The following is a 55,868-nucleotide window of genomic DNA, read 5'->3' on the forward strand; positions in this document are numbered from 1 at the left end:
AGCCACCCCCGTCCCACCGCAGGAGCCGCGCCTTGAACCGTCAAAGCCATATCTTCCACCGCAACGCCAACCACACCCCGCCCCGCGCCGCGCGGGGTGAAGGCGTCTGGATCATCGGGCAGGACGGGCAGCGCTGGCTGGATGCCTGCGGCGGGGCGGCGGTGTCGTGCCTCGGCCATGGCGACCCCGATGTGGTGGCGGCGATCAGCGCGCAGGCGGGCGCGCTGGCCTATGCGCATACCAGCTTTTTCACCACCGACGCCGCCGAAGATCTGGCCGATCTGCTGATCGAAGACGCCCCCGTCGGCCTGTCGCGCGTCTATTTCGTCTGCGACGGGTCAGAGGCCATCGAGACCGCGCTGAAAATGGCGCATCAATACCACCGCGAACGCGGCGAACCCACCCGCCAACACGTCATCGCGCGCCATCAAAGCTATCACGGCAACACGCTGGGCGCGCTGTCAGCCGGGGGCAACGCCGGGCGGCGCGCGGTCTATGGCGGGCTGATGCTGCCCAACACCTCGCATGTCGATCCCTGCTGGGCCTACCGCTTTCAGACCCCGGATGAGAGCGACCACGCCTATGGCGCCCGCGCTGCCGCCACGCTTGAAGCCGAAATCCTGCGGCTTGGGCCTGAAAACGTCTCATGCTTTCTGGCCGAAACCGTGGTCGGCGCCACGCTGGGCTGCGTCCCTCCAGCGCCCGGCTATTTCAAGGCCGTGCGCGAGATCTGCGACCGCTATGGCGTGCTTCTGATCCTGGACGAGGTGATGTGCGGCATGGGCCGCACCGGCACATTGCACGCCTGCGAACGCGAAGGGATTGCCCCAGATATCATGACCGTCGCGAAAGGGCTGGGTGCAGGCTATGTGCCGCTGGGCGCGGTGCTGTGCTCAGGTCAGGTATTCGACGCCTTCGCCCAGGGTTCGGGCAGCTTCATGCACGGCCATACCTTTGTTGGCCATCCCGTCGCCACCGCATCGGCGTTGGCTGTCCAGCGCGCGATTCGCGATCGCGGCCTGCTGACCAATGTCCGTGAGCGTGGGGCGCAGCTTCGCGCTGAGCTTGAGGCGCGGTTTGCCGATCACCCGCATGTCGGCGATATCCGGGGCCGCGGGCTGTTCCTCGCGCTGGAATTCGTCGCTGACCGCGAAACGAAGCGACCATTTGACCCGGAAAGGCGCTTCAATCAAACTGTCCGCAATGCGGCATTCACACATGGATTGATGGTTTACTCTGTTGCCGGTACAGTTGACGGCAGACATGGTGACCATGTCTTGCTGGCCCCGCCCTATACCGCAACTGAAAGTGACGTGGCGTATATTTGTGAGCGGCTTTATAATGCTGTTACCGCCGCCTCGCAAAGCGCGTTCCCGGGCCTTGATGAACAATCTGTAGGGCTGTGAACCGGATAACCTGAAAGCCCGCGCATCGGTCCGATACCCCACGTGTGATGGAACGTCTGGCAACGTGGTCGGCGGTGCCGGTTTGGCGGCATGCGGCGTTGAACATGTTACTTGGAGCGCATCCGTTCTTCGTGTGCCCATAGTTCGTCACCTTGCAGGTGCGCAAGGAGAGGCATAGCGGGCGCGTAGGTCCTTCAGCATCGCCTCCAGACGTATATCGAGATCCGCCCTCTCTCGCGCCATCGAGGCGTCGCCGCGCATGCTGGCAGCAGAAGAACTGATGGGGTTCCGCGATGGCAGGGTGCGGGCAAAGTCATCGCTGGCACGGAGCCGTCGACAGCCCGACGCACTTCAGTGGTCGAGGTTATGGTCGGTCCAAACGCGCGGGCGCTCCACGGCATAATTGGCCGCCTGCCTTGGCGGGGCGGCTGCATATCCTGCTGCGGCGCGAGGGCTGGCAGGTGAACCGGAAGAAGCTGTATCGCATCTACAAAGAGGAAGGGCTGACCGTACGCAAATGTGGCGGCGGAAAGCGTGCGTTGGGCACCAGAGCGCCGATGACAATCCCGAGACCCGGTCCACAATCCTGCCGCTCACACCGTATCTCGACACACTGCACTGAGTATTCATTGCCATGGCGCTCGGCAGCAACGCGGTCACAATCTGCGCCCGGCCCGATGACTGAAAACGAGGGCAACGCTGACCGACGGGCGCGTCACCACGCTTGCCGGATTGGCTTGGACGCGCACGGCGCTGTGCTCCGGTGGGAGCGGTGCCTGAAACCGGCTGAGCGGTCAGCCGATGTGCCCCAGATGCGTGATCCTGAAGCCTTCGGGAGACTTCAGTCCGAAGCCCAGCATCCGGTCGAAACCGGCATGGCCCATCCAGAGTGCGCCGAGAGCCGCGAGGGTGCCCGAGCCGATAGCGAAGCCGACGGCGAGCAGGACCATCCCGAGGGCGTAGACGTGTACGACGTTGTACACGACGGCGCCGGCCTTCGGGCCAAGCGCGTAGCCCGCGAAGCTGACATCGGGCAGGAAGAAAAGGATCATGGCCAACCACCAGGCGAGGCTGTGATCCAGATAGGCAAATAGTGCGATCGCGGTGACGAACACGATCGCCGCCTCGATACGTTGCCAGACGATGGTATCCATGCTGTTACCCTTTCTCCTGAGTTGGGAAGTCACCTGCCGGCGCGACCCTGCCATTGCCGGATTGCGCTGTCCGGTCGAAAGCGGCGGCCGGAGAGGGGCGGCAAGGTCGGTATCGTCTCTCGTGGCGATCCTGCGTCGTTGTGCTGAAAGACCCGGTCCGGGCATTGGCCTTGCTCAGTAGGGCGTGCCCGCATTCTGTCGCTGCACCCGGGCGGCTTCGGCCCACCAAGCGAGATCGGCAGCGAAGCGTGGAAAGGCCTTGGTGAGGGCGGCTCCGCCCTCGCCGACGGGCTGCGCGTCGGCATCCAGAGCCTTGCCGATGCCACCCACTGCGAGCGCGCTGGAGATCGGAACCATCCCCATTTCGGAAATCGTTCCGTACCAGGCGAGGGCGGCCCGGACCCCGGAGAAACGGCCTGCGGAATAGCTCGCAATTGCCGCGGGCCGCCAGAACCATTCCTCAAGGAAATGATCGGTCAGGTTCTTCAGCCCCGGCTGGACACCCCAGTTGTATTCACCGGTGACGAAGACGAACGCATCGGCATTGCGAATCCTCTCCGCAAGGTTTTCCATCGCAGGCGGAGCCTCGCCGGCGGGGTACTCCTTGTACATGCGGTCAAGCATGGGCAGGTCAATTGCCTTGGCGTCAATCAGCGCGGCATCGGCGCCGAGGTCGTTCAGCTCCCGGACAAGGTATCGGGCGAGGCGGATGCCCATCCGGTCGGTGCGGTAGGAGCCATAAAGGACGAGGATACGGTGGGCCATGATATCTCCCTTCGTTGAATTGGCAGGGTCGGCGATCAGGCAGCCCGTATCGGGGGCAGCGCGGTCGCCTACTTCTCCGGTTTCCCGAACATACCCTTGGCGCCCTCAGTCACCTTTTCGTTCGGCGTGCCCCCGCACTCACGTCACGATCCATTAGCGAACGCGCCGTGAAAAAGCAATTTGTTGCGGACGGGGGCGACAGTGCCAGCGACCGCCGCAGCGGTAATGGTTCTCAAGATATTGGTCATGGTCGTCTCTTCTGTCCAGATCGGGGGTGTGACGGGGTACGAAGAATCCGGCTTGATCTGCGACATACAAGCGTCTCGGCTGGTCACGAATTCAAGAAGATCGGCGTTCAGGACATCGGCATTCACCCTCACGGCAAGCACTCCTTGCTGAACACTGCGCGTGGAAGGCGTCGCGGGGTTTCACGCCCCCCGGAGGAAAGGCCGGATTCGCGGCAGGCACCGGGGCCAGGAGGATCGGGTTGGTTCGCTACATCGCGGCGCCCTGTGTGGCGGTCAGGGCAGACCAGATCATCAGCGCTCCGAAGGCCATGAAGATGATGCCGGTCAGCATCCGGCCGCGCCTCGCATGCTCCGGGTTGCGCAGCAGCCGGACGAAATGTCGGGCGCCGAAGGCATAGCCGCCGAGAATGATGAGCTTCACGACGACGAAGGACGCAACCAGAAGAGCGAGCACGGATGGTCCGCTCCCGACCGGAAGAAACTGCGGAAACAGTGCTGCGAAAAACAGGATGGCCTTTGGATTGCTGATCCCCACGCCAAAGGAGTGGAGCCAAAGCCCCAACCCGTTTTCCCGATGAACGGCCTCCACCCCCGTCGGGTCCGCTTGCGGCGCAGCAGGACGAAGAAAGCTCCATCCGAGCCAGATGATGTACGCCGCGCCCGCAAGGCGCAGGGCGAGGAAGGCAACCGGATAGGCCATGAGCAAAGCGCCCAGCCCGATGATGGAAGCCGTGGCCAGCAACGCGATCGCAACCAGATCGCCGCTCAGGGCGGCCAGCGCGCGGCGCCACCCGTAGGCAATGGCGTTGTTCACGATGAACACCGTGGACGGACCCGGCGTCGCGGCCTGGGCCGCGCTGACGAAGAGAAAGGTCAGATAGGCTGGGAATTCCATTTTCGCATCCTTCGGCGACGCTGACATGGCGGAGGGGAACAGGTCTGACGCAGCCTTCCCGCTTTGCTGCGTGGTTCTGGCAGAACGCGGCTCCGGCATCGCACGGAGGTTGAGCGCTCCATTCTTGCCGGTTGCACCACACTGGTTCGGGGTTCAGGCGCCCGGAGCGTTGTCGCCTGCACGCAATTTGCCGTTCCCTCGGGCAATAGGATAGTGCCATACTCGGGCAAACTGTGTCGCAGAACGGGGAACGCCGGAATGGACATCGAGGATCTGGATACATTCGTCGCCGTGGCCGATGCCGGGGGTATATCGACCGCAGCGCGCCGGCTCGGCGTCTCCAAGTCCATCGTCAGCCGGCGGCTCTTTCGGATCGAGGCGGAACTCGGCACACAGCTTCTCGCCAGGACGACACGCGGCGCCGCGCTCACCGAGGCGGGACTGACGTTCAGGGACCATGCCGCCCGGGCCAGCGCCGAGATCGATACGGCCAGGGAGTCGATCCGCCCGACCGGCGGGCTGCGTGGCCGTCTGAGGGTCGCCATGCCGCTTTCCATCGGTCCGACCCACTTCGCCCCCGCACTTGCGGAAATGGCGCATCGCCACCCGCACCTTCACATCCAGAGCTGCTACAGTGATCGCTTCGTCGATCTCATCGCAGAGGGTTTCGATTGCGCGCTTCGGGTCGGATATCTTGCGGATTCCAACCTGATCGCGAAGCGCATCGTCACGATCCATGGAACGCTTGTCGCAAGCCCGGACTATATAAAGACGCACGGTTCGCCTCAGACGCCGGACGAGATTGCCGCCCATGAGGCGCTCATGCAGGGCACCGAAGCCTGGCAATTCCTGGATGGCGACGCGGTCGTGACAGTTCAGCCACAGGGCAGGTTCAAGGCCGACAACGCTTTGGCGCTTGCTGCTGCCTCGGCAGCGGGGCTTGGCATCGCCTTTCTTCCAGATTGCATTACCCATGGCTATGTCGCGTCAGGCGCCCTCGTCCCAATCATGACGCACTATCCCCCACCACCGGCAGGCGCCTTTGTCGTCCGACCGCCCGGCCTGCATCCCGCACGGAAAATCCGGGTTCTGATTGATACGCTGGTGGACCATTGCGGGCGCAACCCGGCTATCTGGGGCCTTACCGGCCAAGAAAGGAAGGGCACGAAGCCCTGATCGGCAAGCAGTTCGGCGGCAGCTTGTGGCCAGCCCTCGCAACGGCCGGCGCGTTCCGCTTTGCGCGACACAGCTCAATGCGCAGCATGGCTAGCCTCCGGGGTGCTGCGTCGTCAAATTAGGGCCCTGACGCAACAGCACCGCCCAACCGCTCGGGCGATCAGGATGCGTCGGGATCAGGCCTTTGCATCGGCAGGCGCGACGCCGGCCACGAGCACACGAGAGGATGAAGCGCATGAGTTGGAACCCCGCACTCGACCCCGGCTGCCCCGATGAGATCGGCGTCGACGCTATCGAGACGCTCATCGTCCCCCGGTCCCGCGATCTGGGCGGGTTCGAGGTCCGGCGTGCCCTGCCCGCGCCCAAGAGGCAGATGGTCGGGCCGTTCATCTTTTTCGATCAGGCCGGGCCAGCGGAACTGCTCACCGGACAGGGCGTCGATGTCCGGCCGCATCCGCATATCGGGCTGGGCACCGTCACCTATCTTTTTCGCGGCGACTTCCACCACCGCGACAGCACCGGCGCCGATCAGATCATCAGCCCCGGCGCGCTGAACTGGATGGTGGCCGGGCGTGGCGTTTCACATTCTGAACGCACGTCATCGACAGCCCGCAGCGGGCCGAACAGCCTGTTCGGCATCCAGACATGGCTGGCCCTGCCCGACGCCCATGAAGACATGGCACCGAGTTTTGAACATCACGGCCAGGACGCGCTGCCGATGATCGAGGATCACGGCGTTTCCGTCCGGTTGATCCTTGGCAACGCCTATGGAAAGACAGCGCCCGCCACGATGCTCTCGGAAACCTTCTATGCCGACGTGACGCTCCAACCCGGTCGCCGCCTGCCCATGCCGGACGATCATGAAGACCGGGGTATCTACATCGTCGAAGGCTCCATCTCGGTCGCGGGGCAGGATTTTGACGCGGGCCGGATGATGGTCTTCCGCCCGGGCGACAGGATCACCGTCGCCGCAGGCGACCGGGGCGCGCGGCTCATGATCCTTGGCGGCGCCACCTTTTCCGGCCCCCGCTACATCTGGTGGAACTTCGTCGCCTCGTCGCAGGAGCGCATCGAAGCCGCCAAGGCCGAATGGCGCGCCGCAAGGTGGGGCAAGGGGCGTTTCGATCTCCCGGTCGATGACCGCGACGAGCATATCCCGGCACCGGATTGACCGGTGCTGATGAAATGGCTGGCGGGGCGCGATGCAGGCGGCCCGCAACCCGATAGCGATCCCCCGCAAGCGACAGATGCCGAAAGGAGACGACACGCAATGACCACCAATTGGCCCCGACTTGACTACCTTGGATGGCGCGAGACCTGTTCCGCCCTGCATCTGTATCTGCAGATCGTCGGCAAATACCGGCTCGCCCATACGCCATGGCTCAACCATTCCTGGAACGCGACATTCTATGTCACGCCGACCGGCCTGACATCCGCACCGATACCGGACGGTCCGGGCATCGAGATCCGGTTCGATTTCCGCGAGCATATGGTCATCGGCACCTGCGGCAACGGTCGCGAGGCAAGGTTCGGGCTGGAGCCCTCCACGGTTGCAGCGTTCCGCGCGAATTTCGTGCAGATGATTGCTGATATCGGTGGCACGCCAACGTTCAACGACACGCCGAACGAGGTGCCCAACCCCGTCCCGTTCAGCGAGGATCATCGCGATCGGCCCTATGACCGGGATGCGGTGCAGCGCTATCATCAGGCGCTGGTCGCAATTGACAGGGTGATGGGCAGGTTCCGGACCTCCTTTCTCGGCAAGTCCAGCCCGGTTCACCTGTTCTGGGGGGCTATGGATCTCGCGGTTACCCGTTTCTCGGGGCGGCGCGCGCCGCTCCACCCTGCCGGCATCCCTTCCCTGCCGGACGACGTGGCGCAGGAGGCCTATGACCGCGAGGTATCCTCGGCAGGTTTCTGGCCGGGCGGCAATGGCATCGATTATCCCGCCTTCTATGCCTACGCCTATCCGGCGCCCGGCGGGTATCGGGGCGCGCAGGTGCGGCCCGAGGCGGCGTTCTGGCATGAGGGCCTGTCGGAATTCCTGCTGCCTTACGATGCCGTGCAGAGTGCAGCCGATCCCGACGAGGCCCTGATGGCTTTCCTGGTCTCGACTTACGAGGCCGCCGCCGACCTCGGACACTGGGACCGCGCACTACTGGAGTGCGCACCGGGCCAACCGCGCCAGGTGCGCCGTCCCAGCGCAGGACGGGCGGATACGGAACCTGCAAGGGATGCGCCTTCGCCGACCGACATTCCGGTGGTACGGGACGATGGCGAATCGAAGGGGCGCTACCGCTTGGTAATCGATGGCAACGAGGCCGAAATGACCTACAGCCGGGTCGGCAAAAGTCAGATCATCATCGACCACACCGAAGTTCCCGACGTCTTGCGTGGCCGCAAGGTGGGAGAAAGGCTTGTGCGACAGGCGGTCGAGGATGCGCGGCGGGACAGGGTGGTCATCATCCCGCTCTGCCCGTTCGCGAAGGCACAGTTCGGTCGCCATCCGGACTGGCAGGACGTGTTGCGCCAGCCGAAAACCTGACTGCCGATGGACCGTATCGCGCGCTGGACGCGCCATTCCGGGCCCATGGGCGGCGCGCTGACGGTGCTGCCGGGCCTTGAGCCGCAGGGCAGCGCGATCGGCGAAAGCCTGCCCGACTGAAGAAACCATCGTCTGCCGCCGACGTGATCCGGCGGCTGGCACCCAGTGAAAATGACGCCTGGCGCCGCCGCGCACCGGCGCGCAATTCTTAGGAGCGAGCCAATGGCCGCAGAGGGGTTAGGGCCGACCATCGGTCCTGTGGTCGTGCTGTTGGGGGCGGCGGTGATTGCCGTGCCGCTGTTCCGGCGTCTGGGGTTGGGGTCGGTGCTGGGGTATTTCGCCGCTGGCGCGCTGGTGGGGCCCTCGGCGCTGGGTTTGTTCACGGACCCTGACACGATCCTGCATTTCGCCGAGCTGGGCGTGGTGATGTTCCTGTTCATCATCGGGCTGGAGCTGCGCCCGCAAAAGCTGTGGGCGCTGCGGGGGCAGATCTTCGGGCTGGGGCTGGCGCAGGTCAGCCTTGCAGTCGCCCTGCTGTCGCTGGCGGGTGACATGGTGTTCGGGCTGCCACCGGTCACGGCCTTTATCGCCGGTGCCGGGTTCGTGCTGTCCTCAACCGCGGTGATCATGTCCACCTTGCAGGAGCGCGGCGAGATCGCGAGCCCGGAGGGGCAGAAATCGGTTTCGATCCTCTTGTTCGAGGATCTGCTGATTGTGCCGTTGCTGGCGGTGGTGGCCTTTCTGTCGCCTGTCGGTCAGGGCGAGTGCGGAATGGGCGCCGTGGCGCTGGCGCTGGCCGGGCTGGTGGCGCTGCTTGTCGCCGGGCGCTGGCTGCTCGATCCGCTCTTTGCCCTGCTCGCGCGCGCCCGTGCCCGCGAGGTGCTGAGCGCCGGGGCGCTTCTGGTCGTGTTGGGGGCCGCACTCCTGATGGAGGCCGTGGGCCTTTCGATGGCGATGGGCGCGTTTCTGGCCGGGGTTCTGCTGTCCGGCTCCAGCTATCGCCATCAGATCGAAAGCGACATCGAGCCGTTCAAGGGCCTTCTGATGGGGTTGTTCTTTCTGGCGGTCGGCATGTCGCTGAATCTGACGGTCGTAGCGGCGGAATGGCCGCTGCTGCTGGCGATGCTGGTGGTCTATGTGCTGGTCAAGGCGGTGGCCATCTATGCGACGGCGCGGGCCTTTGGCGGGGCCAATCTGCCCGCCTTGCGCCGCACGGCGATGTTCGCGCAAGGCGGCGAATTTGCCTTTGTCCTCTACACAGCCGCTCTGGCAGGCGGGGTCATCGATGCACGCGAAAATGCGATCTTCTCGACGGTCGTGATCCTGTCCATGGCGATCACGCCGTTGATCCTGATTGCCGCCGACCGGCTGCTCCGCGCCCCCGATGCCGCGCTGGACGGGGTCGAGGCGGCAGCTGGGCTGCGCGGGCAGGTCCTTGTGATCGGCTTCGGGCGATTTGGCCAGATCGCCCTGCAGATGCTGCTGGCGCGCTGCGCGCAGGTCTCGGTGATCGAGAACAACCCCGACCGCATCCGCGAGGCGGCGCGCTTCGGCTTCAAGGTCTACTACGGCGATGGCACGCGGCTCGACATCCTTCACGCCTCGGGCGCGGCGCAGGCGCAGGTGGTCCTGATCTGTGTCGATGATCGCCGCGCCGTCAACGCGATCGTCGAGCTGATCCAGCACGAGTTTCCGAATGCGGCAGTGCTGGCGCGCAGCTATGACCGGGGCCATTCAATGGAACTAATCCGCGCGGGCGTGGACTTTGAAGTCCGTGAGACAGTTGAATCGGCCCTGCAAATGGGCGCCGAAGGGCTACGCCGCCTTGGCTGGGATGAGATCGCGGTGACCGACGCGCTGGACGACATCCGCCGCCGCGATGTGCAGCGCCTGACCGAACAGGTGCAGGGCGATTTCATGTCCGGACGGGACAAGATGCTGTCAGCGCCAGAGCCGGAGCCTCTGGGCCCACCCAAACCCAGAAAAAGGCAGATTCCTGACGAAAAAATGAATCTTGGCTGAAGATGGGCGTTCGACTGGCCCCCTTGGCCTGCGACAGAGGCACCCTGCCCGGATACCGGGCAGGAGAACGCAGCAATGAGACAGGATGCAGGGTGCGCCCGCAGCGGATCAGGCGAAGGCGGGGATCTCGGGCACATCCGCCTGCAGGCCGGTGCATCATGCCCAACCCGTCCGGACACGAGCTCGGAAACCGGCAGCACGATCTCGTCGACCAGCGCACCGGCCTCGCTCAAAAGTGCGGTGGTTTCCGAGTTCAGCGGGCATCCGTTGAGTGTTGCACACGCTCTGGTAAGCCGAGGTGGTTCAGGCCTTTCCAGAGGTCGCACATTACGCGCCGCCGGCACTTTTTGAGACGCATTCAGTTCGGCGCATAATTTCTCAGAACAGGCTTTGGGGATGGATATCGCCCCGCGGGACTTTTCGGTGACCAACGAGACTCATGCGTGCACTTTCGTGCAAATCCCGTTGCCGCTCGACCCGTTCCAACATGCGCGCGCGCTTGCTCATGTCTGATACAATTGTCAGAAGCCCGTTAATCTCGGCGGCGGGGCGGGCAGGAGCAAAAAAGTAGCCCTGCACCTCCCGACATCCCTCAGTGCGCAGCCGGGCGAGTTGCTCCATCGTTTCGACACCTTCGGCCGTTACTGCCATGCCCTGGCTCTTGGCGAGCGCAAGAATTGCCCTGACGATGCCAAGTGACCCATCGTCATCGTGCATGTCTGCGATGAAACTCCGGTCGATTTTGAGCCTGTCGAAAGGGAACCTGCGAACGGAGCTGAGCGAAGAGTAGCCGGTGCCGAAGTCGTCAAGCGAAACACGCACGCCAAGATCCCGGAGGCTGTGCAGGGAGGCCAGCGTCGCGCCGGTGTCCTGCAACATTGTTGTTTCGGTGATCTCAAGCTCCAGCCGCTCAGCCGCCAGTCCTGACCGCTCCAGCGCAGCCACCACGTCGCGCACCAAATCACCATGCAGGAACTGTGCGGGCGACACGTTCACTGCGAGCATGACATTTTTCGGCCATTTTGCAGCTTCCATACAGGCTTGATCGAGCACCCATGCGCCAAGCTGACCGATCAGCCCGATCTCCTCTGCCAGGGTCACGAACTCGCCGGGTGGCACATGGCCGCGCCGGGCATGGTTCCAGCGCAGCAGCGCCTCGAACCCGGCCACCTGATTGGCCTCGATATCCACAACCGGCTGATAGTGAATCTCGAATTCTTCACCAGCAAGCGCTTTCCTGAGGTCGAGTTCCAGTTCGCGCCGCGCCTTTGTCATGGCGTCCATTTCTGGCGCGAAAAAGCGGAAAGTTCCGGGCGCTTCCAGCTTGCATCGGTTGAGCGCCATTTCCGCCATTTTGAGAATCTCATCAGCATCGTCGCTGTCGGTCGGAGCATCCGCAATCCCGATGCTGACGCCGACAATCACCTGATGGCCATCGATTTCATAGGGTTGGCTCACAGTCGTGATGATCCGTTCCGCCAGCTCCCTTGTCATGTCGGGATGCTGCTCGACCTGAAGAACGGCAAAAGTGTCGCCGCCGAGACGAGACACGAAATCGCACCCGGGCATCGCTTTGCGCAACCGTTCCGCAACTTCGCGCAGCAGGGCATCACCCAGCGGGTGGCCGAGGGCATCGTTGACCCCCTTGAAATGATCGAGATCGAGGCACATCAGCGCCAGGCGGGTGCCACGGTTCAGTGCCTGAGCCAGTTCATCGCGCAAGAGAACGCGGTTGGGCAGGCCGGTCAGCGCGTCGTGGTGGGCCATGTGCGCGATCTGCGCTTCTATCCGCACCCTTTCGGAAATGTCATCATGCATGGCGACCCAGCCACCGTCCTCCAGGGGGCAATGAGTGATGGCGATTGATCGACCGTCGGCCAGATGATGCTGCTTGACCGAGGCTGTCTGCTCTTCGGCTGCTTCTATACGCTCCCGCAGGTAGTCTTCCGGCTCGCCCCTACTGAACTGGCCGCTCGCAATCCTGCCCTGAAGGATCTGCCGGAAGGGTGTGCCCGGCTGCATCTGCTCGGGTGGGATGCCATACATCCTGGCGAACTGAGCGTTGCACATGACAAGCTTTTTGTCCGCATCAAACATGCAGACGCCTTGCGAAACGTGGTTGAGGGCCTTGGTGAGGCGGGCGAAATGCAAGCCGAAAGCATCGGCCTGGCTCTCATCCGGCCGGACACTGAAAGCGGGCTTTTGCAGCAGTTCGAGCCGATGCGCCTGGCGGGACTGAAGATGGTTCGCCATTGCGGGTTCGTAGACACTATAGTTCAGGCTGGTGCCCTTGGTTTCCTTCGCGCGATAAAGCGCCAGATCCGCGTTGCGGATAAGCTCTTCAGGCTGGCTGCCATGCATGGGGGCCATGGCGAAACCCATGCTGATACCAATCGTGAACTCCGACCCGGCTTTGCCAAAGGGCGCGCGCAGAGCCTCAGAAATACGCCGGGCGATCCCGGCACTGCCGTCGGGAGCGGCGGGCCCCGGCTGGATGATGGCGAACTCGTCCCCTCCGAGCCGTGCCACCACATCTTCCTGACGCACCAGACCGGCAAGTCGGCCAGCAATCTGCTGCAGAAGAAGATCTCCGACATCGTGCCCCCTGAGATCATTCACCATCTTAAAGTCGTCGATGTCAATCAGCACGAGGGTCAGCTCGCAGCGGCGACGGCCGCAGTCCAGCCCGGCTGCCAGCCGCTCGCCAAACAGCCTACGGTTGGCAAGGTTGGTCAGCGGGTCATGTTTGGTCAGATGGATCAGTTCGTCAGTCAGGCGGCGTTGCTCGGTCACATCGCGGAAAAAGACGCTCAGGTTGTCAACCGCCGGAAACGCATTGATTTCAAATCGGGTGCATTGAAACGACATCTCGAAGTCCACCGGCGTCTGGTGCTCCATCGCCCAGACATATTTTTCCTGGAGGTCAGTGCCGGCAAACTCCGGAAAGAGCTCCCAGAGCAAGCCCCCGAGGCGGAGTTCGGCGATCATGTCGAAAGCCCTTTGGTTGGCGAAAGTGACCCGCCACTGCGTGTCGAGGACGATCACGCCATCGGTGGTGCTCTCAAGCACGCGCGACAGGCGTTGCTCGCTTTCGGCAAGCCGTCTGGCGCTGTCTTCTGCCTCATGCCGCAACTCCCGCTCTGCTCCGATCAGCGCGTATTCGCGCAGGGCCAGCAATGCCGCAATGCAAAACAAGGTCGGCAGAATAAAGACATGTTCAATTTGCAGGTCTTGCCATCGGGCTGCCGCTACCGCAGCCACGATTGCTGCGATCGCCCCGGCCGGAATCAGGGCTTCTGCCGGCCGGGGCGGCTGCCTGCGCGCAGTCGGCTCAGCGGCGACGTCGCTCGCGTCCCTGTGCTCCAACGCAGCCCAGGCCATGAAGACAACCGCGGCGATCCACAGAACGTCATAGAAGGCGCCGACGGCATAAGTTCCATTCAGAGTATCGAAGCCCAGGAAAAAATTGGCGACAGCATTGGCGCCGGTCGCGATCAGAATAAGCAGAAACGGAAAGCGGCGATCGTTCCGGACATAAAAAGCGAAGCACAAGAGGCCGAATGTCCAGGCGCTAAGACCCAAAGCCGCGAGGCTGAAAACGACGAAGGTGCCCAGCCGCCCTGTCTCGGAGCTACTCAGAAGCGGCGCGTAAATAATGAAGCCGACGGCCACCGCCGAGCATAGCGCAAGGGCGAAGTTGGTCACCTGGATCCGGCTGCCTGGCGAGTCCGAAAGGGAATAGTGGAACATGCCCATCAGGACCAGAACACTGGAGGCAAAGAAGAAAGCGTCAACCGCGCTCGGAAACGGCAAAACCACGCCAGCCAAGGCATAGGCCGCCCAGGTCAAGTTGCCGACCATGAACATAAGACAGGCCAGCCCGAAGCAGCGCCAGGCTTTGCGTCCTGACCCATCGCATCGCGCAGCCACGCGCAACGCAATCAGACCACTCACAAAAGAGCTCACGATCCATCCTGCGACATACCAGAGCTCGGTGGCGGACGAGCCCAGCCTGAGCAGCGCCGGGACCAGGGCAAACAGGACCATGAAGCTCACCAGAAGGATCAGGACAGACCATCGTCCCCCAAGCCTGCCCAGGCGAGCAGCTGTCCGGGGCAAGATCTGCCTTCGGTCGGATCCTGTGTTCTCCACTGCGGGAGTATCTCCTCATAACTGTTTGGCCGCTAACGCGTAGAAGTTGCATAAGTCCGGCGGATCCGCGTTTTCTTGGGGCTCCGGGCAGTGCCGCACCGCCAGAGCCGCGAAAGTTGGCCATGTGGCCAGATGAGACAAACGCGTTCGTTGGTGGATCAGATGTCGCTTTCTTGCAGTGGGCAGGCTGCCCTCTGTCGCCGATCTCGCCAGGTCACCAACGCCGCTCTGCCGGAAATGCTGCAACAAGCGTAAACTGCAGGTCGAGGGAAGCTGGGTAGCGGGACCAACCGACCACAACTGGCCGGAACTTCCCTCATTTTCATTGCGCCCAAGGCCCTGAGCCAGGAGGAACAGGCGCGACGCATCGCAGCCATCTAAGCGCATTCCCGCTTCCATTGGTTTGCGATATTTTTCCGCCCACTTCCTCGCTCCTCGTTACCGGGACTCGAGCCTCCAGCGGCCGTGCCGGGATTAAGCGTAAACACCGACAAGGGCAAAATTTGGGCAGTTTCACCGATCACCCACTGCGAAGTCGGGCCTCATCTTTCGGAATTCCAGGCGTGACTCAGGAAATATCTCGGCCGACCTTGATCCGATCACCCGCGACCGGGGCAATCGCGCCGGACGGGATCAGGTCATCGTCGACGGGAAGGAAGTGTTCTGCGGCGATCGACAATCAGTGGTGCCCCAGATCGCCGGTGTCATCCGCAGCAAAGTAACGGTGGTGGCAGAAGTTGCAGGGGTGGCGCGGTCGGTGCCGGCTGTGATGCCGCACTGCAGGGCGCCGTTCCCTGCCCGGGCGAACCGGGCCGCACAACGGATCATGCGGCCCAGGCTGTTGTCAGGTCAGCCTGTCATGCCCCCTGATTGTCGGGCTGCGCGCGCAGCGACAGGCGGCCTCGTTTCGAGATGCGGTAGGGGCTGCCAGAGAGGGATTCGATCAGCCGCTTCCGCCGCAAGCGGTTGAAGGTCATCAGGTCAAACCCGGCAAGGATCATCCCCTCGCGGGTCACGCAGGTGACGGCAACGATTCTGGAGCCGCTCTCGCGCTCATGCAGGATGCGGCCACCAAGGGCCAGAACGTGCAGCGCACGTTGTTCGTTTCGTGAGATATTCATGGAAGTCTCGTGCTACAGACGTGAAAAAACGCCCGGATGCCACGCATCCGGCGGCTTCGGTTTCACGAGGCTCTCTGACGATCAGAGAGCCGTATCACACAAGCTCTGACATCCACTCTCCATTGCCTGAGCAGCGTCGCCGCCGCTCAGAGGTAAAACTAGCAAGCCTTTGACCGCAGAACAACCCGGTTGCGACAATCAGCCACGACGGCATCGACCGGGAACAAGTGCCGGCGCGAAGCGCAAGTTACTGTTGCGCAACGGTGATTGTGTCTTCAGGAGACCACGCCAGCCATGCCGCGCCCAAGTCCGAAGCCGTATCAGACGGCTCCGGAATATCCCGGTCACGCCCGACGACCTTCCACAGGGTTCCGTCAATATCGACGATGCAGGTGGCCAGCGCCCCGGCGAAGATGCGCTGGACCACGCGCCCTTGCAGCGCAAGGCGGCCATCGGTGGGCGCGGCGCTCAGGATGCTCACGGCCTCAGGCCGCGTTCCGAAACGGTGGCTTTCTGGCGTGGCGGGCAGGTTCAGCCCGGCAAGGCGGCCGGGCGGTATCCAGTTGGCATCGCCCAGAAAACCCGCCGCGAAGGCATCAACCGGGCGGGAATAAACCTCACGCGGGGTGCCGATCTGCAGCATCCGGCCGTCTTTCAGAATGCCGATCTGGTCGGACAGGGTCAGCGCCTCTTCCTGATCATGGGTGACAAAGATGGTTGTGATGCCGATCTCGCGCTGAATGCGCTTCAGTTCGATCTGCATATCCACCCGCAGCGCCTTGTCCAGCGCCGACAGCGGTTCATCGAGCAGCAGAACCTTGGGGTTGGTGACGATGGCGCGCGCCAGTGCCACGCGCTGGCGCTGCCCGCCCGAAAGCTGGGTGGGCCTGCGCGCGGCCATGTCACCAAGCTGAACCAGATCCAGCACCTCGGCCACGCGGCGGCGTTCCTCGGCCATGCCGACCCTGCGCACCCGCAGCCCGAAACCCACATTCTCGGCGACGCTCATGTTGGGAAACAGCGCATAGCTTTGAAACATCATGCCGATGTCGCGCTTTTCCACAGGAACCCGGCCCACATCCTGCTGGCCGATCTTCACGCGGCCTGCATCCGGGAAATGAAAGCCCGCGATGGTGCGCAAAAGCGTGGTCTTGCCGCTGCCGGAGGGGCCCAGCAGCCCGAAGAACCCGCCATCGGGAAAGCTGATCGAGATATCGTCCAGCACCGAGACCGTGCCGAACCGCTTCGTCACACCGATAACATCAACAGCCGACATCAGCGTTCTCCTCCGAATCTGGAATAGCGGGCGGCGATCAGCACAAGAGCCATGGAAATGCCAATGATGATGGTTGAAATGGCGTTGATCTCGGGCGTGAAACCCTGCCGGATCGCGGTGTAGATCAGCACCGGCAAGGTGGTGTCACCGGGCAGCGCCAGGAAATAGGAGACGACGAACTGATCAAAGCTGACCGCAAAGGCGAAAAGCGCACCCGCAACGATACCCGGCATGATCCATGGCAGGGTGACGCGGCGCAACACGGTCCAGCTGTTCGCCCCCATCGAGCGCGCGGCCTCTTCCAGTGCGATGTCAAAACTGCTCAGCCGCGCCGATACGGTGACGATGACATAGGGCAATGCCAGTGCGACATGGCCGATGATCACCGCCGGGGTGCCCCGGCCAATGCCGACGGAAAAGAAGAAGATCAGCATCGCCGTGCCGGATATCAGCCATGGAATGGCAATCGGCGGGAACAGCAGTATCTGAAGCAGCCGCTTGCCACGGAAATCATAGCGGAACAGTGCGACCGAAGCCGCCGTGCCAAGCGCCGTGGCAATGAGTGTGGTGGCGCTGGCGATCAGGACCGAGCGCAGCGCGGCATCCAGTATCTGCGCATTGCCGGAAAGCTGCTCATACCAGCGTGTCGAGAACTCAAACGGCAGCTGGTAGAACTGCGAGGCATTGAACGACATCGCCGCCATGACGAAAATGGGCGCGTAGAGAAAGAACAGGATCAGCAACAGCCAGACCCGCCCGGCGATGGTCAAAAAGCCGTTGCTCATGTGCGCGCCCTCTTCAGCGCGGGGCTGGCCAGCGCAAGGATCAGCAGCACCACCGCCAGCAGCACGAAGGAGAGCGCCGCGCCAAGCGGCCAGTTGTAGACCGCCACGAACTGATCCTCGATGACGGTGCCGTAATAGGTGCCAAGACGCCCGCCAAGGATGCGCGGCTCCATGAACGAACCCATCACCGGAACAAAGACCAGCACCGCCCCGGCAATCAGCCCCGGCGCTGCCAGCGGCAGCAGAAGGCGGCGCAGGATGGTCAGCCTGGACGCGCCCATGGTGCGCGCGGCGTCAATCAGGTCATCGTCGATCGCCTGCAGCGCAAGGTAGCTCGTCAGGATGACATAGGGCAGATAACTGTGCACCAGCCCGATCACCACCGCCGAGGTTGTGAACATCAGGTTCAGCTGAATGTCGAAGGGTAGGATGCTGGAAAGGCCGCGCTCCAGCACACCATTTCCGCGCAGCACAATCGCCCAGGAGAAGATGCGCACCAGCGAATTGGACCAGAATGGCAGGATCACCAGCAAAAACAGCGCCTCGCGCGCGCGCCCACGGATGCTTTTGGCCAGAACCAGCGCGCAGGGAAAGCCTATCAGCACACAGATTGCGGTGACGCCAAGCGCCAGATACAGCGATTTGCGCAGCAGGATCAGATAGGTCGGGTTCGTGAAGAACTCGTGGTAGTTGCCCAGCGTCAGGCTCCAGGTGGCGCCTGCGCCGGGCATTCTGTCCAGAAAGCTGAAGAACAGCATTGCCGACAAGGGCAGAAAGATCGCCACCAGAAGCCAGAGATACGCGGGCGACAGCAGCGTGAAAAGCTGTCTGCGGTCCGTGTTGGTGAGAACTTCTGCCATGTCGTCTGCCCTTTGCCGTGCGGGTTACTGGGCGGCCTTGAGCGCCTGCCAGAGCCGCAGATAGCTTTCGCGGGTTTCGTCGCTGATGGCCGACTGGAACTGCACGCGGGCCACCACTTCGGGATCGCTCAGCACCTCGCGGTTGAACGAATCCGCAGGCAGGGCATCCATCGCCGCGGCATTTGCCGAGGCAGGCGCGCCCTCCTCGGCCCAGCGGGTGTAAAAGGCCGGGTCCAGCATCCAGTCGATGAACGCAAGCGCCGCCTCAGACTGGGTTGAACCCGCCGGGATCGACAGGCTGTCCAGCCAGCCGACCGCCCCTTCTTCGGGCACCACGAACGCCACCGGCAACCCCAGCGCGATGGAGCGCGCCGCCGAGCCCGACCAGTAGGTGGCCACGTCGAACTCGCCGGCGGCCATGTACTGGTTCCAGTCATTCTCGCTGCCCCAGAAGGTGCGCACCTGCGGCATCAGTTCGCTCAGCACCTCGCGCACCCGGTCCAGATCATCAATCTGGTTGATATCCTGCCCGGTTGCCAGCGCGCCAAGCTGCACCGCCTCCACGGCATCGTCGCGGATCGAAATGCGGCCCTGCCGCGCCGGGTCCCAGAGGGTCTGGAGCGAGGTGGGCAGTTCCGGAAAGGCGGCGGTGCTGACCGCGATCGAGGTCAGGCCCCATGTCCAGGGAACACCCACCACCTGCCCCTCATGCGACAGCTTGGGGTCTTCGGCGAATGAGGGGGTAAGATCGGCGTAATGGGTCAGCGCATCGGTGTCGATGGGCGTGATCAGCCCCTCGGTTGCGGCCTGCCCGGTGAAGGCGGCGTTGATCATCACCACGTCATAGGCACCGGGGTTGGTGCGCAGCTTGGTCAGCATTTCCTGTTCGGAATTGAAGTATTCGTGCACAACCGTGTGGCCGGTCGCCTCTTCAAAGGCGGCGATGGACCAGGTGATATCGGTGCCATAGCCCTGCCAGTTGAGAACGCGGATCTGGTCCGCGCTGGCCATCTGTGCAGATACCAAAAGGGCCGGAAGAACGAGAATTGCAGTTTTCATGCGGGAAACTCCTGTTAGCCATGAAAGGAGCCGTTCAGCGGCTCTCTGGGGTTTGTATGGTTGAGATGCTCCAGCACTTCGGCACTGTTGGGCGCGGTGGCCGGGCCTTCCAGGGTGGTGGAAAGAGCAGCGGCGATATTGGCGTAATGCAGCGCGGCAAGCGGATCGCCGGTCAGGGATATGCGCGCGATGAAGCTGCCGATATGGGTGTCGCCCGCGCCGTTGGTATCGACGGCGGCAACCGCATAGGCCGGAACCGTTACACTGCGCTCATTGCGGATCAGGGTCGCGCCCCTGGCCCCAAGCCGCAGAACCGCCCCCTGCCGCCCCGCCGCGAGCGCGTCACCAAGGCGCGCGGGCGGCAGGCCGGGAAACAGCACCGCCGCCTCGGCCTGATTGGCGCTGATCCAGTCAGCCCGTTTCAGCACAGGGGCAAGCACGGCAACGGGGATCTGCGCGGCCACGGGTGAGGGGTCAAACAGCACCGAGACCCCGGAGGGCAAGGCCGCGATCCAGTCCGACACCGCCCCTGCCGCGCCGGGATAGGCCAGCGTATAGCCCGAAAGCAGCAGCCAATCCCCCTGCCCCACGCTGACAGCGGCCAGATCTGCGGCGCTGATACGGCCCTCGGCACCGGGGGATGCGATGAAGCTGCGCTCCCCATCGGGTTCGATCAGGACAACGCAGCACCCCTGATCCGCCTGACGAACAGGCGCCCGCGCAAGGGTAATGTCATGGCGCGCAAGCTCCTGCGCCACCACCGTGGCAAACGGGCCGGTGCCCAGACTGCCCGCCAGCACCACCTCCATCCCCGCCCGGCGCGCCGCCACCATGGCGTTGAACCCGCCGCCGGCGGCCATGGAAAAGCCGGTCACCACCGCCTCTTCACCCGAGGCAGGCAAGGCCATGACCTTATAGACAAGGTCCAGCACCGGGCCGGTGATCTGGAAAAGCCGCGCCATCAGGCCATGCTCCGCTCAGAGTGGCGCAGCGCCAGAAGCGACCGGGCCAGCGCCGGGATATCCAGCGCATTCGCGGCCTCGATCCGCCCGATGGCCGCGCCGGGCAGCGCTGATGCGCCCTGACAGGCCCCGGCCATGGCCCCGGCCATCGCGCCAATCGTGTCGGTGTCATCGCCGATATTGGCCGCCAGCAGCATGGCGGCCCAGCCATCGCCCCCCGTCAGCCGCAAAAGGCCAAAGGCCGTCGCCACCGACTCGCGGCTCTGAACCGAGGTGCCGATGGCATCGACAAGCGCCGCCACATCTCCGCGCTGCGCGACCTCCAGCGCCCGTGTCAGCCGCGCCTGCATGTCGCTCTCGCCGAAATCGCTGCCTGCCTGCTGCCCCAGAAGCGCGGCTTCCAGCGCCAGCGGCACCGCCTCTTCAAAGGTCATGCCGCTGATCCCGGCGGAAACCACCATTGCCACGGCAGCGGCCCCGCCAATGGCCTCGCCGGTGTTATGCGTGACGCGGCAGGTCATGGCCACCTTCCGGGCGATCTGCGCGGGGTCCGGCGGGGTCATGATACCCACCGGGGCGATACGCATCGCCGCGCCGTTGGTCGTGCCGCGCAGGCCCGTCAGCTCCGGCGAAACCCCGTCCAGCAGCGCGCTGAGCGCAGCCTTGGAAGAGGGGCCAAGCAGATCGCGCAGCCCCCGCGCACGGATATCCGCCTCCCACCCCATCAGATCCCGCGCCCAGCCCAGATCATCGAAACCCGTGGGGTCAAGGATCAGACGCCGGGCAAGCAGCAGGCTTTGTTCGGTGTCATCGGTCACCTGCCCCGCGCTCAGCCCATGCGAGACCGGATGCCCCTCACAGGGCGCCACAAAGCCGGTGATCTGGCCATAATGCTGCGCAATCTCCGCACGTGTCAGGGTCTGCGACGGCATGCCAAGCGCATCGCCGATGGCAAGCCCGTAAAGGGCGCCCTTGCTGCGATCGAATGCCTGCGCGTCAACGGGCGTCTGCGGATCAGGGCGCATGTTCAGAACTCCATCCGCATGCCGAAATGTCTGGGATCAAGCAGGGTTTCGACAAATTCCACCACCCCGCCCGCGGCGTTGCGGGTCAGGCGGCGCAGCCTCAGCATCGGCTCCCCGGGGGTGCGGCCCATCAGCGCCGCCTCGCCTGTGCCCAGCGAAAGCAGCACATTCGCCCATTCCTTGCCACTGCTGGCGCTCTGCCCGCAGGCCGCAAGCGTCTTGCTGAGCGAGCCCTCAAGCAGGCCGTTTTCCAGAACGCCTGCAAAGCTGTCATGCCAGGGCATGCGGCTGCGCTCAAGCGTCAGGCCGGTTCCGTCATCCTGCCGGAACCTCACCCGGTCAACCGCCAGAACAAACTGCCCCTCGGCAATATCCGGCATCTCAAGGTCCGGCAGAATCCGCGCGATCCTGATCACGCGGGTGCCGATACGCATGCCACGGTCCGCCAACGCCACGCTCCAGCCTGCGGGGCTGTCCAGCAGCTTGTCGCCGAAGGTCACGAAAGAGCCGATGCCCACCCGCGTCCGGATCAGCCCCTTCTCGGCCAGAATGCCAAGGCTTTTGCGCACCGTGGTCCGTGAGACGGAGAACCGTTTGACCAGCGCGCTCTCACTGGCCAGCGCATCCCCGTCAGATATCTTGCCCTTGAGAATTTCCTGCTCAAGGGTTGCGGCGATGATCTCGGGCTTGGACTGCATAGGCTGGATATTCATACCTGTCTCTTCCTGTCTGAATAAGACTAGACAGGTTGATATCTCCCTGTCAATCGCCTCCCGTAGATCCGCTCCCGGCATGGTGGAAAATTTCAGAGCCGGACGCCCCCGGCCCTGCCCCGCCCACATGACGGGGCTGAGCGGCTGAACGCCGACGTGCGCGGTAACCCGCCGTTGTCATTTTTGTGATCGCCAGCCCTGTTGCGGTCTGGCAACAGTTCAGCGCATTAGGGGGAAGAGCTTGTACGATGCAGGAACCTTTACCCGGAACCGCGCATTTAACTCTGACTAATGAAGCAGTCTTGACGTGAGGCTGACTTGGCAAGGAGAAGACCAAATGAAAAAACTTATCGCCATCGCACTGGTTAGCGGTTTCACCGCCCCCGCTTTTGCAGGCAGCATGGTTGAACCAATCGTGGAGGCCCCTGTCATGGCCCCCGCACCGGTTCAGCATTCCAGCGTAAACTGGACTGGCGCCTATCTCGGTGCGACGCTCGGCTTTGGCCGCGCGACCTGGGACAACGCTGCAGGCAGCGGCCGGACCACCGGCGGCAGCGGCGCTCTGCACGGCGGTTACAACATGGACCTGGGCGACTGGGTTGCTGGTGCTGAACTGTCGGTCGCTCCTGGTTTCGATCAGACCGTTGGCAACCGTGAAGTCAGCTGGGGCGCTTCCGCCCGTCTGCGCGCTGGCCCGAAATTCGGTCAGGATGGCCGCCTCTGGGGCTTCGGTACCCTGGGTGCCACCCGTGTCAGCCATGATGCCGTTGGCGGTGGCGACAGCCGCAGCAACAATGGCTGGGTTGCCGGTGTCGGCGTCTCGCACCTGATGCAGAACAACATGATCGTGACCGGCGAAGTGCTGCACGGCCGCACCCGCGGTGATTCCGGTGTGCGCACCACGGGCGTTGCGCTGGGCGCTTCGTTCCGCTTCTGATCTGACCGATCTGCACGAATGCTGACGGGGCGGCGAAAGCCGCCCCGTTTTCTTTGGTCCGCTTCCTTTTTTGCCGTCCGACCGTTCCAGCCGTCGCAATGTCAGGCCCGCGCGTGGGAAAGCATCTGCGCCACGCGCAGCGCCAATGCGCCGGAGGGTTGCGCGCCGTCAAGGCGCAGAACCGGGGCGGTTTGTTCACGCAACCAGAGCTCATGCTGCGCCAGATTGCGCCCGCTGAACGCGGGGTCGTCATAGCGCGATGCCCAATTTCTGAACGCCATATGCGCCGCGTGCATATCGCCGCCCGGCAGGATCCGCGCGCCGTGCCGCGCTGCCTCCCGCGCATCGAGGCGCTGAAGCCGCAGCGCGGTGCTTGTCTGAACAAACACAATCAGATCAACCTGATCGATCAGGGCATCCCCCCAACCGATGAAGGAACCCGTCAGCACCCAGCCATCGGCCTCGCTTTGCTGTTGTCCGATGAGGCGCACCCGCTCGTCGGGCGGGCGCTTGGTGGTGAAGGGCGGGTCGGTGGGCATCCAGTAAAAATCATCGACATCCAGTTGCGGAACGTCTAACTGCTGGCTCAACAATGCGCCTAGGGTGGAGACACCCGCGCAGGATGCCCCCGTCAGATAGATGCGTGGCCGGTTTTCCATACTGCCCTCACCTGTGGACAAGCTGGCTTACCGCGCCGCCTCGGACGGATCAACGGCAGAGTTTCGGCACTTTCCTCGCGGGCATCACTGCTGCCGGAAGGCTCCCTCAGGGCCTCAGCCATCGGAGCGCATGGCGCAGAAAGGCCTGCCCCTGCGCCGTGACGGGTGCGCCATGGGCCATCAGAACCTTCTCTGTCGGCCATTCCAGAATCTGCCGTATCGCCGCTCGGGCCGCCGCCCGGTCGGTAAAGGCCAGCCGGAACTTGCGTGGAACCGAGGGTTCGGGCGCCGTCATCAGGTCAAGCCGGGCGAGGATGGCCCGCCAGCCGGTGAACCAGCCCGGCGGGAACTGTTGCAGCAGATCGGTAAAAAGGGCGGTCCGGCTGGCACGGTGGAAGAAGACCGCCTCTGTCGTGATCTGGTTGCCGCGCACCACCACCACGTCAATTTCCCCGTCCCAGCCGGGCAGCATGGCGGTGCCGATCTCGCCCGCGATTGTGATATCCGGGCGCTTCTCGCGCAGACCGGGCGGGGCGAAGACCTGAGCCTGCGGAAAGGCGCGGTGCCAGTCTGCAAGGAACGTGTGGTGCAGGCTGTTCGGCGCGATCAGATAGCGGACCTTGCCCAGGGCCTCGATTTGCGCGCGCAGTTCAGGGCCAAGCGCAACGGGTGACCACAGAACCAGATCGCCGTTACGCAGGCGGAGGACGGCCATGCGGGTGGGGTAATGAAACCCCGCCGCTGCCGTCACAACCGGCCCGTCAGCAATCCAGATATCCGGCCCGAACTTGGTCAGCATGACACCCTCCACGAATCTTTACAGATGTATAAAATTACACTAGTGTATACTTATGGCAAGCATGAAACGCACCGACCGCTCCCGCGCCCAGATCCTCGACGCCGCCGATGCCGCCTTCCGGCAGTCGGGTTTTGACGGCACCTCGGTTGAGGAAATCGCCACCCGCGCCGGGCTGACCCGCAAGACCGTCTACAACCTCTTCCGCTCGAAAGAAGACATCGCGCTGAGCCTGATCGCGCGTGCCGAGGCGGCAGATACCGGCTACCGCGCGCGCATTGCCGCGAATGAAGATGCCGTGGCGCTGATGGAAATGGTGCTCATCGACAGCGCGCACTGGTGCATTGCCAACCCCGCACTGGCCCGGCTTGCACTGGCACCGCGCGAAAGACCATCCGCCCACCCGCCGCCGGATCGCCCGTCTTTTCAGGGGCTTGTGCGTGATACCGTGGTGCTTGGCCAGCAACAGGGGCGCATACGGCAGGACGAACCCGCCGGGTTCATGGCGCTGATCCTGCTGGCGGTTTATGGTCAGGCGATGCTGAGCGCTTTGCCCGGCGCCACGGTCAGCGAGGCCGAAATCCGCAAGATCGTCCGGCTGGTGGTGGAGGGGATCGGCGCCGGAAACTGACCCGGCCGCCCTGCCCTACACCACGCCCGCCGCTTTCCGCGCCAGCCAGATCGTCGCACCACCGCAGGAGGCGTCGTTTTCGACATGGCAGATCACCTCAAACCCGTTCTTTTCCAACCGCTGCCGGTATTCAGCGCTATCGAGGCTTCCATGATAGAGCGGCTGCCCCTCGAACGTGCCGATCGCCTCGCCCTGCTCCGTGCCGGAGGTGAACAGCAGCGCGGCACCGGGAAGGGCAAGACGGCTGAAGGTTTCAAACAGCGGCCGCTGGTCTTCGGGCGTCAGGTGGAAAAAGCTGTGCCACGCCACCAGCCCGTGAAACCGCCCCAGCGGCGGCAGATCGCGCATATCGGCGGTGATCCATCTTTGCGCCGGAAAGCGCGCGCGGGCGATATCGGTCATCGCTGCGGCGCCGTCCACGCCGGTGATATGGCAGCCGTTTTCAATCAGATAGCCTGCGATGGGCTGGCCGGTGCCACAGCCAAGATCCAGAACAGCGCGCTCGCCGGGCGGCCCTGAGGGCAGCGATGCAAGGAAGCGTTCCAGCCAGGGCCGCTCCATCAGCGCCGTTGCGCGCAGGGTAAGCCAGGCGGCGGCGTGGGTCTGATAAAGGTCAATCACGCTGTCAGCGGCTTTGGACATCCCCGTTCCCTTTCCGGCCCGCCCCAGACTGCCGCACAACCGCTGCGGCGACAAGCAGGAACGGGGCGGCCCGGACAGGGTCAAAGCGGGTCGCCTGCCCCCGTTTCATGAGGGCAGGCACCTTCGCGTCAGACCGGGCGGATATTCTCAATCCAGTGCCTGTGCAGCTCCTCGACCGCACCACTGCTCAGCAGCGGCATCGCCGCGCGCAACTGATCATCGGTCCAGTCCCACCACCTCATGTCCAGCAACAGCGCGACCAGCCGGTCCTCAAACCGCCTGCGGATCACCTTGGCGGGGTTGCCGCCGACAATCGCATAGGGCGCCACGTCGCGCGTCACCAGCGCGCGGGTGCCGATCACCGCACCATCGGCGATCCTGACCCCGGGCAGAATGACCGCCTCGGCCCCGATCCAGACATCGTTGCCGATCACGGTGTCCCCCGCCGCCAGATAGCCGTTCGCCGCGCCGGTAAAGACGGGTTCTTCGGACATCCAGTAAAAGGGAAAGGTGCTGATCCAGTCATGCCGGTGCCCCTGATTGCCCGCCATGATGAAAGCCGCCCCCGTGCCGATCGAACAGAAACTGCCGATGATCAGCCGGTCCGCGCCGTCATCGGGCAAAAGATAGCGGGCGCAGTCGTCAAAGCTGTGGCCGTGGTAATAGCCGGAGTAATAGCTGTAGCGCCCGACAATGAGGTTTGGATGTGTGACCTGCCGGTCAAGCGTCACGCCCCGGAAGGGGCTTTCGAAATAGTTGTCCATCTGAAGGTCTCTGAATGAGGGATCCGTTCGCCCGCACAATCCGTGACCTCACAGGCCGGGACCGCACAGGTAAAGACGGCGCGAAAGCCCATGGCTTCGCGCACAGCCCCCGGCAGGATGCGGGGGCGCGACATTCAGAGGGTTCGTCGCGCGGCCTTCATCGGTGTTCAAGCCCTTCCGGTATGCCGGTATTCTGCCCCGGATCAGCGGCCATGCCAAGCCCTCTCCCCGCCTTACCGCGCCCGGCGGCTCAGCGCGCTGACGCTCACCGCGCCCAGAATGATCAGGCCCACCAGCACCTGCCGCACATAGCTGTCCACCGCCATCTGTGTCAGCCCGTTGTCCAGCACGCCCAGCGTGACCACCCCTGCCAGCGTCGCCAGCACCCGCGGCTGCCCGCTTTCGGTCAGCGTCATGCCAAGAAACACCGCCGCGATGCCGGTCAGCATCAACCCGTCGCCCTGCGTCGGATTGGCCGAGGCGACGCGGCTGGCATACATCAGCCCGGCGATGGCCGCACCGACCCCGGTAAAGGCAAAGGCCGTCAGCCGCAGCAGCGTCACCCGCACCCCCGCAAGCCGTGCCGCCGTGGCATTGCCACCGATGGCATAGAGGCGGCGGCCATAATTCGTCTGTTCCAGCATCACCCAGATCACGAGGGTGACCGCCAGCGCGGTGATCGTCAGCCACGGCAGCACAAGCGGCCGCTCTCCCCCACCCAGCACGATGCCGGAGCGGGCAAAGCCGGAGAACGCCTCGGGAATGGCGCGGCCAAAGATCGTGCGCCCGCCGGACACCAGAAAGGCCGCGCCGGAATAGACGGTCAGCGTGGCCAGCGTCGCGACAAAGGGCAGAATGCCGATCACGCTGACCAGCACCCCGTTGATCAGCCCGCCTGCCAGCCCCACCGCCAGCGCCGCCGCCAGGGCCGCAGGCACCGGCCATCCGGCGGCGAACATCACCGCCGCAACGACCCCGGCAAGCGAGGCCATGGAACCCACCGACAGGTCAAAATCGCCCATCACCATGACTACGGTCATCGTCACCGCGATCACCGCCAGCATGGAAATCTGCTGGCTGATGTTCAGCAGGTTGCGCGCGGTCATGAAGGTATCGGGCAGGCTGACCCAGAAAAACAGGATGATGCCCAGCATGCCGATCAGACTGGCAGAGCGTCGCAGGAAAATCATGGCATCTCCGGGTAACACAGGGTCAGAAGCTGCGCCTCGCTCAGCGCGGTATTGTCCACCAGACGGGCCAGCCGCCCCTCCTGCAGCACGGCGATACGGTCGGCAAGGCCCAGCACCTCGGTCAGGTCAGACGAGGTCAGGATCACGCCCATACCGGCGGCGCCCAGTTCGCGGATCAGGCGGTAAATCTCATATTTCGCGCCGATATCCACGCCGCGCGTCGGCTCATCCAGCAGCAGCACCCGGGGCCGCCCGGCGATGGCGCGGGCGAAAAGCACCTTCTGCTGGTTGCCGCCTGACAGATGATCGCAATGCTGCCGGTGCGAGGCCGCGCGCAGCCGCACCCGCCCGCCCTGCTCCCTGACCAGCGCGGCCTCGGCCCGGCGGTTCACGAGAACACCGGCGCGGGCGAGGGCTGACAGATGCGGCAGCGCCACATTCTCGGCAATCGGCCGGTGAATCATCAACCCCTCGGCGCGCCGCTCGCGCGGGACATAGGCCATCCCCGCCGCCCAGGTTTCTGCCGGGCTGCGGCCCGGGTCGCGCCCGTTCAGCGTGATCGCGCCCCCCGCGCGCGGGATCGCGCCGATCAGCGCGCGCAGCAGCGCCCCGCGCCCGGAGCCGGCCAGCCCGGCGATGGCCAGCACCTCACCCGGCGCAAGGTCAAGGTCGATGTCGGACAGGCCCGCGCAATGCAGCCCCCGCACGCGCAGCACCGGCTCCGCTTTTGGCTGCGCGATGCGCGGCGGGAACAGCTCGGACAGGTCGCGCCCGGTCATGTCATGGATGATGGTGGTCTGGTCGGTATCCTGCATCGGGTGGCAGGACACCACCTTGCCGTCGCGCAGCACCGTGACCCGGCGGGCAAGGCGCGTCACCTCGGCCATGCGGTGGCTGACGTACAGCACCCCTGCCCCCGCCCCGGTCAGCTCACCGATCACGGCAAACAGCCGCTCCGATTCTGCCCCCGTCAGGGCGGCGGTCGGCTCGTCCATGACGTAAAGCCATGGCCGGTCCGCGCCCAGCAGGGTCGCCGCAATCCGCACCAGCATCTGATCGCCCGGCCCAAGGCGCGACATCGGCTGGCGCGGGTCGATATGGTCCACCCGCAGCCGGTCCAGCGCGCCCCGCGCCGCCCGGTTCAGCACGCGCCAGTCCACAAGGCCCAGACGGCGCGGATATGGCAGGGAAAGGTGCATGTTCTCGGCGACCGACAGCGACGGCACCACATGCAGTTCCTGATGCAGAAACCGCAGCCCCGCCGCCTGCGCCGCACTGGCCGAGGCAATCCGCACCGGGGCGCCGTTCAGCCGCATCCCCCCGCTGTCGGGCGCCTCCAGCCCCGCGATCAGGCGGATCAGCGTGGATTTCCCCGCCCCGTTCTCACCCATGAGCGCATGCACCTCACCCGCGCGCAGGGTCAGATGCACATCGTCCAGTGCCTGCACCGGGCCGTAGCGGCGGCTGACGCCCTCAAGGGTCAGGCATCCCGTGTCAGTCAACGGCGTTCTGCACCGTGATCAGCACCGTGGGCACATAAACAACCCGCGAGACAAGGGTTTCGCCCGCCAGCAGCCGCGCCACCGTCTGCGCGGTTGCCCGCCCGATCCCGGCGAAATCCTGCGCCACCGAGGCCTCGAAACTGCCGCCTGCCGCGATCGCATCGCGCGCCTGCGGGTTGGCATCAATCCCGGTGATCACGATCCCCTCATCCTCGCGCCCCGCCGCCTCGATCGCCTGCAACGCCCCCAGCGCCGGCTGATCCCAGGCGGCCCAGACCGCGGCGATGCTGCCCGGCTCAGGGTGGGCGGCCAGAATAGCCTCCATCCGCGCGCGGCTGTCGGCGATCCCCCCGTCTGATACATCGGGCGTCACCCGGTCAAGAACGGTGATATCGGGGTGGTTGGCAAAAACTGCATCGGCAATCACGCCGCGCAGCTGCACGGGCGGAAACGGGTCAAAGGTGAACATCACCACATTGCCCGCTCCGCCGATCCGATTGGCGACATAGACGGCGGTTTCCGCCGCCATCGCATAGCCGTTCGAGGTGACATTGGCCGCGACCATCGGGTCATTGCCCGCATCCATCCCCACCACCGGAATCCCGGCCTCCGCCGCCCGGTGCAGCCCGGCACCCACCTGCGCGGGGTCCACATTGATCACGATGGCATCGACATTGCGCGTCACCGCATCCTCGATCCGGCTGATCACGGCGGCAACGTCGCCGGCGGTGTCGATGACATTCACCCTCCAGCCCAGCTCAGCCGCCTCGGCCTCGAAGGCCTCGACATAGAACTGCGTGCCGGGCTGGGCGAGGTAGGGGGTGATCACCGCCACCGTCTGGGCCACCGCCTGTCCCGGCGCCCCGCCCGCCGCCATGCCCAGCAAGGCCCCTGCGGCAAGCGCCGCTGCGCGTGTGATCCTTGTCATCCGATCTCTCCCAGAAATTGCCAGCCCTGAAATGCCCGCCACCCGGGCCTGCCGGGTGGATTATTGGCAGGGGCGCGCTGCGCTGTCCAGCCCGCAGCACCTTTTGCACCGCCCGGGGAATGCAGAACGCCCTTGCCGCTTCATCTTGCCGCAAATACGCATATCCTGACATTGGCCAGAGGCGATGGCGCCGGGGAAAGTCAGCGACAGAACCCCGGCCGCACAGAAAGGCAGCGGATGCAGGCATTGATCGGGATCGACATTGGCACCAGCGCGGTCAAGGGCGTGCTCTGCACGCTGTCCGGCGGGCGGCTGGCCGGCTACGCCGCGCCCTATCCGACCGCGCGCCCCGCCCCACGCCGTGTCGAGCAGGACGCGGCAGACTGGTGGGCGCATGTCATGGCGGCGCTTGACCATTTCGCCGGGGTCGCGGCGCGAGACGGTGTGCAGGTGGCGGGCATCGGCGTCACCAGTCAGGTCAACACGCATCTGTTCTGCGGCCCCGGCCTGACCCCGCTCGCGCCCGCCATCGTCTGGCAGGACGGGCGGGCGGCGGAGCATGGCGCGGCGCTGGAATCGCGCGTCACGGCTGAGGAAAAGACCCGCGCGCTGGGGGCGCCCATACCGATTGACGCGAGCCATGCCCTGTCGCGGATGGGCTGGATGGCCGGGACCGCGCCCGATATCTGGGCGGAAACCGCCCATGTGCTGCTGCCCAAGGACTGGGTGATCGCCCGGCTGACCGGCCGGGTCTCCGGCGATCCGATCTCGGCCGTCGGTCTGGTGGGGCCTGACCATCGCTACGCCGCCCCGGTTCTGGCACTGGTCGCGCGCGCCGCACAGGTGCTGCCGCCGCTGGCGGACCCGCTGGATATTGCCGGGCGCGTACTGGCCGGGCCTTTCGCCGGGGTGCCGGTGGTGACCGGCACGATGGATGCCTGGGCCTCGATGTTCGGCACCGGCGTTGCAAGCGAGGGGCAGGCGATGAACCTGTCCGGCACCTCCGAGGTGCTGGGCCTGATCTCTGCCCGCAGGCGGCCCGAGCCGGGGGTGATCACCTTCCCCGAATGGCGCGCGATCACCCTGCACGCGGGGCCGACACAGGCCGGGGGTGCCTCGCTTGGCTGGCTGGCGCGCCTTTTCAGCACCGATGTCGCCGATCTGCCCGAACCCGCGCCGGTCATCGCCGACAGCCCGCTTTTCCTGCCGCATCTTGAGGGCGAGCGCGCGCCGCTGTGGGATATGGCGGCGCGCGGCGCGTTTGCCGGGCTTTCGGGCGCAACCGGCCCGGCCGAGATGGTCGCGGCGGTGATGGAGGGGGTGGCCTTTTCGGCGCGCCTTGCGCTTGAGGCGCTGGAGCGGTCGGGCGATCGCCGGGTCAGCGCGGTGCAGGCGGGCGGGGGTGGCACCACGTCAGACGCTTGGTGCGCGATCCGCGCCGACGCGCTGGGGCGCAGCGTGATCCGCATGGAAGCGCGCGATGCCGGGGCCATGGGCGCGATGGTCATGGCGGGGGTGGGCACCGGCCTTCTGCCTGATCTTGCGACGGCGGCAAAAAGCCTCGTGCGCGAAGACCGCCGCTTCACCCCTGACCCGGAAGGCGCAAGGCTGGCCGACACCCGCTTTGCCCTGTGGCGGGCGCTCTATGCCGGGGTGGGCCCGGTGAATGCGGGGCTGGCCGCCGGGCGGGGCTGAAGGAGCGGGCGCGCATTACGGATTTAATTCTGCGCGCGTCTTGCAACCCCCGCCCTGAACCCACAACTTCCTCCGAGGGTGGATCTGCTGCCTGCGAGGGATTGTTGACGTGGATTACCTCTATCTGCTTGCCGGGCTCATTGGTCTGTTCTTCGGCGGCGAGGCGCTGGTGCGCGGCAGTGTCGGCATTGCCCGGCGCATGGCCATCCCGCCGCTGCTGATCGGCCTCACGGTTGTGGGTTTCGGCACCTCCACGCCTGAGCTGCTGGTATCGGTCGATGCCGCGTGGCGCGGGGTGCCGGATATTGCGCTTGGCAATATCATCGGCTCGAACATCGCCAATATTCTGCTGATCATCGGCCTGTCGGCGCTGGTCTGGCCGATCACGGTCATGGGCGCGACACTGCGGCGTGACACAGTGGTCATGGTAGCAGGTGCGCTTTTGCTGGTGCCGATGTTCGCCCTTGGGCAGGTGGGGCGGCTGCCGGGGCTGCTGCTGGTGGCGGGTCTGGCCGGGTATCTGGTCTGGGCCTACCGTCAGCCCGGCGAAAGCGTGAGCGAGGAAGAGGGGCTGCCCGCCCCGTCCTCGGTTCTGGTGTCGGTTCTGTGGGTGATCGGCGGGCTGGTGGCGCTGATGCTTGGCGCGCGGTTTCTGGTGGATGGCGCCGTCTCCATCGCGCGCGGCTACGGGATATCGGAGGCCTTCATCGGCCTGACCATCGTCGCCGTCGGCACCTCGCTGCCCGAACTGGCGACATCGCTGATTGCCGCGCTGCGCAGGCAATCGGCAATCGCCATCGGCAATATCGTCGGCTCCAACATCTTCAACATCTTCGGCATTCTGGGCGTGACTGCGCTGATCACGCCGATCCCGGTTGCCGCGCGGTTCCTGACCTTTGATCTGCCGGTCCTGATTGCCATGTCGCTGGTGCTGACAGCGCTGTTGCTGGCCCGTTCGGTGATCGGGCGCGGGGTGGGTGTGGCGATGCTTGTGGCCTATGCCGCCTATGTCTGGGCGGCTCAGGGATGACACAGGTGCCGGCGACAGGAATGCTGCGGGCAGGGATGCTGCGGGCGCATGCGTTGCTGCCGCGCCTCCTTGTCGTGCTGGCCTTCCTGCTGTTCGGCCTGCCCCAGAACCAGCCTGGCGGCACGGGTGCGCCGGGCATTCCCGCCGCCGAGAAACCGGGCGCGCAGGCCGATGCCATCCTCCCCCTGCAGCGCCAGTTTCTGCGCGCGCCCCTGCCCGGTGATACCCCGCCGGATATGGCGGTGCCGCAGGGCGCCGTTCCGCCCCGCCCGCCGCTTCAGGCGGCGCGGCTGCACCCGGCCCCGCGACCGCCCCTGCCGCGTGTTGCCGATGCCATCCTGCCCCCGGTCAGGGGCCCGCCTGCGGCCTGACACACGTTTCGTCAGGCTGAACTCTCAGGCAAAAAATGGATACTGAACATGCGTCGACCAGCATGGGTCATCATGACCTATGCCGTCCTGCTGCTTCTGGCAGTAGCGATGGCTTTACCGAATTTCTTCCCCCAATCCCTCCGCGATACCCTGCCCGGCTGGGCCACCAGCCAGACCGTGCCCCTTGGCCTTGATCTTCAGGGCGGCGCGCATCTGCTGCTGGCCGTGGACCGCGAGGATCTGGCTCAGGCCCGCCTTCAGGACCTGCGCGAAACCCTTGTCGCCGCCATGCGGGCGCAGAACCTCAGCCCGGCGACAATCCGCACCGAGGGGCTGGTGCTTTCCGCCCCGGCAGATGATGCCCTCTTCACCGCCCTTCAGGGCGCAGCGGATGAGGCGGCGGAGCCCGGCACCCCCCCGGCGTTCACGGTCGATATGTCCGATGGCACCCTGCATCTTGCCCTGACCGGGGCCGGGCTGGACAGTGCCGCCACCAGCGCCGCCGATCGCAGCCTTGAGGTGATCCGCCACCGCGTGGATCAGGTCGGCATTGCCGAGCCGGTCATCAGCCGGGTCGGCGCGGACCGTATCCTTGTGCAGATGCCCGGTGTCGATAATCCGGGCCAGCTGCGCGCGCTTCTCGGGGCGACCGCGAAGATGGATTTCCGGATGGTGGCCCCCGCCGCCGGTCCCGGGGTTCAGATGCTGCCGCTGCGCGATGGCTCGGGCATGATTGCGGTTGAAGACCGGGTGGCGCTGTCCGGTGACCGGCTGGAGCGCGCCGCCGCCGCCTTTGACCCTGACACCGGCCGCCCCATGGTGACCTTTGCCTTTGACCGCGCAGGCGGTATCGCCTTTGCCGCGATCACGGCTGAGAACATCGGCGAGCGCTTTGCCGTGGTGCTGGACGGTGCGGTGCTGACCGCCCCGGTGATCCAGACCGCCATTCCCGGCGGTCAGGGCCAGATCACCGGCGAGTTCACCGCTGAGGAGGCGCAGACGCTGGCGGTGCTGCTGACCTCGGGCGCGCTGCCCGCCTCGCTTGAGGTGATCGAAGAGCGCAGCGTGGGTGCCGCGCTTGGCGCCGATTCCATCCGCGCCGGGCTGATCACGGGCGCAGTGGGGCTGGGGCTGGTGGTGGTGGTCATGGTCGGGCTTTACGGCGGCTGGGGCCTTCTGGCCAGCGCGGTTCTGGGGCTGAACGTGATGCTGACGCTGACCGCGCTTGGCCTTCTGGGCGCCACACTGACGCTGCCGGGGATCGCGGGCATCATCCTGTGCCTTGGCATCGCGGTGGACAGCAACATCCTGATCTTCAGCCGCATCCGCGAGGAAACCGCGAAAGGCGTCAGCGCCATCAAGGCGCTGACGCAGGGCTATGCGCGGGCATGGGCCACGATCCTTGACGCCAATATCACCACCCTTCTGGCGATGGTGCTGCTGTTCATGTTCGGCGCCGGTGCGATCCGCGGCTTTGCCATCACCATGAGCCTTGGCATCCTGATCTCGATGTTCACCGCCGTGGTGCTGATGCGCGCCATGATGGAGGGGCTGGTGCGCCGCCGCAAACCCGCGCGGCTGGAGATTGCGCCGCTGGTGGGAGGCGTGCCGGCGCCCGGGGCGTTTTCCTTCATGCGGCGCGGGCGGCTGGCGCTGGCCCTTTCGGCGGCGCTGTCGGTCGGCGCGGTGACGGCGCTGGTGGTGCCGGGGCCGACGCTGGGGATCGACTTTACCGGCGGGGTGCAGATGGTGCTGCGCTCGGACAGCGCCGTGCCGCTGGCAGAACTGCGCGCGGCCATCGCCGCTGGTGTGCCGGGGGATGCCAGCCTTCAGGCCTTTGGCGACCCGAACGAGGTGCTGATCCGCGTTCAGGGTGCCGCCGGGCAGGCCACCGTCGCGGCGGTCGAGGCTGCCGCCGCGCAGGCCGTTCCGGGCGCGGTCTTTGATCAGATCGACCTTGTCGGCCCCACCATCAGCGGTGAGCTTGCCAGCACCGGGCTGATTGCCCTTGGCCTCGCCGTGCTGGCGATGCTGGGCTATATCTGGGTCCGGTTCGAATGGCATTTTGCCGCCGGGGCCATCGCGGTGCTGTTCCTTGATGTCACCAAGACACTGGGTGTCATCGCACTTCTCGGATGGGAGGTGAACCTGACCACGATCGTCGCGCTGCTGACGCTGATCGGCTATTCGGTCAACGACAAGGTGGTGGTCTATGACCGCATCCGCGAACATCTGCGCGGCGGCAGCGATGCCCCCCTTGAGCAGGTGATTGACCGCAGCCTCAATCAGGTGCTGGCGCGCTGCCTCTTCACCTCGGGCACGACGCTGGCTGCGCTCTTGCCCATGGCGCTCTGGGGTGGGCCAGCGGTTGCCGGGTTCGCCTGGCCGATGATCGCGGGTGTGGTGATTGCGACCGCGTCATCGCTCTTTGTCTCCGGCCCGGTGCTCGCATGGCTTGCCGCGCGAAGCCCTGCGGCGATGCAGGGCGATATGGTGCGGCAACCCGGCTAGGCCCCGGCCCTGGCGCCCGGTGCACTTTGCGCCGGGCGCCACGCCTCCGGCGCGCGCGCGTTGTTTTGCGGGCCAGACCCTGCGGTTGACGGATCAGAACATGCGCCCTAGACATACGATGAGAACCCCAAGGGCCGCCCATGTCTGCCACCGCCACACGCCACACCCTCAGCCGGCGCGCCGGTATCCGGTTCCGTGAGGCGGGGTTCGGGGCCACCGCACTTGCCGGTATCGCCCGGCGGATACGATCACACCGGCGCGCGCCTTTCGCGCGCCTGATTTCCTGAAGGCCCCGGCATGAGCACACTCCTCCCTGGCCTGGACGGGCAACCGCGCTGCCGCTGGTGTGCCTCAGCGCCCGAATTCCTTGCGTATCACGACAATGAATGGGGCTATCCGGTCAGCGATGACATCCGCCTGTTCGAAAAGCTCTGCCTTGAAAGCTTCCAGTCGGGGCTGAGCTGGCGCACCATCCTTGCCAAGCGCGAAAATTTCCGCGCGGCCTTTGCCGGGTTCGATTTCCGCAAGGTCGCGCTCTTTGACGAGGCCGATGTGCTGCGGCTGTTGCAGGACAGCGGCATTGTGCGTCACCGGGGCAAGATCGAAGCGGTGATCAACAATGCGCAGCGCACCTGCGAACTGGTGGAAACCGAAGGCTCCCTCGCCGCGTTCCTCTGGCGCTTCGAGCCGGAGGAGGACGCGGTCGCGCCGCAAAGCCGCTCCACCTCCCCCACCTCGGAGGCGCTGTCAAAGGCGCTGCGCAAGCGCGGCTGGAAGTTTGTCGGCCCCACCACGGTCTATGCCTTCATGCAGGCCATGGGGCTGATCAACGACCATGCTGCGGGCTGCGTGATGCGCGCCAAGGCGGAAGCGGCGCGGGCGGCGTTCCGGCGCCCGTCATAAGCACGCCTTCAGGGCTGAACCTGAAACACCGCCATCTGGCTTGCGCCGCCGAAATCAGGGTGACACCCCGCGATATCGCTGAACCGCACCGCATAGCCCCAGACCCCGGCCACGCGCTGCCCCCAGCTGCGGAACCGGGCGCGCGGCCATTCAAAACGGTGATCGGGGTGGCGGAAGCGGTTTGGCGGCACGCCCAGCAGCGGGTTGAATTCGGCATTCGGGGTGGTGATGACCACCCTGCGCGGCCGCATCTGGCCAAAGACGGCGCGTTCAAGCTGGGACAGATGCGACGGATCAATATGCTCGATCGTCTCGATCAGCACCGCGCAGTCGAACCCCGCCAGCGCCGGGTCACCCACCGTCATCGAGGCGCGGCGCAACGCAACTGACCCCGCCGCGACCGGCTGTTTGGCCAGCCTGCCCCGCAGCCGCTCAAGCGAGGCTTCGCAGATGTCGATGCCGACCAGACGCGCGATCCCGGGCGTGGCGGCCAGACGCACGAACAGATCACCATCACCGCAGCCCAGATCAAGCACGCTCTGCGCGCCGCCCTCAAGGACAACCGCCAGCGCCGCCTCAAGGCGTTGCTCATGCAGCCAGCTTGTCATGCCGCGCCCCCCGCCGGTGGCCGCTGCATCAGGACAACATCCTTGACGGGCACCACACACTCCCAGCCCCAGAGCCGCGCGAGATGGTGAAACGTGGCCTCGCGGTAGAACACCACATGCGTGGGGTCCTTGCGGTAGTGCCACTGGGCAAAGCGGGCATCGTCGGTCTGAAAACAGGTCATCACCGCCAGCCATCCCCCCGGCCGCAGCAGCGCGCGCAAGCGGGTGAACTCGGCATGCGGGTGGTGGAAATGCTCGGCCACCTCGGTGCAGGTGATGAAATCATAGGTCGCGCGCAGGGGTGCCGGATCGGGGGCGAAAAACGGATCATAGAGCGCGACCGCATGCCCGGCCTCGCGCAGCATCGCGGCCAGCGCCGGGCCGGGGCCGCAGCCATAATCCAGCCCCTCGGCGGCGGGGGTGAGCCGTTCCAGCAAGGGCTCTGTCAGGCGCGACAGGAAGCGGCGATAGCGCAGATCGTCAGGCGCGTTCTCATGATGCAGGTAATGCGCGTGTTCGTCCCTGGCCGTGGGCCGCAGAGCAGGCGCAAGGAAACGCGCCTCGCAATCCGGGCAGCGCCAGTAATCGCGGCCGCCGATACGCGCGAAGGCCTCGGCGCGCGGTTCTGCGCAGACCGGGCACTGTTGCAGCGGGGCCTCGCTCATCCGCGCCCCCCATGCCGTGACCTGCCCGGGGCGCCGACGGGGCCGGGTGGCAGAAGCGGAGCGGCGATATCGGTGAACAACTGGCGCATGAGGACGGCCCGGAAAGGGCCTTGCCGCCTTTCGTGACAACCCGGGGAATGCGGCTTTATCGGCGCTTTCGGATCAGGTTTCAACTACCGCCCTTCGTCAGCCCGCGCATGCGGTTTCGCGGGCGGGCTGAAACTGCGATAAGAATGCCGTCACAGAGAGAACCACGCCATGAAACTCGCCCATATCAACATCGTCACCCGGGATGCAGATGCGCTTGCCCGGTTCTATGTCACCGCCCTTGGCTGCGCAGCCCTGCGCGAACCCCGGGTTCTGTCAGGGGAGAAGGTGTCGCGCGGTAACGGGCTTGCGGGTTGCGATATCTGTTCAGTCTGGCTTGGGTTCCCCGGTGCGGACACACCCTTTCTGGAGCTGCATCAGCACAAGACCAGCCCGGAGCGCGGGCCATCGGGCGTGAATGCGCCCGGCATCCGCCATCTTGCGTTTCGGGTAAAAGACATCCACGCAATGCTCTCGGCGATCATCGGCGCGGGCGGCGCCGCGCTGGGTGACATCACCGATTTCGGGACGGCGCAAAGCCCTTATTACATCGTCTATGCAAGCGACCCCGAGGGCAATATTCTGGAGCTTGAGCAGTCCGGCGAGAACATCTGAAAAGGCGGCTGCGCGGGCGGTGAAAACCCATAGCCGGAACTGCCCCTGCAAAACGCCCTGCCAAACCCGGGCCTCGCCACTCTTGCCACTGACTGTGGCATGCGGTCACGGTCGTGCGGGTGGTGCAGGCCTTTGACTGCCGCGCAAAACGCAATGATCCGGGGATGGAGGCGGCTCTCGTTGCCAATCGGCTTGGCTTCGCCGCACTTTTCATCTTTTATGGCATCACGCGACCGGGCAGATTTGCGCCCACACCGCAAGGAACCCACTTCATCGCCATCCCGGCGCTGACGCGCGTTGGCCAAAGCCGTGCGAGGCAGTCATGACCCGGCCTGATCTGGCTGCACCACCTGCGGAACTGCTGTTCCACCATGCCCGCAGCATCGCCCTTCCCCAACCGATGAGCGCGCTTGAGGCATGGAACCGGCTGATGCAGCAGCCCCTGCCCGGCATGGCGCTGGCCTTCCGGCTGCGCGATGCTATCTCGGCGCGTTTTGGTGTGGCGCGGATCGGCGGCTTTTCCGGGCAGCCCGCCCGGCAGCCGCAGATCGGCGAGCGGCTGGATTTCTTCCTGATCGAGCGGATTGAGCCGGAGATGCTGACGCTGTCGGTGCGCGACCGGCATCTGGATGTGCTGACCTGCGTCACCACCCATGCGCAGCGGCTGACCATCACTTCCTCGGTCAAGGTGCATAACCTGTTCGGGCGCGCCTATATGATCCCCGTCGCGCCCGCGCACCGGCTGATCGTCATGCTGATGATGCACCGCCTGAAGCGGGCGCTGGCGGGGCCTTAGTGCGCCTCATCGCCGCGCAGATGCCGCAGTTTGTCAGGGTTGCGCACAATCCAGACGGCGGTGATTTTGCCCGCGCGGATACCCAGCGCGGTGGCCTGCAGCACATTCCCCGGCTCGCGCGTCACAAAACCCGGCGCGCCGTTGATCAGCCGGATCGGCGGCAGCGGCGGCGGTGGAAGGGGGCGTTTGCGCGCCAGCCCGGCGAACAACCCCACTGCCCGTCTGCGCCCGCGCAGCACGTTGATCGCCGCAGGCACCTTGCCGCCGCCATCGGTATGCACCTCGATGTCTTCGGCGAAAAGCGCGGTCAGCGCCTGCATGTCACCCGTGCGGGCCGCGTGCCAGAAGGCCGCGACGAGGGGTGCGGTCTCGGCACGCGAAGGCGCCGGGCCCGGGTCTGCCCCGGCCATCCGTTTGCGCGCGCGTGACACAAGCTGGCGGCAGGTTGCGGGGCTGCGCCCCACCACGGCGGCAATCTCGTCAAAGGAATAATCAAAGGCATCGCGCAGCAGAAACGCCGCGCGCATTTCCGGCGTCAGGCGGTCAAGGGTCAGGATCAGCGCGATCCCCACATCCTCGGCCACAATCCAGCTTTGTTCCGCATCCAGTGCTGTGTCGTGAACCAGCGGGTCGGGCAGCCATGCGCCCACATAGCGCTCGCGCCGCGCCCGGGCGGATCTGATCTGATCAAGGCACAGCCGGGCAACAAGCGTGCCAAGATAGCGCGGGGGCGTGTCGATTGCGGCCAGGGGCTGCGCGGCAAAGCGTATCCATGCCTGTTGCAGGATGTCCTCGGTATCCGCCACCGACCCCGTCATGCGATAGGCGAGCCCCGCCAACCGGCGGCGCTCGCTCTGAAACAATGCCAGATGCCCTTCAGGCTGCATCGGCGCGCAAGGGATGGAGCGCACGGAAACCGACGGCAAAGCGGTTCCAGCCGTTGATGGCGATGATCACCAGCGTCAGGTCCACGCATTCCTTCGGCGTGAAGGCATCCGTCAGCGTGGCGTAATCGGCATCCGGCGCACCCGTGGCCTCGATCCGGGTCAGCGCCTCGGCCCAGCCAAGGGCGGCACGCTCACGCGCATCGAACACCGGGCTTTCGCGCCATGCGGCCAGCACATCCAGCTTTTGCTGCGACAGGCCCGCGCCCCTTGCATCGGGCGCATGCATGTTCAGGCAATAGGCGCAGCCATTGATCTGCGACACCCGCATCTTGACCAGTTCGCGCAGTACAAGCGGGATCGACAGCGCCTGCGTTTCCTCCTCAAGGGCCAGCATCGCCTGCACCGCTTTGGGCGAGGCTTTGAAATAGTTCAGTCTCTCGGTCATGTTCGGCTCTCCATCCTCTGGTCTGACAGAAACAAGACGAAGGAAGCGGGGGGTTTGTGACAGCGCCGGGGAAAATTCCCGCCGCTCAGGGGAGGTGCCGGATATGCCGGACCACGCGCTCTGTGATCGCTGGCAGCGTTGCGTCGGGCAGTTCGTGCCCGACCCCCGGTAGCGTCAGAATTTCCGCCCCCGCGATCCCTTCCACGATGGCCCGCCCGTTTGCGACAGGCAGAAGCGGGTCGTCCTCACCATGAATGACCAGAACGGGCTGCGTGATGTCCCGGAAGCGCCCGGTCCAGTCTTCGCGCAGCGTCAGAGCGGCGTGGTTGAACATGCTTGCCGGGCTGTCGCTGCGCGCCAGAACCTGCTCAACCCGTGCGCGCGCCTGCGCTGCGTCAAAGGGCTGGCCCGGCCCGGCGCTCAATGCGTCAATCCCCGCCAGAAAGCCGATCACCGCGTCCCTGTCCGCCCAGTCCAGCGTTTGCAGGCCTGCAAGGTGATCGAAAAACGCCTGCGGGATGTTGGGCAGTGCCGGGCCGTCCCAGCCCAGCGGCTCGGCTGCGAGCAGAACCAGCGCCCTGACCCGCGCGGGGTGCTGCAAGGCCACCATCTGCGCAAGGTAGCCGCCCAGCGACATGCCCATCAGCGTGGCCTGTTCCAGAGCGTAGCCATCCAGAACGGCGATCACATCGGCGGCCAGATCCTCGGCGGTATAGCTGGCCTGCCCGGCCGGCAGCGTGGTGGACTGGCCGGTGTCGCGGTGATCGAACCGGATTACGAAAAAGCCCTGCGCGGCAAGGTCGGTGCAAAGCCGCTCAGGCCAGCCCAACATCGAGGCCGTCGCCCCCATGATGAGAAGGATCGCCGGATCGGCCGCCGACCCGAACGATTGCGTGGCAATCCGCGCGCTGCCTGACTCAACCATCCGCATATCGCTCTCTCCTCTCTGGCCCGCGCATGCGGCGACCCCATTCAGGCCTTTGCAGAACCCACAAGAACCGCCAGCAACTCGCGCACCGCCTCTTCATAAAGCTGCGCATCCGCCCCGCCTGCGATGGCCAGCGCGGCACGGTCGAACAGGGCCGATACAAGATCGGCAAGCGCATTCACCCGCCCTGTTGTAGCATCTTTCCCCAAGGCCTCGGCAAGCCCCAGCCGCAGCTCACGCCCGCCGGTTTCAAGGTCGATCCGGCGCATGGTTTCCGGGCTGAGCACGGCAGGCCCTTCCAGCAGCATCAGCCGCACCCGGCCCGGCACACGCATCGCCGCAAAGAACGCCTGCGCACCCTCCATGAGCGCCGCAAGCGGGGTCTGCGCATTGGCAGAGCCCGCCTCGATCCCGGCGGCAATCTGCGCGGCCTCGGCCTCGACCACGGCCAGAAACAGCGCCTGCTTGTCCTTGAAATGGTGGTAGAGCGCGCCGCGGGTCAGCCCTGCGCGCTCCACCACCTCGGGCGTGCCGGTGGCGGCATAGCCCTTTTCCAGAAACAGCGCGCGCGCGGCCCCCAGAAGCGCGCCCCGGGTTTCCTGACGGCGGTCATGGTTGGAACGTCTCTCTTGCATACATACAGCCTGCATGTTAATTCACAGATACATACACAGTGTATGCTTTTGACACAGGAGCGCAAGCAATGAAAATCACCCAGTTTTACCCCGTCCTCATGGTGAAAGACGTGGCAGCCAGCAGCGCCTTCTATCAGGCGCATTTCGGTTTCCGCGCGCTCTTTGACAGCGCCTGGTATGTGCATCTCCAATCCACCGAAGACGAAGCCGTCAATCTGGCGATCCTGAAAGCCAGCCACGAAACCATCCCCGAATGCGCCCGCGGTCAGCAGGTGTCAGGCCTTCTGCTCAATTTCGAGGTGCCGGATGTGGATGCGGTGCATGCGGCGCTGGTGGCTAAGGGCCTGCCCATTCTGCTGCCCCTGCGCGACGAGGCTTTTGGGCAGCGCCATTTCATCACCCAGGATCCGGACGGGGTGCTGATCGACGTCATCACCCCGATCGCCCCCAGCGCGGAGTTCATGGCGCAATATGCGACCGAGGCGCTGCCCGGCTGAACCCGGCGGAACCCCTGCGGGGCACGGCCCCAAGGCCTCTAGCTGTCTTGCTCACAGAACCGCAGGCGGTTTCCGAACGGATCGTGGACCTGAAGCTGCAGCCCCCAGGGCAGTTGCTCCAACCCCGGGCGACCATAGGCATACTGCTTCCCGGTCAGTTCCCGGTGCAGAGCGCGGATATCGGCAGTCACCACGAAAACGGTGGCACCCGGGCTGGCATCGCCGTGATGTTCGGACAGATGCAGGCTGAGTCCCGCCCGCTCGATACCCAGATAAAGCGGCAGGTCCGGCGCGAAGCGGTGCTCGAAGGTGACAGCGAAACCCAGGAAATCGCAATAGAACTCCCGCGCCTTGCGCTCGTCAAAAATGCGCAGGATCGGGCTGCAGGATGTGAAGCGCGTGCCGCTGCCCGGCTTGATGTTGCGCTCCAGACTGGCCGCCGCCGTGTTCCAGTCTGTATGCCCCAGTGTCTTCGCCACCAGCTCCAACGCCCTGGAGTGGGATATCTCTGCCCCCTCCTGCGCAAGCACCGCGCGAATCTGGCGCGCCATGGCTTTCGCCTGATCGGTATTGGTCATTTCCACCTCCTGCCAGTGCGACTGAGCGGTGCTCGCATTGCCGTTGGGCACTGGACGAAGATAGGATGAGAACGTCCGCGATGCTTTCACCATGCCTGTGAAGGCGCGAGCGGCTGGCAGCATGAACCGCCCTCAGTTAAGCAAGTCCGCCGCCCACCGTCAAGCAGCCCCGATGCGCGGTATGGGCAGGGCGATACGGCCAGAAACTGTTCTGCCCGCCGCCGGGTATGGGAGGGCAGCGCGCCACCCTCCGGGGCCGGGCCTACCCCGCCGCCTGAAATGCCGCGCGCAGCGTATCGTCGTAATGAACCAGTGTGCATCCCCCGGCACCGGCGGCGCTGGCCAGTGTCGCTTCCAGCGCGGCGGGGGTGGTCGCCGTCGCCACCGACCAGCCACACGCGCGGGCGATCATGGGGAAATCAGGCGTCAGGATATCCACGCCAAGAGGTGGCACGTTCAGCCTCTTCATCTCGGACTTGATCTCGCCATAGCCCTGATTGTCATAGAGCAGCATGATCACCTGCGCTCGGGCCTCGATGGCGCTCGTCAGCTCCCCCAGCGTGAATTGCAGGCCACCGTCGCCGGACAGGGCGATGACCGGCCGCCCTTCGGCCAGCGACGCGCCGATGGCGGCGGGCAGCCCATAGCCGAGCGTGCCATAGCCGGTGGCGGAGTTGAAATACCCGCCAGGCCGGGCCGCGGCAAAGCCCAGATTGCCCGCATAGACCGCCTGCGTTGAATCGCCGACAATCAGCGCATCGGGCAGGGTAGCGCGCACCAGATCCAGCAGCGCCAGATCGCCCCTGAGCGCTTCCGCCAGCATGCCCAGCCCCGCCTGCGCCTGCGCGGCGCGCGCGGCACCGTCGCCGCCAGCGGGATGATCCTTCAGCGCGGCATGCAGCGCCTGCGCCGTCAGCACGGCGCAGCCGGTCAGCGCAAGCGTGGGCGGCCAGCCGCGCTGCATCTGCACCGGGTCGATATCCACGCGGATCAGCGTGCCCGGGATCGACAGGCCGCCGTCCTCATACATGTCATAATCCGTCGGCCCCATCTCGGTGCCGATGGCGAGGACGACATCGGCACCCGCGATCAGCGCACGGGTTTGCGGCATCGAGGCGCTGAGCGTGACAGCCAGCGGGTGGCCGGGCGGCAGAAGGCCGCGCGCATTGGTGCTCATCACCACCGGCGCATCCAGCGCTTCGGCCAGCGCAGGCAGGCTGGCGGCCCGCACCGCGCCGCCGCCCGCCAGAATGAGCGGGTTGCGCGCCCCGGCCAGCAAGGTGGCGGCCTGTTCCAACAGCCGCGCATCCGGCCCGGGCCGCGCACTGCGCGCAGGCGTTGCCGGGGCGACCAGATGCCCGGCGGGGGCCAGCATCACGTCAATCGGCAGTTCCAGATGCACGGGGCGCGGGCGGGCGCTGTCAAAGACCGCGAAAGCCTCGGCCAGCGCGCCAGCAAGCTCTTCGGGGCGGTGGATGGTGCGGCTGAAGGCCGAGACCCCGGCAACCAGCGCCTGCTGATCGGGCAGTTCATGCAGCCAGCCCGCGCCCGAACCCATCCGCCCATGCGCATTGACAGTTGAAATCACCAGCATCGGCACCGAGTCGCCGTAAGCCTGCCCCATGGGCGTCAGAATATTGGTCATCCCCGGCCCGGAGATGATCAGGCAGACCCCCGGCCTGCCGCTGGCGCGCGCATAGCCATCGGCCATGAAACCCGCGCCCTGTTCATGGCGCGGCGTGACATGGCGGATGCCGCTGCCCGCCAGCCCGCGATACAGCTCGATCGTATGCACACCGGGAATGCCGAAAACGGTATCGACGCCGTAAGCGGCCAGCAGCCTGATCAGGTACATGCCGGTAGAAATCTGGGTGCTCATGGCGCCTCCCCTGTCTTTGAACGGAATTGCCACAATGCGCGGCCCAGAATGGCCAGAACCACCACCACGATCAGCACCACCGAGATGGCCGCGATGGCCGGGTCGATATTGTCGCGCAGGCCCATCCACATCAGGCGCGGCAGGGTCACGGCCTCGACCGAGGTGATGAACAGGGTGACCGCGATTTCCTCCCACGACAACACGAAAGTCAGGAACAGCGACAGGATCAGGCTGAAACGGATGTTGGGCAGGATGACCCTGAACACCCGCGTCCCCAGCCCCGCCCCCATGGCCCGCGCGGCCAGATCCATGCGCCGGTCAATCTGCGACAGGCCGACCGAGATGAGCACCACGGCAAAGGGCGCCACCATCACCACATGCGCCATCACCACCCCCGCCCAGCGGTCATAGGCGATGACATCGTTGAACTGCGACAGCGTCACCAGAAAGAAATACAGCGTCAGCGCCGACACCACGGGCGGCGCCACCATGGGCAGCAGCGCCAGCCCCATCAGCAGCCCGGCAAAACGCGGGCGCAGCATCCAGATGCCGATGGCGAAAGCCGCCGCAAGTGCGGTGGAGATCAGCGCCGACAGAAGGCCCACCCGCACCGACAGCCACGCCCCCTGCGCCCAGAGCGGGTTTTCAATCAGCGCGCGGTAGTGGCGCAGCGACAGATCGTCGGCCGAGGGGATCGACAAAAACCGCGTGGGTGTGAAGCTGACCGGGATCACCGCGACCAGCGGCATCAGCAGGAACACCGCCAGCAGTGCTGCGATGATGCTGGCCAGAAGGCCGGGGCGCAGGCGGGTCATCGGGCTGTCCTTTCACCAAGCTGGCGCAGCATCAGCGCAATCAGCACGCCGACACCGACCATCAGGATCACGCTCATCGCAGCGGCAAGGCCCCAGTTCGGTGCCTGAAACAGCCGCAGATAGATCAGCTCCGCCACCATCACGCTGCGCCCGCCGCCCAGCAGCGCCGGGGTAATGAAAAAGCCCAGCGAGAAGACGAAGACCAGCAGCATCGCGCCCAGAATGCCGGGGCGTGTCATCGGAACAAAAATCTGCCAGAAAATCCGCGCGCGCGATGCCCCCATGCTGCGCGCCGCCATCAGCACCCGCTCATCGACATTGCGCATGGCGGTGGCGATGGGGAAAACGGCAAAGGGGATCAGGAAATGCACCATCCCCACCACCACGCCGAATTCGTTGCGCACCATGACCAGCGGCCAGTCGATGATGCCCAGTTGCTGCAACCATGTGTTCACCAGCCCCCGGTTCGACAGCAGCGCCAGCCAGCCGAAAGCCCGCGTCAGTACCGAGATCCAGAACGGGATGAGGATGCACAGCTCGATCAGCAGCCGCGCCACCCGGCCACTGCGCACCCAGATCAGCGCCAGCATATAGGCCGCCGCGACCGTGATCACCGTCACCATCGCGCAGATCCGCACGGTGCGCCACATCACGCTCTGCACCAGCGGGTCGGTCAGCGCGGCACGGTACTGGTGCAGGCCGGGTTCCGGCAGCGTCACGCTCCAGCGCATGACGCCCATGAACGGGATCAGGTAGGCAGCCGCCAGAAACAGCAGCAGCGGGCCCAGCAAAAGCATGTGGCGGCGGGTCATCAGCGTCAACTCCGGCGGGGGTGCCGCACCGGCCCGGGTGGGCCGATGCAGCAAGGCTTCGTCACATCAGGCCGAGATGATGCCCAGATAAGTGTCGAGCGCGGCACCGTAATGCTCTTCATACCACGCCATATCCAGCGGGATCTGCAGCGCGAAATTCTCAGGATCGACGGGGTTGAACCGCGCCTCCTCAGCCGGCAGCAGGGCATCGGCGGCGGGGTTGGCAGGCCCCTGCCCCAGCATGCGGAACATCACCAGCTGCTTTTCCGGGTCTTGCGCCGAGGCGATGAACTCCATCGCCGCGTCCGCGCCGCCCGGGTTGTTGGCGACAATGCCCATGGCGCCGGGTGCGATCAGCCCCTCATTCCAGATGAAGCCGATCTCGCCTTCCGAATCCTCTTCAATCAGCTTCGCGCGGGTTGACCAGATCAGCGCCATCGACGCATCGCCGTTCATCAGCAGCGACTGGCTGTCAGCGCCACCGCCCCAGAAGCCGATCACATGCTCCTTGAAAGCCTCGATCTTGGCATGCGCGCGGTCCAGATCCAGCGGGTAAAGCTGATCGCGCGGCACGCCATCGGCCAGAAGCGCCGCTTCCCACATGCCCACGCCCCACTGATACATCGCGCGGCGGCCCGGATATTTCTCGACATCAAAGAAATCGGCCATGCTGGTGGGCGGGTTGTCGCCAAAGCGGCGCGCGTCATAGGCGATGATATAGCTGTAGAAATACGACGAGGCCGAGTATTCCCAGCCAAAACCCGGGCGCATCTTGTCGCGGTCAACCACGTCATAGTCGATAGGGGTCATCAGCCCGCGCTTGCCCAGTGCTTCGGCCGAGAACGGGTCAACATCGACCAGATCCCAGCTTGGCCGCCCGGTTTCCGCCTGCGCGGCAATCGCGCCCTCGGTGGGGCCAGAGCCATCCTGCCGCACGGTGATGCCCGTCGCCTCCTGAAACGCCTGCCCATAGGCCGCGTCATAGGCGGGCCCGGCATCGCCGCCCCAGTTCACGAACACCAGCTGCCCCGACTGCGCCCGCGCCGGGCCCGTGCCCAGCCCAAGGGCCGAGGTGCCCAGCAACATCATCATCCCGGTGGTGAACTGACGCCGCGAGATCTGGCCGCGCGCGAGTTTGGTCTGCAGAATTCCGGCAGCGTCACGTTGAAACGGTCCGTGCATTTTTTCATTCTCCCCAGTTGGTTACAGTTTTTTATCGCAGATATTCAGTAGTGCCGTCACAGCATGAAGGCCCGCTCAGAGGGCCATGTCGCCCAGACAGCGGCGCCGGGCACCAGCCCCTCGGCCAGCGTGGCGGTGGGCACCGACAGCACAAGGTCAGCGCCGCCGGTAGTGCGCAGATTCAGCCGCGTCACCCCGCCCAGATAGGTCAGATCGCGCAGCGTTGCGGCAACGGCATTGCCCTGCGCCGGGGCTTCCAGCGCGATGCGCATGTATTCAGGCCGGATCGCCAGATCGCCGGTCGGGTTCCCGGGCACAACGGTGTCACTGCCCTCCATCTTACCATTCTGAACCGGCATAATGTTGATATCACCCAGAAATTCAGCCACAAACCGATTTTCGGGCCGCTCGTAGATATCGCGCGGCGGGCCGATCTGTTGCAGCACACCCGCCTCGAAAATGGCGATGCGGCTGGAGAGCGTCAGCGCCTCTTCCTGGTCATGGGTGACAAAGACAAAGGTGGTGCCCGTTTCGCGGTGCAGGCGGCGCATCTCATCCTGCATCTGGGTGCGCAGGTTGCGGTCCAGCGCTGAAAACGGCTCATCGAACAGCATCACCGGCGGCTCATAGGCCAGCGCGCGCGCCAGCGCCACGCGCTGCTGCTGCCCGCCCGAAAGCCCGGCAGGGCGCTTGTGCCCGTGCCCGCCCAGCCCCACCATTTCGATCATCTCGGCCACGCGCTTGCGTATCTGCGCGCTGCCCCGCCGCTGAACCTTCAGCGGAAAGGCGATATTTTCCTCGACCGTCAGATGCGGGAACAGCGCATAGCCCTGAAACACCATGCCGAAACCGCGCTCTTCGGGCGGGATATCGGTCATGTCGCGGCCATCCAGCAGCAGGCGGCCCGTGGTGGGCGGCTCAAAGCCCGACAGCACCATCAGGAATGTCGTCTTGCCGGACCCCGACGGCCCCAGCAATGTCAGGAACTCCCCCCGCGCGATTGTCAGGGTCACATCGGTCAGCGCCCTGAAGGTGCCAAAGCTTTTGCCGATGCCGGTGGCACCGATTTCAGCCGCTTTGCCTGTTGTTCCTGCCATCATCTCCCCGGTTTTTCTCAGATCAGGCCGCAGCGCCCCGCTATATACAAAACTTGGAACCCCTGCACCCTTATGGCAACCGAAAATCTTTCGCCCGGTTGTGAAACGAAATTTGTCTTTCCGCCCCGGCACCGTCGTCGGCCAGTTCCGCGCGCAGCCAGTCGCGGAAGGCGGCGCTGGCCGGGTTGCCGGTTTTCTCGGACGGCATGACCACATAATAGGATTCCGCCGAGCGGATCGCCAGATCGAAGGGGCGCACCAGTTTTCCATCGGCCATTGCCTGCTGACAGATAAACTTGTCACCCATGGCCACGCCCTGCGCGGCCAGCGCCGCCGCATAGACCATGTTCATATCCGAGAAGCAGACCCCGCGCCGCGCCGAGGCCACCGGCAGGCCCGCGGTGCGGAACCACGCCTCCCAGTCGCCATGGTCCTGAAGGTGCAGCAGCTCCACCCCGTGCAGTGCCGCAGGCTCATCCAGCCCGCCGATCCGGTTGAGCAGGACGGGGCTGCAAACCGGAACGAAATCAACCTCTTTCAGCAGTTCAACCTCCATCCCCGGCTGATCCCTGAAGCCGAAGGTGATGAACAGATCGACATCTGGGTTGCTGACATCATCCAGCCTGCGCGGCGAGACGATCGACACCGCGACATCCGGAAATGCCCCCGCAAAACCACCGATCCGGGGGCAGAGCCATGACGAGGCAATGCCCGGCGGACAGCTCAGCACAAGCGTGCCGCTGACCCCGCGCGCGGCATTGCGGATCGCCGCGCCCGAGATGGTCGCCAGCGCGTGGCGCACCTCATGGGCATAGGCCATGCCCTGCGGTGTCAGCTCAACCCGCGTGCCCACCCGGTTCATCAGCCGGAAGCCGAGGGTGTGTTCCAGCAGCCGCAACTGGTGGCTGACCGCGCTGCGCGTCAGGTTCAGCTCTTCCGCCGCCTGCCAGACAGTGCCGTGGCGCGAGAAACATTCGAGCGCGCGCAGCGCCTGGGTTGAGGGTATCCGGGGCATCTGACTTTCCGCAAATGAGGCAGGGTAAACCCGCAATGCCTGTTTCGCCAGCGTTTGGTGAATGGTTTTTTCCATTTCCAAGAAAAGGTTTCACTAGCCGATACCGGCACCGGGCGCTACCGCTAGGGGCATGCCCCCGTTGCCGGCCGCTGCCCGAGGAGTTGACCTTGCGCCCCGATACCCCCCCGCACACCCCTTTCTCTGCCGCGCAGGCCAGTGCGTTGCAGCATATTGATGCGCAGCGCGGCGCCCTGTCTGACTGGTGCGCGACGATCTTCGGTTTCGGCGAAACAGCGTGGCGCGAGTATCGCTCAGCGCAATGGTATGTGGCGCGGCTGCGCGAAGCGGGCTTCTCGGTCGAGGAGGGTTCGGCCGGGATGGACACCGCCTTTTGCGCCCAATGGCACAACGCGTCCTGCGGCCCCGGCCCGGTGATCGGCCTTTATGCCGAATATGACGGCATCCCCGGCAATTGTCAGGCCGCAGAGCCCCGGCGCGCGCCCCGTCCCGGGCTTGGCTATCAGGCCGGCGGTCATACCGACCCGCATTCCGGGCTGGGCATTGCCGGGCTGGGCGCGGTGTTGGCAATCAAGGCGGCGATGGAGCGCCATAGCATCCCCGGCGGCATCCGCTTCACCGGGGAACCGGCAGAAAAGGTGCGCGGCTCCAAACCCATTCATGCCGCGAAAGGGTATTATGACGGGCTGGCCGCGATCCTTTCATTCCATCCGTTCTACATGCTGCCGATGTGCAACACCGTGCGCTGGGACACGCATTGCGGCGCGGGTTATGCGATGGTCTATCGTTTTTTGTGCGATGCGCCCGAAAACTGGGCACGCCAGGACGGCGCACCCATTCCGCAGGCACACAGCATGGTGCGCGCGCCCGGTGCGGGTGAGGCGCTGAACCTGATGTTCACCACCAGCAAGGCGCTGCGCGATTCGTTTCTGACCCATCAGGGCGGCTGGACGATATCCGAGGCTGTGCTGACCCATGGGCAGGCCACCGCCGACAATCTGCCCGCCGGTCTGGCTGAGCTGCAATACATGATCCGCGTGCCCACAATCGCCATGGCCGAGGCGGTCACCGCCGCGCTGGACCGCAACGCCGCCGCCGCAGCCGCCATGACCGGCTGCCGGTGGGAGCGGCACTGGGTGTCGAAATCGCGCCCCGGGCTGGCCAATCACGCCATGGCCGGGATGGTCTGGGCGAACCTGAAGCAGCTTGGCGCGCCGCAATGGGGCGAGGCCGCGCGCGATACCGCCCGCACGATCCAGCGCGAACTTGGGCTGGCGCCGATGGAGGATCCGTTCATCCCCGAGATGTCGCGCCTGATTGACCCGCAAAGCGCCGAAGCCGCGCTGCGCCATGATCTGCCGCCCTCGCAAAGCCACTCCACATCCGATGATTACACCGATATGTGCTGGCACGCCCCCACCGCGCGTTTCTACATCGCCCGCCCGGCCCTGCGCGCGCCCGAGGGTTTCGCCTATCCCGCATGGGTGATGAACGCGCTTGGCGGCATCCCGGCGACGATTGACCCGATGGTCGAGCGCGCCGCGCAGGTGCTGGCACTTTCCGGCCTTCAGGTGCTGGAAGACGCGGGCCTGCGCAGCCGCGCCATGGCGGAATTCACCGAGCGGACCGGCGGCGGCATCGGTGGCAGCGACTGGATCGCGCCGCTGTGCGATTATGACCCGCCGGTGCATTTCCGCTGGCCCGAATATGTCACCACCCCGCGCGGCCATGACTGGTGGATACCCTCCGGCATGCCCGGTGCCTGACCACGCCAGACCTTTTATCCTTTCCGACCCCCATAAGGAGCCGTCATCATGAACCTGCAAACCCCCACCGAGCCCTTCACCCTTCAGCGCCGCAATCCCGGCGGCGGCACCGCCCCGCTGAAGCGCTGGGGTTTTGCCAATGAAACCGACCGGCTGACCGATGTCCTGCTGGGCAGCGCCGCGCATCTGAAGCACCTCTCCACCTCAAGCCTGTCGCGCAAACATCTGCGCGAGGCGCCGTGCAATGTTCAGGTCGCGCAGGCCCAGCATGCCGAACTGGTCGCCGCCTATCAGCATTTCGGCGTGAAGGTGCATATGCATGAGGCGCAGCCGGAGCTGCCGATGCAGGTTTATGCCCGCGATTCCAGTGTCATGACCCCTTATGGCGCCATCATCACTGCCATGGCGCAATGGTGGCGGCGCGGCGAGAATTACGCGGCCATCCGCACCTATGAACAACTGGGCATTCCGATCTATGACATGGTGACGGCAGGCACCTTCGAGGGCGGTGATTTCAACGTGATCGAGGAAGGCTGCGTGCTGATCGGCTGCGGCGGGGCGCGCACGCAGGAAGAGGGCGCGCGTCAGGTCGCAGGCTGGTTCGAGGCCGAGGGCTGGGAAACCCGCATCGCCTTCATCGACGAATACTATGTCCATATCGACCTGATGGTGGTGCCCGTCGCCGACAAGCTGACCGCTGTGTGCGAAACCTGCACCGACCCGGCCATTGTTGACTGGCTCAGGGCCAAGGGCCATGAAATCATCGACGTGCCGTTTCAGGATACCATGGCGCTGGGGTGCAATTTCATGTCGTTGGGCGGTGACCGGGTGATCGCGCCGACCTCGTCGCAGACCCTGATCGGCAAGCTGCGCGCGCGAGGGTTTGAGGTGGCGGCGGTCGATATGTCGGAAATCTCGAAAACCGGCGGGGGTATTCATTGCATGGCGCAGTCGCTGAAGCGCGAAGCCTGAGCGGGAAGGTTTGAGGCGGGCTTGCGGCTGGCGCGCGCCCCGGCGATGATCGCGCCGGGGCGGCGCCATGACCCGCAGGTCAGCAAACGGGAGACTTCATGCTAGAGGAATTGCGCGCGGCACTGGGCCCCGCTGGCTGCCTGACCGGCAGCGACATCCCCGAAGCGGCGCGCTCGGACGCCAGCCGCTCAGGCCGCGCGCTGCCGCTGGCCCTGCTGCGCCCGGCCTCGGTCAGCGACGTGTCAGCGGCGCTGGCCATCTGCCACCGGCATGGCGTGACGGTGGTGCCGCAGGGCGGCATGACCGGGCTTGCGGGCGGGGCGAACCCTGACCCGGCCTCGGTCGCGCTGTCACTGGCGCGGCTGAGCGGCGTGGAAGCGATCGACGGGGAAAGCATGGCGATGGTGGTGCGCGCCGGGACCGTGCTGGAACAGGCCCAGAAAGCGGCGGAAGATGCCGGGTTTCTGCTGCCCATTGATCTGGGCGCGCGCGGCTCGTGTCAGATCGGCGGGAACATCGCCACCAATGCGGGCGGGCTGCGGGTGATCCGCGATGGCATGACCCGCGACAATCTGCTGGGGATCGAGGTGGTTCTGGCCGATGGCACGGTGCTGACCCAGCTGACGAAGGTGGTGAAGAACAACACCGGCTATGATCTGCGCCATCTCTTTGCGGGCTCTGAGGGCACGCTGGGGGTGATCACCCGCGCCGTGATCCGCCTGCGCCCCCTGCCCGGCCCGCGCCGTACCGCGCTGGCCGCCCTGCCCGATTTCGCCGCCGTGCTGCGGCTGTTGCAGATGGCGCGCGCGCAACTGCCGGGCCTTTCGGCCTTTGAAGCGATGTGGCGCGACTATTTCGCCTTCAGCCAGAGCCTGCTGCCCTATACGCTGTTCAGCGATCCGCCGCCCTTCGCCGTCATCCTTGAGGCGCCCGATGACCCCGCCTTTGATACGCTGCTGGAGCAGGCGTTTGATGAGGGCGTGATCCTTGACGCCCTGATCGCGCAATCGCTCACCGATGCCCGCCGGTTCTGGACCGTGCGCGAGGGTCTGGCCATGGATACCGCGCTGCCTGACCATATCAACCTGGACATCAGCCTTGCCACCCACCGGCTGGATGAATTCGCCTGCCGCTGCCGCTCGGATCTGCTGGCCCGCTTTCCCGGCGCATATGTTTCTTTTTATGGCCATATTGCCGACAGCAACCTTCATGTGACCGTCAGTGTTCCGGGCGGGGGCGAGGCGGCGGCGCATGAGGTGGATGCGATCGTCTATGGCATTGTGCGCGACTTTGACGGCTCCATCTCGGCGGAGCACGGGGTTGGCGTGCTCAAGCGCGACTGGCTGGGCCACAGCCGCAGCCCCGCTGAACTTGCGGCGATGCGCGCGATCAAGGCAGCGCTGGACCCTGCCGGGATCATGAACCCCGGCAAGCTGCTGCCCGCCGCCGTTCCGCCGGGCGGAGGCGCGCCTTAGTCACGGCGCGGGCTGGCGGAAAAGGCGCACGGCCCCGGCCACCAGATCGGCATTGCTGGCAGCCGTTTCGCCCTGCGGCAAGGCGCTGCCATCCTCCAGCCCCACGCGCGTTGACCAGCGCTGCTGGCGGGCGCGCGCGACAAACTGCCAGACGGTCGCATCAAAGCCGTGCAGCAGCACCGGGCGGCTGACCCCGGCCCCGGCAAGCACCGCCACAATCCCCTCCAGAACGCTCTCGGCGACCTCCCATTCCTGCTCCTCGATCTCGATCAGGATGCGGAACACCCGGCGGCAGCACGGCAGCGTAACAAGGCGCCGGGCATCGGCCACGCTGGCCAGCCCCGCCTCCACCCCCACTCCGATGTCATGGAGCAGCGCAATCACCGCAGGCGCATCCGCTTCGGACAGATTGACCGAGGCATAGTCGGGCAGCACACGCCATTCAGAGATGCGCCTACGGGTGCGCGCCGCATCCCCCTCGATCCAGGCGCCGGTCGATACCCCGACATGAGTTCCCGGGCAGGCGATGCGCAGCGCGCGCATCAGGGCATCGACGGCAGCAAGGCTCTCACGCCCGTCGGCCCCGCGCGGATGGATATGCAGCTCAGCCGCCCCCGCCGCGATACAGGCCCGGCTGTCGCGCACGATTGCCGCGGTCGTCAGCGGCAGCTGCGGGTGATAGCTGGCCGGGCGCGCGCCGTTGAGACAGGCCTGAACAATCATCGTGATCCCTCCGAAACGGTTTGGAGGCGATGATAGCCGAAGGGGCGGGCCTGACAAAGGTTTCCATCCGGCCCGGCCCGGCGGCGCGATGAAACGGCACAGAAAACAGGCACCGGAGCAAGGCGCAGGAAACGGGTCGCGCGCGCGGCGGGGCTGTGGCAAAGCCTGCCGCACATACCTTCCCAGAGAGCATACCGGAGGAACCGCCATGCCTGCCAACCGCCCCATGGCGCGCCTTGAATGGGTGATGCTGCTGTCGCTCGCTGCCGTCTGGGGCGGGTCGTTCTTTTTCAACGAAATCGCGGTGCGCGAACTGCCGGTGTTCACCGTCGTGCTGTCGCGTGTCGCGCTGGCGGCGATCATCCTGCTGGCCCTGCTGCACCTGCGCGGCGAGCGGATGCCACGGGGCCGGGCCGTATGGCTGGCGTTTTTCGGCATGGGCCTGATCAACAACGCCATCCCGTTTTCGCTGATCGTCTGGGGGCAGCAGCATATCGCCTCGGGCGTGGCCTCGATCCTGAATGCCTCAACCCCGCTGTTCACGGTGTTGCTTGCGCATCTGCTGACGCAGGATGAGCGGCTGACGGGCGGCAAGATTGCGGGCGTGATTGTCGGTTTCGCCGGGGTGGCGGTGATGTTCGGGGCTGATG

At 65.4% G+C, this 55,868-nt stretch carries 54 protein-coding genes and 1 pseudogene (1 of these 55 running past the window's edge); 21 read left to right on the top strand and 34 right to left on the bottom strand.

The features are described 5' to 3' along the window. Nucleotides 1–32 precede the first annotated feature (32 nt). Both V7Q53_RS07140 and V7Q53_RS07145 read left to right on the top strand, forming a co-directional pair. Nucleotides 33–1,406, top strand: a complete 1,374-nt coding sequence (locus V7Q53_RS07140) for an aspartate aminotransferase family protein (protein ID WP_333827838.1) — start codon at nt 33–35, stop codon at nt 1,404–1,406. A 425-nt stretch (nt 1,407–1,831) separates the two neighbouring features. Then, a pseudogene (locus tag V7Q53_RS07145) lies at nt 1,832–1,975 on the top strand (IS3 family transposase); the annotation flags it as partial. 225 nt (nt 1,976–2,200) lie between these two features. On the opposite strand, the gene V7Q53_RS07150 reads toward V7Q53_RS07145, so the two are convergent. The 4 genes from V7Q53_RS07150 to V7Q53_RS07165 all read right to left on the bottom strand — a co-directional run bounded on the left by V7Q53_RS07150 (nt 2,201) and on the right by V7Q53_RS07165 (nt 4,468). Beyond that, a complete protein-coding gene (locus tag V7Q53_RS07150; protein WP_333827839.1) occupies nt 2,201–2,560 on the bottom strand; it encodes a DUF4260 domain-containing protein in 360 nt (119 codons plus the stop codon). Between the two features lie 174 nt (nt 2,561–2,734). Continuing rightward, complete coding sequence (locus V7Q53_RS07155) at nt 2,735–3,325, bottom strand: NADPH-dependent FMN reductase (protein ID WP_333827840.1); 591 nt, start codon at nt 3,323–3,325, stop codon at nt 2,735–2,737. A 143-nt stretch (nt 3,326–3,468) separates the two neighbouring features. Further along, complete coding sequence (locus V7Q53_RS07160; protein WP_333827841.1) at nt 3,469–3,705, bottom strand: hypothetical protein; 237 nt, start codon at nt 3,703–3,705, stop codon at nt 3,469–3,471. Between the two features lie 115 nt (nt 3,706–3,820). After that, a complete protein-coding gene (locus V7Q53_RS07165; RefSeq protein ID WP_333827842.1) occupies nt 3,821–4,468 on the bottom strand; it encodes a LysE family translocator in 648 nt (215 codons plus the stop codon). A gap of 258 nt (nt 4,469–4,726) precedes the next feature. Between V7Q53_RS07165 and V7Q53_RS07170 the strand changes: the two genes are divergently transcribed. From V7Q53_RS07170 to V7Q53_RS07185, 4 genes are all read left to right on the top strand, one after another. Next, nucleotides 4,727–5,644, top strand: a complete 918-nt coding sequence (locus tag V7Q53_RS07170) for a LysR family transcriptional regulator (protein WP_333827843.1) — start codon at nt 4,727–4,729, stop codon at nt 5,642–5,644. A gap of 235 nt (nt 5,645–5,879) precedes the next feature. Then, nucleotides 5,880–6,815, top strand: coding sequence for a pirin family protein (locus V7Q53_RS07175; RefSeq protein WP_333827844.1), 936 nt, complete (start codon nt 5,880–5,882; stop codon nt 6,813–6,815). Between the two features lie 99 nt (nt 6,816–6,914). Continuing rightward, nucleotides 6,915–8,189 carry a DUF5996 family protein gene (locus V7Q53_RS07180; RefSeq protein WP_333827845.1) on the top strand — a complete coding sequence of 425 codons (1,275 nt, stop codon included), beginning with the start codon at nt 6,915–6,917 and terminating at the stop codon, nt 8,187–8,189. A 222-nt stretch (nt 8,190–8,411) separates the two neighbouring features. Continuing rightward, on the top strand, nt 8,412–10,211 hold the full coding sequence (locus V7Q53_RS07185) for a monovalent cation:proton antiporter-2 (CPA2) family protein (RefSeq protein ID WP_333827846.1): 1,800 nt from the start codon (nt 8,412–8,414) through the stop codon (nt 10,209–10,211). 378 nt (nt 10,212–10,589) lie between these two features. Here V7Q53_RS07185 and V7Q53_RS07190 read toward each other — a convergent pair whose 3' ends face one another. From V7Q53_RS07190 to V7Q53_RS07230, 9 genes are all read right to left on the bottom strand, one after another. Continuing rightward, the gene (locus V7Q53_RS07190; protein ID WP_333827847.1) at nt 10,590–14,258 is read right to left on the bottom strand and encodes a diguanylate cyclase domain-containing protein; all 3,669 of its coding nucleotides are present in this window, start codon (nt 14,256–14,258) and stop codon (nt 10,590–10,592) included. Nucleotides 14,259–15,220: 962 nt separating this feature from the next. Beyond that, complete coding sequence (locus V7Q53_RS07195) at nt 15,221–15,484, bottom strand: YjhX family toxin (protein WP_333827848.1); 264 nt, start codon at nt 15,482–15,484, stop codon at nt 15,221–15,223. 247 nt (nt 15,485–15,731) lie between these two features. After that, nucleotides 15,732–16,760, bottom strand: a complete 1,029-nt coding sequence (locus V7Q53_RS07200; protein ID WP_333827849.1) for an ABC transporter ATP-binding protein — start codon at nt 16,758–16,760, stop codon at nt 15,732–15,734. Beyond that, nucleotides 16,760–17,545, bottom strand: a complete 786-nt coding sequence (locus V7Q53_RS07205) for an ABC transporter permease (RefSeq protein ID WP_333827850.1) — start codon at nt 17,543–17,545, stop codon at nt 16,760–16,762. Before V7Q53_RS07205 ends, V7Q53_RS07200 begins: the two co-directional genes overlap by 1 nt. Further along, on the bottom strand, nt 17,542–18,405 hold the full coding sequence (locus tag V7Q53_RS07210) for an ABC transporter permease (protein WP_333827851.1): 864 nt from the start codon (nt 18,403–18,405) through the stop codon (nt 17,542–17,544). Before V7Q53_RS07210 ends, V7Q53_RS07205 begins: the two co-directional genes overlap by 4 nt. Before the next feature lie 24 nt (nt 18,406–18,429). Continuing rightward, nucleotides 18,430–19,464 carry an ABC transporter substrate-binding protein gene (locus tag V7Q53_RS07215; protein WP_333827852.1) on the bottom strand — a complete coding sequence of 345 codons (1,035 nt, stop codon included), beginning with the start codon at nt 19,462–19,464 and terminating at the stop codon, nt 18,430–18,432. Between the two features lie 14 nt (nt 19,465–19,478). Next, nucleotides 19,479–20,426, bottom strand: a complete 948-nt coding sequence (locus tag V7Q53_RS07220; RefSeq protein WP_333827853.1) for a PfkB family carbohydrate kinase — start codon at nt 20,424–20,426, stop codon at nt 19,479–19,481. Continuing rightward, a complete protein-coding gene (locus V7Q53_RS07225) occupies nt 20,426–21,451 on the bottom strand; it encodes an ADP-ribosylglycohydrolase family protein (RefSeq protein WP_333827854.1) in 1,026 nt (341 codons plus the stop codon). The genes V7Q53_RS07220 and V7Q53_RS07225 overlap by 1 nt, the downstream gene beginning before the upstream one ends. A gap of 2 nt (nt 21,452–21,453) precedes the next feature. Next, the gene (locus V7Q53_RS07230) at nt 21,454–22,164 is read right to left on the bottom strand and encodes a GntR family transcriptional regulator (RefSeq protein WP_333827855.1); all 711 of its coding nucleotides are present in this window, start codon (nt 22,162–22,164) and stop codon (nt 21,454–21,456) included. 337 nt (nt 22,165–22,501) lie between these two features. Between V7Q53_RS07230 and V7Q53_RS07235 the strand changes: the two genes are divergently transcribed. Further along, complete coding sequence (locus V7Q53_RS07235) at nt 22,502–23,101, top strand: outer membrane protein (RefSeq protein ID WP_333827856.1); 600 nt, start codon at nt 22,502–22,504, stop codon at nt 23,099–23,101. Nucleotides 23,102–23,202: 101 nt separating this feature from the next. On the opposite strand, the gene V7Q53_RS07240 is transcribed toward V7Q53_RS07235, so the two are convergent. Both V7Q53_RS07240 and V7Q53_RS07245 read right to left on the bottom strand, forming a co-directional pair. Continuing rightward, nucleotides 23,203–23,760, bottom strand: a complete 558-nt coding sequence (locus V7Q53_RS07240) for an ATP-binding protein (RefSeq protein WP_333827857.1) — start codon at nt 23,758–23,760, stop codon at nt 23,203–23,205. A 106-nt stretch (nt 23,761–23,866) separates the two neighbouring features. Beyond that, complete coding sequence (locus V7Q53_RS07245; RefSeq protein ID WP_333827858.1) at nt 23,867–24,559, bottom strand: DUF4336 domain-containing protein; 693 nt, start codon at nt 24,557–24,559, stop codon at nt 23,867–23,869. A gap of 61 nt (nt 24,560–24,620) precedes the next feature. Between V7Q53_RS07245 and V7Q53_RS07250 the strand changes: the two genes are divergently transcribed. Continuing rightward, nucleotides 24,621–25,187, top strand: coding sequence for a TetR/AcrR family transcriptional regulator (locus V7Q53_RS07250; protein WP_333827859.1), 567 nt, complete (start codon nt 24,621–24,623; stop codon nt 25,185–25,187). A gap of 15 nt (nt 25,188–25,202) precedes the next feature. Here V7Q53_RS07250 and V7Q53_RS07255 read toward each other — a convergent pair whose 3' ends face one another. From V7Q53_RS07255 to V7Q53_RS07275, 5 genes are all read right to left on the bottom strand, one after another. Beyond that, nucleotides 25,203–25,829, bottom strand: coding sequence for a class I SAM-dependent DNA methyltransferase (locus tag V7Q53_RS07255; protein ID WP_333827860.1), 627 nt, complete (start codon nt 25,827–25,829; stop codon nt 25,203–25,205). A 128-nt stretch (nt 25,830–25,957) separates the two neighbouring features. Next, nucleotides 25,958–26,593, bottom strand: coding sequence for a type B chloramphenicol O-acetyltransferase (catB, locus tag V7Q53_RS07260; RefSeq protein WP_333827861.1), 636 nt, complete (start codon nt 26,591–26,593; stop codon nt 25,958–25,960). 233 nt (nt 26,594–26,826) lie between these two features. Next, entirely contained in the window at nt 26,827–27,783 is a 957-nt protein-coding gene (locus V7Q53_RS07265) for an ABC transporter permease (protein WP_333827862.1), read from the bottom strand. Beyond that, the gene (locus V7Q53_RS07270; protein ID WP_333827863.1) at nt 27,780–29,285 is read right to left on the bottom strand and encodes a sugar ABC transporter ATP-binding protein; all 1,506 of its coding nucleotides are present in this window, start codon (nt 29,283–29,285) and stop codon (nt 27,780–27,782) included. The genes V7Q53_RS07265 and V7Q53_RS07270 overlap by 4 nt, the downstream gene beginning before the upstream one ends. Beyond that, complete coding sequence (locus tag V7Q53_RS07275; RefSeq protein WP_333827864.1) at nt 29,278–30,213, bottom strand: substrate-binding domain-containing protein; 936 nt, start codon at nt 30,211–30,213, stop codon at nt 29,278–29,280. The genes V7Q53_RS07270 and V7Q53_RS07275 overlap by 8 nt, the downstream gene beginning before the upstream one ends. Nucleotides 30,214–30,450: 237 nt before the next feature. Between V7Q53_RS07275 and V7Q53_RS07280 the strand changes: the two genes are divergently transcribed. The 6 genes from V7Q53_RS07280 (at nt 30,451) to V7Q53_RS07305 (ending at nt 36,723) form a co-directional block, all read left to right on the top strand. Next, on the top strand, nt 30,451–31,908 hold the full coding sequence (locus tag V7Q53_RS07280; protein ID WP_333827865.1) for a xylulokinase: 1,458 nt from the start codon (nt 30,451–30,453) through the stop codon (nt 31,906–31,908). Between the two features lie 109 nt (nt 31,909–32,017). Further along, nucleotides 32,018–32,938, top strand: coding sequence for a calcium/sodium antiporter (locus tag V7Q53_RS07285; RefSeq protein WP_333827866.1), 921 nt, complete (start codon nt 32,018–32,020; stop codon nt 32,936–32,938). Next, nucleotides 32,935–33,309, top strand: coding sequence for a hypothetical protein (locus V7Q53_RS07290; protein WP_333827867.1), 375 nt, complete (start codon nt 32,935–32,937; stop codon nt 33,307–33,309). Before V7Q53_RS07285 ends, V7Q53_RS07290 begins: the two co-directional genes overlap by 4 nt. A 48-nt stretch (nt 33,310–33,357) precedes the next feature. Beyond that, complete coding sequence (gene secD / locus V7Q53_RS07295; RefSeq protein WP_333827868.1) at nt 33,358–35,820, top strand: protein translocase subunit SecD; 2,463 nt, start codon at nt 33,358–33,360, stop codon at nt 35,818–35,820. Between the two features lie 140 nt (nt 35,821–35,960). Next, the gene (locus V7Q53_RS07300) at nt 35,961–36,107 is read left to right on the top strand and encodes a hypothetical protein (protein ID WP_333827869.1); all 147 of its coding nucleotides are present in this window, start codon (nt 35,961–35,963) and stop codon (nt 36,105–36,107) included. A 10-nt stretch (nt 36,108–36,117) separates the two neighbouring features. Then, nucleotides 36,118–36,723: a DNA-3-methyladenine glycosylase I gene (locus V7Q53_RS07305; RefSeq protein ID WP_333827870.1), complete on the top strand. Its 606-nt coding sequence runs from the start codon at nt 36,118–36,120 to the stop codon at nt 36,721–36,723. 8 nt (nt 36,724–36,731) lie between these two features. Here the strand turns inward: V7Q53_RS07305 and V7Q53_RS07310 are convergent, their stop codons facing one another. After that, a complete protein-coding gene (locus V7Q53_RS07310; protein WP_333827871.1) occupies nt 36,732–37,331 on the bottom strand; it encodes a methyltransferase domain-containing protein in 600 nt (199 codons plus the stop codon). Continuing rightward, entirely contained in the window at nt 37,328–37,996 is a 669-nt protein-coding gene (locus tag V7Q53_RS07315) for a class I SAM-dependent methyltransferase (protein ID WP_333827872.1), read from the bottom strand. The genes V7Q53_RS07310 and V7Q53_RS07315 overlap by 4 nt, the downstream gene beginning before the upstream one ends. A gap of 258 nt (nt 37,997–38,254) precedes the next feature. On the opposite strand from V7Q53_RS07315, the gene V7Q53_RS07320 reads away from it, so the two are divergent. After that, nucleotides 38,255–38,698, top strand: coding sequence for a VOC family protein (locus tag V7Q53_RS07320; protein WP_333827873.1), 444 nt, complete (start codon nt 38,255–38,257; stop codon nt 38,696–38,698). A 322-nt stretch (nt 38,699–39,020) separates the two neighbouring features. Then, complete coding sequence (locus tag V7Q53_RS07325; RefSeq protein WP_333827874.1) at nt 39,021–39,494, top strand: DUF2867 domain-containing protein; 474 nt, start codon at nt 39,021–39,023, stop codon at nt 39,492–39,494. Here V7Q53_RS07325 and sigJ read toward each other — a convergent pair. The 4 genes from sigJ to V7Q53_RS07345 all read right to left on the bottom strand — a co-directional run bounded on the left by sigJ (nt 39,491) and on the right by V7Q53_RS07345 (nt 42,389). After that, the gene (gene sigJ, locus V7Q53_RS07330; protein ID WP_333827875.1) at nt 39,491–40,381 is read right to left on the bottom strand and encodes an RNA polymerase sigma factor SigJ; all 891 of its coding nucleotides are present in this window, start codon (nt 40,379–40,381) and stop codon (nt 39,491–39,493) included. The genes V7Q53_RS07325 and sigJ overlap by 4 nt on opposite strands. Further along, the gene (locus V7Q53_RS07335) at nt 40,371–40,826 is read right to left on the bottom strand and encodes a carboxymuconolactone decarboxylase family protein (RefSeq protein WP_333827876.1); all 456 of its coding nucleotides are present in this window, start codon (nt 40,824–40,826) and stop codon (nt 40,371–40,373) included. Before V7Q53_RS07335 ends, sigJ begins: the two co-directional genes overlap by 11 nt. An 85-nt stretch (nt 40,827–40,911) precedes the next feature. Next, nucleotides 40,912–41,757 carry an alpha/beta fold hydrolase gene (locus V7Q53_RS07340; RefSeq protein ID WP_333827877.1) on the bottom strand — a complete coding sequence of 282 codons (846 nt, stop codon included), beginning with the start codon at nt 41,755–41,757 and terminating at the stop codon, nt 40,912–40,914. Nucleotides 41,758–41,798: 41 nt separating this feature from the next. Further along, nucleotides 41,799–42,389: a TetR/AcrR family transcriptional regulator gene (locus tag V7Q53_RS07345; RefSeq protein WP_333827878.1), complete on the bottom strand. Its 591-nt coding sequence runs from the start codon at nt 42,387–42,389 to the stop codon at nt 41,799–41,801. Nucleotides 42,390–42,457: 68 nt separating this feature from the next. Between V7Q53_RS07345 and V7Q53_RS07350 the strand changes: the two genes are divergently transcribed. After that, the gene (locus tag V7Q53_RS07350) at nt 42,458–42,886 is read left to right on the top strand and encodes a VOC family protein (RefSeq protein WP_333827879.1); all 429 of its coding nucleotides are present in this window, start codon (nt 42,458–42,460) and stop codon (nt 42,884–42,886) included. 38 nt (nt 42,887–42,924) lie between these two features. On the opposite strand, the gene V7Q53_RS07355 is transcribed toward V7Q53_RS07350, so the two are convergent. The 7 genes from V7Q53_RS07355 to V7Q53_RS07385 form a co-directional block, all read right to left on the bottom strand. Further along, nucleotides 42,925–43,464, bottom strand: coding sequence for a glyoxalase superfamily protein (locus V7Q53_RS07355; RefSeq protein WP_333827880.1), 540 nt, complete (start codon nt 43,462–43,464; stop codon nt 42,925–42,927). Between the two features lie 262 nt (nt 43,465–43,726). Beyond that, nucleotides 43,727–45,343, bottom strand: a complete 1,617-nt coding sequence (locus V7Q53_RS07360) for a 5-guanidino-2-oxopentanoate decarboxylase (RefSeq protein WP_333827881.1) — start codon at nt 45,341–45,343, stop codon at nt 43,727–43,729. Continuing rightward, nucleotides 45,340–46,158 carry an ABC transporter permease gene (locus tag V7Q53_RS07365; RefSeq protein ID WP_333827882.1) on the bottom strand — a complete coding sequence of 273 codons (819 nt, stop codon included), beginning with the start codon at nt 46,156–46,158 and terminating at the stop codon, nt 45,340–45,342. Before V7Q53_RS07365 ends, V7Q53_RS07360 begins: the two co-directional genes overlap by 4 nt. Further along, entirely contained in the window at nt 46,155–46,970 is an 816-nt protein-coding gene (locus V7Q53_RS07370; RefSeq protein WP_333827883.1) for an ABC transporter permease, read from the bottom strand. Before V7Q53_RS07370 ends, V7Q53_RS07365 begins: the two co-directional genes overlap by 4 nt. A 66-nt stretch (nt 46,971–47,036) precedes the next feature. Then, nucleotides 47,037–48,152 carry an ABC transporter substrate-binding protein gene (locus tag V7Q53_RS07375; protein ID WP_333827884.1) on the bottom strand — a complete coding sequence of 372 codons (1,116 nt, stop codon included), beginning with the start codon at nt 48,150–48,152 and terminating at the stop codon, nt 47,037–47,039. Nucleotides 48,153–48,208: 56 nt separating this feature from the next. Further along, nucleotides 48,209–49,249: an ABC transporter ATP-binding protein gene (locus V7Q53_RS07380; RefSeq protein ID WP_333827885.1), complete on the bottom strand. Its 1,041-nt coding sequence runs from the start codon at nt 49,247–49,249 to the stop codon at nt 48,209–48,211. A gap of 70 nt (nt 49,250–49,319) precedes the next feature. Then, entirely contained in the window at nt 49,320–50,264 is a 945-nt protein-coding gene (locus V7Q53_RS07385) for a LysR substrate-binding domain-containing protein (RefSeq protein WP_333827886.1), read from the bottom strand. Between the two features lie 167 nt (nt 50,265–50,431). Between V7Q53_RS07385 and V7Q53_RS07390 the strand changes: the two genes are divergently transcribed. The 3 genes from V7Q53_RS07390 (at nt 50,432) to V7Q53_RS07400 (ending at nt 54,495) form a co-directional block, all read left to right on the top strand. Continuing rightward, the gene (locus V7Q53_RS07390; protein ID WP_333827887.1) at nt 50,432–52,048 is read left to right on the top strand and encodes an amidohydrolase; all 1,617 of its coding nucleotides are present in this window, start codon (nt 50,432–50,434) and stop codon (nt 52,046–52,048) included. 48 nt (nt 52,049–52,096) lie between these two features. Beyond that, nucleotides 52,097–53,020, top strand: a complete 924-nt coding sequence (locus V7Q53_RS07395) for a dimethylarginine dimethylaminohydrolase family protein (RefSeq protein WP_333827888.1) — start codon at nt 52,097–52,099, stop codon at nt 53,018–53,020. 98 nt (nt 53,021–53,118) lie between these two features. Continuing rightward, on the top strand, nt 53,119–54,495 hold the full coding sequence (locus V7Q53_RS07400; protein WP_333827889.1) for an FAD-binding oxidoreductase: 1,377 nt from the start codon (nt 53,119–53,121) through the stop codon (nt 54,493–54,495). Here V7Q53_RS07400 and V7Q53_RS07405 read toward each other — a convergent pair whose 3' ends face one another. Beyond that, a complete protein-coding gene (locus V7Q53_RS07405; RefSeq protein ID WP_333827890.1) occupies nt 54,496–55,218 on the bottom strand; it encodes a 3-keto-5-aminohexanoate cleavage protein in 723 nt (240 codons plus the stop codon). A 208-nt stretch (nt 55,219–55,426) separates the two neighbouring features. Between V7Q53_RS07405 and V7Q53_RS07410 the strand changes: the two genes are divergently transcribed. After that, nucleotides 55,427–55,868: the 5' portion of a DMT family transporter gene (locus tag V7Q53_RS07410; protein ID WP_333827891.1), read on the top strand. The gene runs 482 nt beyond the window's last position; only the first 442 of its 924 coding nucleotides appear in the window; its start codon is at nt 55,427–55,429; its stop codon lies beyond the right edge, outside the window.

This window comes from Pararhodobacter sp., from assembly GCF_036802785.1.
GTDB lineage: Bacteria > Pseudomonadota > Alphaproteobacteria > Rhodobacterales > Rhodobacteraceae > Pararhodobacter.

Excerpts from the sequence above, each read along its gene's own strand:
- V7Q53_RS07150 (WP_333827839.1), bottom strand. The coding sequence starts at position 2,560 with ATGGATACCATCGTCTGGCAACGTATCGAGGCGGCGATCGTGTTCGTC.
- V7Q53_RS07155 (WP_333827840.1), bottom strand. The coding sequence starts at position 3,325 with ATGGCCCACCGTATCCTCGTCCTTTATGGCTCCTACCGCACCGACCGG.
- V7Q53_RS07165 (WP_333827842.1), bottom strand. The coding sequence starts at position 4,468 with ATGGAATTCCCAGCCTATCTGACCTTTCTCTTCGTCAGCGCGGCCCAG.
- V7Q53_RS07170 (WP_333827843.1), top strand. The coding sequence starts at position 4,727 with ATGGACATCGAGGATCTGGATACATTCGTCGCCGTGGCCGATGCCGGG.
- V7Q53_RS07175 (WP_333827844.1), top strand. The coding sequence starts at position 5,880 with ATGAGTTGGAACCCCGCACTCGACCCCGGCTGCCCCGATGAGATCGGC.
- V7Q53_RS07180 (WP_333827845.1), top strand. The coding sequence starts at position 6,915 with ATGACCACCAATTGGCCCCGACTTGACTACCTTGGATGGCGCGAGACC.
- V7Q53_RS07185 (WP_333827846.1), top strand. The coding sequence starts at position 8,412 with ATGGCCGCAGAGGGGTTAGGGCCGACCATCGGTCCTGTGGTCGTGCTG.
- V7Q53_RS07190 (WP_333827847.1), bottom strand. The coding sequence starts at position 14,258 with ATGGTCCTGTTTGCCCTGGTCCCGGCGCTGCTCAGGCTGGGCTCGTCC.
- V7Q53_RS07195 (WP_333827848.1), bottom strand. The coding sequence starts at position 15,484 with ATGAATATCTCACGAAACGAACAACGTGCGCTGCACGTTCTGGCCCTT.
- V7Q53_RS07200 (WP_333827849.1), bottom strand. The coding sequence starts at position 16,760 with ATGTCGGCTGTTGATGTTATCGGTGTGACGAAGCGGTTCGGCACGGTC.
- V7Q53_RS07205 (WP_333827850.1), bottom strand. The coding sequence starts at position 17,545 with ATGAGCAACGGCTTTTTGACCATCGCCGGGCGGGTCTGGCTGTTGCTG.
- V7Q53_RS07210 (WP_333827851.1), bottom strand. The coding sequence starts at position 18,405 with ATGGCAGAAGTTCTCACCAACACGGACCGCAGACAGCTTTTCACGCTG.
- V7Q53_RS07215 (WP_333827852.1), bottom strand. The coding sequence starts at position 19,464 with ATGAAAACTGCAATTCTCGTTCTTCCGGCCCTTTTGGTATCTGCACAG.
- V7Q53_RS07220 (WP_333827853.1), bottom strand. The coding sequence starts at position 20,426 with ATGGCGCGGCTTTTCCAGATCACCGGCCCGGTGCTGGACCTTGTCTAT.
- V7Q53_RS07225 (WP_333827854.1), bottom strand. The coding sequence starts at position 21,451 with ATGCGCCCTGATCCGCAGACGCCCGTTGACGCGCAGGCATTCGATCGC.
- V7Q53_RS07230 (WP_333827855.1), bottom strand. The coding sequence starts at position 22,164 with ATGAATATCCAGCCTATGCAGTCCAAGCCCGAGATCATCGCCGCAACC.
- V7Q53_RS07235 (WP_333827856.1), top strand. The coding sequence starts at position 22,502 with ATGAAAAAACTTATCGCCATCGCACTGGTTAGCGGTTTCACCGCCCCC.
- V7Q53_RS07240 (WP_333827857.1), bottom strand. The coding sequence starts at position 23,760 with ATGGAAAACCGGCCACGCATCTATCTGACGGGGGCATCCTGCGCGGGT.
- V7Q53_RS07245 (WP_333827858.1), bottom strand. The coding sequence starts at position 24,559 with ATGCTGACCAAGTTCGGGCCGGATATCTGGATTGCTGACGGGCCGGTT.
- V7Q53_RS07250 (WP_333827859.1), top strand. The coding sequence starts at position 24,621 with ATGAAACGCACCGACCGCTCCCGCGCCCAGATCCTCGACGCCGCCGAT.
- V7Q53_RS07255 (WP_333827860.1), bottom strand. The coding sequence starts at position 25,829 with ATGTCCAAAGCCGCTGACAGCGTGATTGACCTTTATCAGACCCACGCC.
- catB (WP_333827861.1), bottom strand. The coding sequence starts at position 26,593 with ATGGACAACTATTTCGAAAGCCCCTTCCGGGGCGTGACGCTTGACCGG.
- V7Q53_RS07265 (WP_333827862.1), bottom strand. The coding sequence starts at position 27,783 with ATGATTTTCCTGCGACGCTCTGCCAGTCTGATCGGCATGCTGGGCATC.
- V7Q53_RS07275 (WP_333827864.1), bottom strand. The coding sequence starts at position 30,213 with ATGACAAGGATCACACGCGCAGCGGCGCTTGCCGCAGGGGCCTTGCTG.
- V7Q53_RS07280 (WP_333827865.1), top strand. The coding sequence starts at position 30,451 with ATGCAGGCATTGATCGGGATCGACATTGGCACCAGCGCGGTCAAGGGC.
- V7Q53_RS07290 (WP_333827867.1), top strand. The coding sequence starts at position 32,935 with ATGACACAGGTGCCGGCGACAGGAATGCTGCGGGCAGGGATGCTGCGG.
- secD (WP_333827868.1), top strand. The coding sequence starts at position 33,358 with ATGCGTCGACCAGCATGGGTCATCATGACCTATGCCGTCCTGCTGCTT.
- V7Q53_RS07300 (WP_333827869.1), top strand. The coding sequence starts at position 35,961 with ATGTCTGCCACCGCCACACGCCACACCCTCAGCCGGCGCGCCGGTATC.
- V7Q53_RS07305 (WP_333827870.1), top strand. The coding sequence starts at position 36,118 with ATGAGCACACTCCTCCCTGGCCTGGACGGGCAACCGCGCTGCCGCTGG.
- V7Q53_RS07310 (WP_333827871.1), bottom strand. The coding sequence starts at position 37,331 with ATGACAAGCTGGCTGCATGAGCAACGCCTTGAGGCGGCGCTGGCGGTT.
- V7Q53_RS07315 (WP_333827872.1), bottom strand. The coding sequence starts at position 37,996 with ATGAGCGAGGCCCCGCTGCAACAGTGCCCGGTCTGCGCAGAACCGCGC.
- V7Q53_RS07320 (WP_333827873.1), top strand. The coding sequence starts at position 38,255 with ATGAAACTCGCCCATATCAACATCGTCACCCGGGATGCAGATGCGCTT.
- V7Q53_RS07325 (WP_333827874.1), top strand. The coding sequence starts at position 39,021 with ATGACCCGGCCTGATCTGGCTGCACCACCTGCGGAACTGCTGTTCCAC.
- sigJ (WP_333827875.1), bottom strand. The coding sequence starts at position 40,381 with ATGCAGCCTGAAGGGCATCTGGCATTGTTTCAGAGCGAGCGCCGCCGG.
- V7Q53_RS07335 (WP_333827876.1), bottom strand. The coding sequence starts at position 40,826 with ATGACCGAGAGACTGAACTATTTCAAAGCCTCGCCCAAAGCGGTGCAG.
- V7Q53_RS07340 (WP_333827877.1), bottom strand. The coding sequence starts at position 41,757 with ATGCGGATGGTTGAGTCAGGCAGCGCGCGGATTGCCACGCAATCGTTC.
- V7Q53_RS07345 (WP_333827878.1), bottom strand. The coding sequence starts at position 42,389 with ATGCAAGAGAGACGTTCCAACCATGACCGCCGTCAGGAAACCCGGGGC.
- V7Q53_RS07350 (WP_333827879.1), top strand. The coding sequence starts at position 42,458 with ATGAAAATCACCCAGTTTTACCCCGTCCTCATGGTGAAAGACGTGGCA.
- V7Q53_RS07355 (WP_333827880.1), bottom strand. The coding sequence starts at position 43,464 with ATGACCAATACCGATCAGGCGAAAGCCATGGCGCGCCAGATTCGCGCG.
- V7Q53_RS07360 (WP_333827881.1), bottom strand. The coding sequence starts at position 45,343 with ATGAGCACCCAGATTTCTACCGGCATGTACCTGATCAGGCTGCTGGCC.
- V7Q53_RS07365 (WP_333827882.1), bottom strand. The coding sequence starts at position 46,158 with ATGACCCGCCTGCGCCCCGGCCTTCTGGCCAGCATCATCGCAGCACTG.
- V7Q53_RS07370 (WP_333827883.1), bottom strand. The coding sequence starts at position 46,970 with ATGACCCGCCGCCACATGCTTTTGCTGGGCCCGCTGCTGCTGTTTCTG.
- V7Q53_RS07375 (WP_333827884.1), bottom strand. The coding sequence starts at position 48,152 with ATGCACGGACCGTTTCAACGTGACGCTGCCGGAATTCTGCAGACCAAA.
- V7Q53_RS07380 (WP_333827885.1), bottom strand. The coding sequence starts at position 49,249 with ATGGCAGGAACAACAGGCAAAGCGGCTGAAATCGGTGCCACCGGCATC.
- V7Q53_RS07385 (WP_333827886.1), bottom strand. The coding sequence starts at position 50,264 with ATGCCCCGGATACCCTCAACCCAGGCGCTGCGCGCGCTCGAATGTTTC.
- V7Q53_RS07395 (WP_333827888.1), top strand. The coding sequence starts at position 52,097 with ATGAACCTGCAAACCCCCACCGAGCCCTTCACCCTTCAGCGCCGCAAT.
- V7Q53_RS07400 (WP_333827889.1), top strand. The coding sequence starts at position 53,119 with ATGCTAGAGGAATTGCGCGCGGCACTGGGCCCCGCTGGCTGCCTGACC.
- V7Q53_RS07405 (WP_333827890.1), bottom strand. The coding sequence starts at position 55,218 with ATGATTGTTCAGGCCTGTCTCAACGGCGCGCGCCCGGCCAGCTATCAC.